Source organism: Klenkia sp. AC732 (assembly GCF_979256525.1).
In genome coordinates this window covers 1-54,750 of the sequence record NZ_CEEDOS010000002.1, presented here as the reverse complement: position 1 = coordinate 54,750, position 54,750 = coordinate 1, and the positions used below count along the sequence as shown (strand labels likewise).

The window sequence follows — 54,750 nt, the reverse complement described above, 5'->3', positions numbered from 1 at the left end:
CTGGCCCTCGCCGTCGCCGACCGGGCGCTCGAGCGGGGCGCGGAGATCCGCACCTCGACGCCGGTGCGCCGGGTGCTGGTCGAGGGCGGCCGCGCGAGCGGTGTCGAGCTGGCCGACGGCACGCGGGTGGCCGCCGACGTGGTGGTCAGCAACGCCGACGCGACGGCGCTCTACGACCGGCTGCTCCCCGCGCACGCCCCGGTCCGCCAGGCGCGGGCGACGCTGGCCCGGGCGACGCCGTCCTCGTCGGGGTTCGTGCTGCTGCTGGCGTTGCGCGGCCGGACGCCGGACCTGGGACACCACACGGTGCTGTTCCCCGCCGACTACGACGCCGAGTTCGACGGCCTGTTCACCCGGCCGCGACCGCTGGCCGACCCGGCCGTCTACGTCAGCGCCCCCGACGACCCGGCCACCCGCCCCGACGCCGACAGCGAGTCCTGGTTCGTGCTGGTCAACGCCCCCCGGCACGAGCCCGGCCGCGGCGTCGACTGGGACGCCCCGGGGCTGGCCGACTCCTACGCCGACCACGTGCTGGGTGTGCTGGCCGACCGGGGCCTGGACGTCCGGGACCGGGTGCGCTGGCGCGAGGTGCGCACCCCGGCCGATCTGTCCCGGGCCACCGGCAGCGTCGGCGGCTCGATCTACGGGACGTCGTCCAACGGCGCGCGGGCGGCGTTCCTGCGTCCGGCGAACGTCTCCCCGCTGCCCGGGCTGTTCCTGGTCGGCGGGTCCGCCCACCCCGGCGGCGGGCTGCCGCTGGTGACGCTGTCCGCCGAGATCGTCGCCGGACTGGTGGGTCCGGCCTAGCCGCGGGCCGCGCCCAGGCCGAGCACCGCCGCCAGGCCCAGCGCGCTGCGCGGCGCGTACGGCGTCCGCCACAGCCCGCCGTGCGCGGCCGCGTACGCCTCGTCCTGCCAGGGCTGCTCGTGCCGCGGGCCACCGTCGGTGTGCAGGTCGTGCACGAGCAGCGCGGCCATCAGCACGTTGGAGGTCGCCGGCTCGAAGACCTCGACGCCGAACCGGTGCCCACCGGCGTAGGCCGCGGCCAGTGCCCGGTTCTTCAGCACCGACCGGGTCCGGGTAGGCGGTGCGACGTTCATCGACACCGTGGCACCGGCGGCCCGGGCCACGGTGGCCCGCCAGCGCTGCAGGCGCTTGGCCAGCGCGTAGTTCGGGCCCTGCTGCGGCACCAGACTGTCCGCGATCCCCGGGTCGGTGCCGGGCACGTGGGCCCGCTGCAGCAGCCGGCCCGCCGACAGGGTGCGCAGCGGCCGGCCCACCAGCTCGGCCGACCGCGACCGGCCCGCGTAGGCCTGTACCGACGCCGCCACCGCCTCCCCCGGGACGACGAACACGTCGGTCGGGGTGGCCAGGAAGCCCAGCGCCAGGTCGGGGCGCAGGGCCTGCAGGCGCAGGGTGAGCACGTCGACCGCGGTGGACACCCGGACGTTGGTGGCACCGTCGGCGTAGACGTAGTCGCCCAGCACCGGGACGCCGTCCAGACCGCCCAGCCAGTCCGCGACGGCGGGCACCTCACCGATCAGGTCCGCGCCCCGGCCGCCGTCCCCGGTGGGGACGAGCAGGGTGCCGGCGCCGCGGTGCGCGGTCTCCAGCACCCGGTCCCACAGCTGCGGGCGGGGCAGGTCGACCGCGGCGACGGTGGCGCCCCAGCGCAGCAGCGCGGTGAGCGGGCCCATCTCGGCACCGGCGCCCAGCACGGCGACGGTCCGGCCGGGCAGGGCCAGCCACTCCGGGTGCGCGGCGACGGCGCGGACGGCGTCGGCGCAGCTGGGCTCAACCACCCCGCCGGCGACCCAGGCGTCCAGCCGGTCGGACAGCTCGACTCCGGCCAGTCGACGACCCCGCCACGGCAGGGTCAGCTCGCGCTCGGGCTCGGCACCGCCACGGACGGTCTCGGTGGACAGCGCGCGGGCGGCCGGTGCCGACGCCAGGGTCGAGAGCGGCTCCTCCGACCCGTCCACGACCACCCGCATGCGCTGGTGCAGCGAGTCCAGGCCCGACGTCGCGATCGCCACCGCCGCCTCGCGGGAAGCCAGCCCTGCTTCCGTCGTCCGTCGGACGTGCGGCAGGTAGCCCCCGCGCCAGTTCGTCTCGGCCTCCGCGGCCCGCGCGCCGGTCGGGTCCACCGGCCGCAGCGCGTCGGCGACGACGGCCCGGCCGAGGGACGCGGTGCTCCGGCGTCCGTCCGTGCCGGTGGGGAAGACGACTCCGTGCTGCTGGGGCTCGCTCACCCCGCGCATCCTGCCCGACGGCGGGGCCCCGTGGCCCGGTCTCGACGACCGGGCCACGGAGGGGGTCAGCGGCCCTCGTCGCCGATCTTGCCGTCGGCGAGGTCGCGGCCCTTGGCGACCTGGTCGGCGTGCCCGCCGGCCTTGCCCTCGGCCATGTCGGACCCCTTGTCCAGCGCGCTGTCGCTGGCCTTCTCGCCCTTGTCGCTGTCCAGGAAGTCCTTGGCCTTGTCTCCGATGCCAGCCACGGGTCTCTCCTCCCTCACGGTCGCGCCCGGCGGCGCGGCTCTGCCGGGGTCGTGCCCGCTGCGCACGGTCAGCAACCCCCGGCTTCCAACCACCGCACCAGCGTCCGGACGGCGAACCCGGTCCCGCCCCTGACCCACTCGCCCACGTCACCGGCCGAGCGCGCCGGGCCGGCGATGTCCAGGTGCGCCCAGGGCAGGTCACCGGCGAAGGGCTGCAGGAACAGCGCCGCCGTGGTCGCGCCCGGGTCACCGGGTGCGTTGTTCGCGTCGGCGACCGGGCTGTCCAGCTGGGCCCGCAGGTGCCCGACGTGGTCCTCCCCCAGCGGCATCCGCCACCAGCTCTCCCCGGTGCGTCCGCCGGCGGCGAGCAGCCCGTCGGCGAGGACGTCGTCGGTGGCCCAGAGCGCACCCGTGCGCGCGCCGAGCGCCGTCCGGGCGGCCCCGGTCAGGGTGGCGACGTCGACCAGCACGTCGGCGGCCAGCGCCAGCCGGGCGTGCGCGAGCGCGTCGGCGAGGACCAACCGGCCCTCGGCGTCGGTGTTGCGGACCTCGGTGGTGCGCCCGCCGACGTGGGTCAGCACGTCCCCCGGTCGGTAGGCCGAGCCGGACAGGTGGTTCTCCGCCAGTGGGACGACGGCGCTGACGTGCACCGGCAGCCCGAGCCGGGCGACGGCGTCCACGACCGCGAGGACCGCGGCGCCACCGGCCATGTCGGTCTTCATCTCCCGCATGCCGGCGTTCTTCTTCACCGAGACGCCCCCGGTGTCGAAGGTGATGCCCTTGCCCACGAGCACGACGTGCCTCCCGGTCGCGTCGTCCGGGCGGTGCGTGGCCACGACCAGCCGGGGCGCGCTGTCCGAGCCCCCGCCGACGGCGAGCAGGCCGCCGAAGCCGGCCGAGCGCAGCTGGCGCGGGCCCAGCACCGTCGTCGTCACCCGGGGGTGCTCGGCCAGGCGTTCCTGAGCCCGGTCGGCGATCCAGGCCGGGTCCGCCGTGTCGCCGGGGGTGGCGACCAGGTCGCGGGCCCAGCAGACCGCGGCCGCCGTCACCAGGCCGCGCTGCAGGGCGTCGACCTCGGCCGCCGCCGCGGGCGGGGCGACCAGCAGGACGTCGGCCAGCCGGGGCGGGTGCGGGGTGCTCGTCAGCCGGAACCGGTGGCCGGCCAGCAGCACGGCCTCGGTGACGACCCGGACGTCCTCGGCGACCGCGCCCTCGGGCAGCGGCAGCACCAGGCGGGTGGCGCCGTGCTCGGCGAGGGTCTGCGCCCGGCGCACCGCGATCGACACGTAGGAGCGCAGGTCGGCGGGCGTGCCGTCCCCCACCCCGACCGCGACGAGGGACCGTGGGTGCCGCCCGGGCACGGGCAGGTTGGTGATGCCACCGGGCCGACCGCCGTTGCCGGTGTCGGCCAGCGCACCGGCGACCCAGTCCGGGTCGGCGATGGGGTCGGCGGCCTCGGCCAGCCAGGACGGCAACGCGCCGCGCGCGCCCACCGGGACGGCGAGCACGTCGGCGGATCCCAGCGCCGGCAGGGTCGCGGCCAGCCGGACCCTGGGACGAGCAGCGGCCCCGGTCGCCGGCGTGGTGCCGGCGGCCGGGGCCGTCTGTCCTCCCGCTGCGCTGCCCGGGGGCGGCGTCGCGGTGCTGGTCAGCTGATCGCGCCCTGGAGCGCCTCGGAGAGCGCCGCTGCCTCGTCGGGCGACAGCTCGACGACGAGCCGACCACCGCCCTCCAGGGGAACGCGCATGACCAGGCCGCGGCCCTCCTTGGTGACCTCGAGGGGACCTTCACCCGTGCGCGGCTTCATGGCCGCCATGCGTGCCTCCTTCACCGGCCACCCGCAGGACCCGTACGGCTGCGGTGTGGCTGTCCGACCTTGTGGAACCAGAGCTGACAGCCATTCTCCCGCATGCCGCCCCGGGGACCAACATGAACCCTCAACCGAGCGGTACGGCGCCGGCCCGGAAACAGTCCGCGACGTGGTCGTCGACCATCCCGGTGGCCTGCATCAGGGCGTACGCGGTGGTCGGTCCGACGAACGCGAACCCGGCCCGCTTCAGCCCCGTGGCCAGCGCCGTGGACTCGGGCGTGGTCGCCGGCACGTCGGCGAGCGTGGCCGGGGCGGGCCGCGGCCCGGACGGCGCGAAGGACCACAGCAGCGCCGACAGGCCGTCGGGGAGCTGCTGGGCCGCGCGGGCGTTGCGGAGAGCCGCCTCGATCTTGGCCCGGTTGCGCACGATGCCCGCGTCGGCCATCAACCGGGCGACGTCGTCGTCACCGAAGTCCGCGACGGCGTCGATGGAGAACCCGGCGAAGGCGGCCCGGAAGGCCGGCCGCTTGCGCAGGATGGTGATCCAGGACAGCCCGGACTGGAAGGCCTCCAGGCACACCCGCTCGAAGAGGGCGTCGTCGCCGTGGACCGGGACACCCCACTCCTCATCGTGGTAGGCCACGTAGTCCGGCGTGCTGGTCGCCCAGGCGCAACGCTGCAGCTCCACCCGACCGAGGCTAGCGTCGCCGGTCATGCGCATCCTCGTGACCGGCGGCGCCGGCTTCATCGGCCAGCACGTCGTCGCCGCCCACCTCGAGGCCGGGCACGAGGTGCGGGTGCTCGACGCCCTGCTGCCGGCCGTGCACCCCGCCTACCCCGACGGCCCGCCCGGCCTGGACGGCGTGGAACTGGTCGTCGGCGACGTCCGGGACGCCGCGACCGTGGACCGGGTGCTGGCCGGCGTGGACGCGGTCAACCACCAGGCGGCCATGGTCGGCCTGGGCATCGACGTCCAGGACATGCCGCTCTACGCCGGCATCAACGACCTGGGGACGGCGGTGCTGCTGGCCGGCATGGCACGGGCCGACGTCGGGCAGCTGGTCTTCGCCAGCTCGATGGTCGTCTACGGAGAGGGCCGCTACGAGTGCCCCGACCACGGTGTCGTCCCGGCGGCGCCGCGGCGCAAGGCCGACCTGGACGCCGGGACCTTCGACCCGCCGTGCCCGCACTGCGGACGGCAACTGGCCTGGGGCCGGGTCGGTGAGGAGACTCCGCCGGACCCGCGCAACACCTACGCCGCCACGAAGCTGGCCCAGGAGCACCTGTCCTCGGCGTGGGCCCGCTCGACCGGTGGCACCGCGGTCGGGCTGAGGTACCACAACGTCTACGGCCCGCACATGCCCCGGGACACCTTCTACGCGGGCGTGGCCTCGATCTTCCGGTCCTCCCTGGAGTCGGGGAAGCCGCCGCAGGTGTACGAGGACGGCGGCCAGATGCGCGACTTCGTGCACGTCACCGATGTCGCCCAGGCCAACCTCCGCGCCTGGGAGCACCCTCCGGCCGAGTCGACTCTGCGGGTCTACAACGTCGCCAGCGGCGTGCCGCACACCGTCGGGGACATGGCGCAGGCCCTGGCCGAGGCCTTCGGCGGTCCCGATGCCGAGGTCACGGGGCAGTACCGCATCGGCGACGTCCGGCACGTCGTCGCCAGCCCGTCCCGCGCCGAGGAGGAGCTGGGGTACTCGGCCGCCGTGGCGTTCGAGGACGGCATGCGCGAGTTCGCCACGGCCCCGCTGCGGGCCGCCCCCCAGCAGCCCTGATCCGCCCCGGGGGCGTTTCCGCGGAAACGCCCCCGGGTCCTGTCGGACCCTCGTGCCACGCTCTTCCCAGGTGTTCGAACACGTGTTCGAACGAGGAGAGGTGGTCGGTCGTGCCGATGTCGGAGCAGCCCGTGGTGGACGCGATGAACTGCGCCACCGACGACCCGCCGGACGGTGCCCTCGCGCTGCCCGAGCTGGCCGGTCGCCTGTGTGCCGGTGCCGTGGCCATCTCGGCGTCCACGGCGGCTTGGCTGCTGCTGGTCGCGGAGTTCGACCGCAGGGAGGGGTGGGCCGTCCCCGGCGTCACCTCGTGCGCGCACTGGCTGTCCTGGCAGTGCGGCATCGCCCCCGGCACGGCGCGGGACCACGTCCGGCTGGCCCGCGCACTGCCCGGTCTGCCCCGGGTCACGGCCGACCTGGGCGCCGGACGGATCTCCTACGCGAAGGCCCGGGCCATCGCCCGGGTGGCCGACGCCGACAGCGAGCCGGCGTTGCTGGAGCTGGCGAGGAACTGCACGGCCGCCCAGCTCGACCGCGTGGTCGCCGGCTGGCGGCGCGCCGACACCGCCGCGACCGAGGCCGCCCGCGCCCAGGCCGAGGACGCCCGCTCCCTCGCCCGGGCTGCCACGGTCAGGGCCGGCGGCACCGACGACGAGGGCGCCGAGGCAGGCCGGGCCGCAGCCGCGGCGGTGTGGACCTCGTGGTGGCCCGACGGTGCCGATCCCGACCGCACCCCGGCGCGGTGGGAGCAGCGGCTGGACTGGACCGACGAGGGCGACGGCAGCGTCACCGTCCGGCTGCGCCTGGCCGCGGAGGACGCCGCCGAGGTCATCGCGGCCGTCGAGCACCGGGCCGAGGTGCTGACCCGCCGGGATCGGTCCGCCCGCCGAGCGGAGGGCGGCGGCGACCGGGTCGTCCCGCTCCGCTGGGCCGAGTGGTCGGCCGGGCAGGACCTGGTCGACGGTGGCGCCCCGGGTCGCCGCGAGGCCGCCGCACTCCGCCGCGCCCGGGTCACCGTCGCCCGCACGGCGGCACTGCTGGACCTCGTGCGAGCGGGCGCGGTGGCGGCGGACCGCCAGCCCACCGACCCGGCGCGCCGGGAGGTGCTCGTCCGGGTCGACGCCGCCGTGCTCGCCGACGACACCGCGGCCGGACAGGCGGTCCTGGACGGAGTGGCCTCGCTCAGCCCGGCGCAGGCCCGCCGGCTGGCGTGCGACGCCGCCGTCACCACGGTGCTCGTCGACCACGGCCAGGTCCTGGCGGCGGGCCGCAGCCGCAGGTACGCCAGCGCAGCACAACGCCGCGCGCTGTTGGTCCGCGACGGCGGGTGCGTGCGTCCCGGGTGCACCGAGACCCGGCCCGAACGACTGCACGCCCACCACCTGGTGTCCTGGCTGGCCGGCGGCCGCACGGACGTCGACAACCTGGTCCTGCTCTGCGACCGGTGCCACGGGCTGGTCCACGACCTCGACCTGCTGCTGCACCGGGACGACGGGCAGCTGGTCGTCCGCACCACGGAGGGGACGGCCGTGTGGACCCAGCTGACACCGGCGGGAGAGGACCCGGGGCCGCCGGTCGACCTGCCCTCGTCCTGGCGCGCCAACGGGGAGCGCCTGGACCTGCGACACACCGTCGGTGTCGTCCTGGACCACCGTGCCGTCCTCCGCCGGCAGCGCCGGGCCGAGCGGTCCTCAGCGTCGACCGCGGACGCGGCCTGACCGGCCCGCGACGGACGCCCTCGGGCGATGGGCCTCAGGCGACGGGTGCGGCCAGCGGCTCGGGGTCTGCGGTGCGGGTGCGGCGGGTCGCCAGCACGCAGCCGACGAGCACCAGCGGCAGCCCGACGGCGATGCCGAGGGTGAACGGCTCCCCCAGCAGCCACACCCCGAGCAGCACGGCCACCGCCGGGTTGACGAACGTGATGACCAGCGCACGCTGTGGGCCGACCTTACGGATCAGCTGGAAGAACAGCGCGAGGGCCAGCGCGGTGCACACGACCCCGAGGCCGGCAACCGCCAGCAAGGCGTCGGCCGAGGCGTCGCGGACCTGGTCCAGCCGGGGCAGCGCGAAGGGCGCGTAGACGACGGTGGTGATCGACAGGGCCACCGCGCTGGCCGCCACCCCGTTCACCTGGGACAGCTGCCGGCTGATGATCAACGGCGCCGTGCCGTAACCGATCACGGTGAGGACGACGGCGCCGATGGCCAGCAGCTGCGCGCCGGCGACGTCCAGCCCCAGCAGCGCCGCGATGCCGAGCACCCCGAGCACCATGCCGCCGATCCGCACCGGCGACAGCCGCTCCTCCTCCCCCAGCAGCCGGGCGGCCAGCGCGGCCACGAACGGCACCGTGGCGACCAGCAGCCCGGTGAGGGAGGAGGACAGCGACTGCTCGGCGATGGAGAGCAGCAGCCAGGGCCCGGTCATCTCCAGCACGGTGAAGGCCAGCAGCGGCTTCCAGTGGCGGGCGATCCCGCGCAGGTGGCCGCGGGCGACCACCCAGGGCAGCAGGATCACCGCGCCGAGCACGCACCGGCCGAACACGACGACGACCGGGTCCAGCTCCCCCACGGCCACCTTGATCAACAGGTACGGCACGCCCCAGACGACCGACATGGTGACGAACAGCGCCCAGCCCCGACGACTCACCGCGACATCATGGCCCGCCGCGGGGCCGCCGACCGCAGCCGAGGCTGCCGACGTCCGCAGGTTCCCTGCCAACCGCGGCGGTCACCACTCGGTGCGGACGGTCACCTCGATGCCGATCGCCAGGACCGCGCCCAGCGCGAGCCACAGCCGGCGCCGGCGGGCCGGGAGGAACGCCGTCGCGGTGAGCACCCAGACGTAGAACGGCAGCCAGATGCGCTCGGTCTCCCCGCGGACCAGACCGGTGGCGTCGCTGGCCAGGATGCCGACCAGCGCCGCGAGCGGGAGCAACGCGAGCCGGTGCCGGCGCAGCGCGGCCAGCCCGGCGATCGCGGCCGGGCCCAGGGCGAGGGCGGCGGCGGCCAGGTTGGAGAACAGGAAGAACCCCAGCGGCCGGTTGGCGTAGGAGGGGCCGGAACGGACCCGGTCACCGGCGGCGTGGAAGCCGTCCAGCCACCAGTAGCCGCCCACCGCATAGGCGACGACGACCAGGACCACCCCGGCGGCGCCCACCCCCAGGACCCGCACGACGCCGCCCCAGCCCAGCTCACGCCGGTGCACCAGCACCACGACGAGCGCGACCAGGCCCAGGGCGGTGAGTCCGAAGCTCAGGAAGAGGGCGAGACCCAGCAGCAGTCCACCGACCAGCGCCCGGACGTCACGACGCCACCCCGGGCCCGCGGTGGCCGCCGTCGCCAGTCCGGCGACTCCCCATGCGGCCACCCCGGCGAACAGCGCGTCGGCGCTGGTGGCCACCCACAACGCGATCGGCGCCAGCACCAGGAAAGGCGCGACCACCCGGGCGCGCGCCTCGTCGGCGACCGCACGCACGGTCAGCAGCACCGCGGGGACGGCGAGCGCCCCGCCGACGATGCACAACGCCGCGTCCCAGCCCAGGCCGTCCAGCCCGAGCCGGTCCAGCAGCACGAAGGACAGCAGCGCACCCGGCGGGTGACCGGCGACGTGCGTCGTCCACGGATCGGCCGAGTCGGCGGGCACCGAGGCGGTGAACGTGGACAGGAACTCCCCGATGGACCCGACGCGGGGGACGTCGTGGGGGTACTCGTAGCGCACTGCCAGCGGCTCGGGCAGCCGGTGCCAGCCGCTGGACAGCGCCAGCGCCACGGCCCACCCGCCCGAGGCGACCGCGGACCCGGCCAGCAGCGCCCCGAACCGCGCCCGGGTCGCCAGCGCCGGGCCCCACAGCACCCCGGCCAGTGCCACCGCGGCCGGCAGCAGCACCCGGGGCGTGAGGACGACGTCCCACCCGCCGCGCAGCACGTAGCCGCCGAGCAGGTGCAGCACGGTGCCGCCCTCGGCCAGCCGGCGGCCGATCGTGGCCATCAGCCAGACGAAGCCGGCGGCGGCGAGCACGGCGGCCACCGGGAGCCAGCGTCGGAGCGGGGAGGTCGGCGGGGCGCTGCTCATCGAGTCGGAGCGTAGGTGCCGAGGACGAGCGCGGCCGGTCGGGCGCGGTTACCGTCCACGGGTGCCTGACGTCGTCTTCCCCTGCCTGGACGAGGCCGGGGCGCTCCCCTGGGTCCTCACCCGCCTCCCCGAGGGCTACCGGGCCATCGTCGCCGACAACGGCTCGACCGACGGCTCCGCGCAGATCGCCGCCGACCACGGCGCGACCGTCGTGCACGTCCCCCAGCGCGGCTTCGGCGCGGCCGCGCACGCCGGGCTGGAGGCCGCCACCGACGACGTCGTCTGCTTCTGCGACGCCGACGCCTCGATGGACCCCGCCCAGCTGCCCCTCGTCGCGGACCCGGTGCTGGCCGGCGACGCCGACCTGGTGCTCGGCCGGCGCCGACCCAGCTCGCGCGGCGCCTGGCCGGTGCACGCCCGGGTCGCCAACACCGCCCTCAGCGTCATGATGCGCCGCCGGACCGGCCTGCGGCTGCACGACCTGGGCCCGATGCGCGCGGCCCGCCGCACCGACCTGCTCGCCCTGGGCATCACCGACCGGCGCTTCGGCTACCCGCTGGAGATGGTCACGCGGGCCTCGGACGCCGACTGGCGCGTCCTGGAGGTCGACGTCGACTACCACCCCCGCGCCGAGGGCACGAAGTCCAAGGTCACCGGCACCCTGCTCGGCACGGTCAAGACGATCAAGGACATGAGCGGGGTGCTGAACCGGTGAGGCAGCTGCTGGTCATCACCAAGGCCCCGGTCCCCGGGAGGAGCAAGACCCGGCTGACCCCGCCGTGCACCCCGCTGCAGGCCAGCACCATCGCCGAGGCCGCGGTCGGGGACACCCTCGACGTCGTCCGGGCCACCCCGGTCGACCGCCGCGTCGTCGCCCTCGACGGTGCACCGGGCGGACTGGACCTCAGCGGCTGCGTCGTCGTCCCCCAGGTCGAGGGTGACCTGGGCACCCGGCTGGCCGCGGCGTTCGCCGGTGCCATGGCCGGCCCGGACGGCGCCGTCCCCACGCTGCTGGTCGGCATGGACACCCCGCAGATCAGCCCCGAGCTGCTGACGTCGTGCCTGGACGCGCTCGTCGACGCCGGCCCCGGGACCGCCGCGCTGGGCATCGCGCCGGACGGCGGGTGGTGGGCCCTGGGCGTGCACTCCCCCGACGCCGCCGCGGTGCTGCCCGACGTCCCGATGTCCCGGGAGGACACCGCGGTCAACACCCGGGCGGCGCTCGAGGCCGCCGGGCTGCGGGTGCTGGACCTGCCCGTGCTCACCGACGTGGACCACTTCCCGGACGCACTGGCCGTCGCCGAGCTGTGCCCGGAGGGGAGCCGGATGCGCCGGGTCGTCGCCGAGGTGGCCGCCGCGCTCCCCCAGGACTGACCCGTCCGGCGGGCGGTCTCGGCACGAACCCCGGGCGGACTCCAGCACCGGGTCCGGACTGCCGATGACCCTGTGCACCACTCCCCCCGAGAGGACGTCCGTGACCCGACCGCTGGACCGCGTCCTCGGCGCCCGCCTGCCCGACCCGCCCGACGCGCTGCGCCGCGGGCCGTTCCGCGAGGGCTCCTTCCCCAGTCCGCTGCACACCGAGCGGCGGGCGTCCCGGGTGGGCGTCTGGCTCGGCAGCGGGTTCGTCGTCTGCTTCCTGACCGGGCTGATCAGCCACTGGGTGCAGCAGCCCCCGAGCTGGTTCGTCTGGCCGGCCTCGCCGGTGTGGCTGTACCGCGTCACCCAGGGCACGCACGTCATGGTCGGGCTGGCACTCGTCCCGCTGCTGCTGGTCAAGCTGTGGACGGTCTACCCCAAGCTCTTCAGCTGGCCTCCGGCCCGCACACCCGCGCAGGTGGTGGCCCGGGTGTCGGTGCTGGTGCTGGTCGGCGCCGCGGTCTTCCAGCTGCTGACCGGCCTGCTCAACATCAGCCAGTGGTACCCGTTCGGCTTCTCCTTCCGGGCCGCGCACTACTGGACCGGCTGGATCGCGGTCGGTGCGGTGCTCACCCACGTCGGGGCCTTCGCCCCGCAGATCGCGCGCGGCCTGGCCCGCCGGGGGACGGCGGCCGCGGACGGCGAGGAGGACGGCGAGGAGGACGGCGAGGAGGACGGCGCCGTCAGCCGGCGGGCGTTCGTCGCAGCGGCCGTGCTGGGCACCGGCGCCGTAGCGCTCACCCAGTGGGGCCAGACGATCTCCCCGCTCGCCCAGGTGTCGGTGCTCGCCCCGCGCATCCCCGGCTACGGCCCGCAGGGGCTGCCGGTCAACCAGACCGGCGCCGGTGCCGGGGTCACCGAGACCGCCGTCGACCCTGCCTGGCGGCTCGTCGTCGAGGGCCCGACGCGGCTGGAGCTGACGTTGGCGGACCTGCAGGCGTTCCCGCAGCACACCGAGCGGCTGCCGATCGCGTGCGTCGAGGGCTGGAGCTCGGACGCGGACTGGACCGGCCCCCGGCTCCGGGACGTCCTCGACGCCGCCGGCCTCGACCGCGGCACCGTCGTGCACGTCGAGTCGTTGCAGACCGGGGGCTCCTACCGGGTCTCCACGGTCGCCGGACCGCACTCGGCCAGCGCGAAGACGCTGCTGGCGCTGCGGCTGAACGGCCAGGAGCTCGCCCTGGACCACGGCTACCCGGTGCGCCTGATCGCCCCCAACCGGCCCGGCGCGATGCAGACCAAGTGGCTGGCCCGGATCGCACCGGGCGCTGCGGGGGTCGGCTCGTGACGGCTCCGTGGTGGCGCTGGCTGTTCCTGGCGCCCGGTCTGGCCGCCGTCGCCTTCGGGGCCTACGGCCTGCTCACCGCCGGCGGGGCCATCCCGCTGGGCTCCTGGCTGACCTGGTTCGTCGGCGGGGCCCTGGTGCACGACCTGGTGATCGCCCCGGTGTGGATCGGTCTGGGCTGGGTGGCCGCCCGCGTGCTCCCCCGTCCGGCGCGTGGCCCGGTCGTGGTGGGCGCCGCGGTCAGCGGCTCGCTGACCCTGGTCGCACTGCCGTTCGTGCTGGGCATCGGTGGCGACCCCGGCGACGGCTCGTTCCTGCCCCGCGACTACGGGCAGACGCTGCTCGTCGTCGTCGGCGTGGTGCTGGCCGTCACCGCCGTGTGGGCGGTGCTGGCCGTCCGCGCTCAGGCCGGGCGCGTCTCCGCGTAGCGGGCGAACCGCTTCAGCGACAGCCGCACCCCGGCGACGAACCCGGGCTTCACCAGCGGCCAGCCCAGCCGGCCGAGCGCGCCCAGCGGCAGGTCCAGCGTCTCCACCCACACGAAGGTCGACCCGGTTCCACGCGGGCGGACCTGGAAGCTGCCGGTCCCGCGGACGACTCGGCCGGTGTGCACGACGTCCACCGCGTGCGGGGCGTCCCAGCTGGTGATCGTCATCTCGTCCAGGACGCCCAGCCGGCGGCCACCGGGCAGCGGGATGCCGGTGGTGGCCTCGATCCGGCCGCCCACGCCCTGCGCCGCGCCGTCCACGGTGCGGACGTCGGTCAGCAGCATCCACTCGCCCTGCGTCGTCCAGTCCACCAGGGCCGCGAACACCTGCTCCGGCGGTGCGTCGACGTCCACGGTCTCGACCAGCTCAGGCACGGGGTTGCTCCTCGGTCTCGGGGGCGGTCTCGGGTGCGGTGTCGGCCGAGGGCACGACCGACGCCCCAGCCTGCGGGTTCTCGGGCGGCGGCGCAGCGTGGGCACCGGCCGGGACCGGACCGGCCTCCAGCTCGGCGATCCGCACGTCGCGCTCGTCGATGGTCTGGGCCAGCTGGTCCAGCAGCCAGTCGACCTCGGTCATCCGGTAGCCGCGCACGGCCACCGACACCCGCAGTGCCCGGACGTCGTCCCCGACCACCGGGCGGTCGTCGGGCAGCTCCACCGGGGAGCGGTCCAACTCGGCCGGGGGCTGGGTCTCCCCGCGCCCGAGCAGCACCGCGGCACCCAGGAAGAGCAGGCCTCCCACGAGCAGCAGCCCGACCACGAAGACGACGAAGGACACCACCGCCGGGCTCAGCCCTCGGTCGGCGCGGGCTCGCCGCTGGGCTGCCCCGCGGCCTCCCGCTCGGCCTCGGCCTGCTGGATGACCCGGACGGCCTCGGCGACGTCGTCGGTGACGGTGATCAGGTCCAGGTCCTTCGGCGAGACGGTGCCGGCCTCGACCAGGGTGCTGCGGATCCAGTCCAGCAGGCCCGACCAGTACGCCGTCCCGAACAGGATCACCGGGAACTTCGTGACCTTGGTGGTCTGCACCAGGGTGAGGGCCTCGAAGAGCTCGTCGAGGGTGCCGAAGCCGCCGGGCAGGATCACGAACGCCTGGGCGTACTTCACGAACATGGTCTTGCGCACGAAGAAGTAGCGGAAGGCGATGCCGACGTCGACCCACTCGTTGAGCTCCTGCTCGAACGGCAGCTCGATGCCCAGCCCCACCGACATCCCGCCGGCCTCGCAGGCGCCCTTGTTGGCCGCCTCCATCGCGCCCGGGCCACCGCCGGTGATGACGGCGTACCCCGCGTCGGCCAGCGCGGCACCCAGCTCGACGCCCGCGGCGTAGAACGGGTCCTCGGGCTCGGTGCGGGCACTGCCGAACACGCTCACCGCGCGCGGCAGGTCGGCCAGCAGACCGAAGCCCTCGACGAACTCGGCCTGGATCCGCAGCACGCGCCACGGGTCGGCGTGGACCCAGTCCGACGGGCCGCGGGAGTCCAGCAGCCGCTGGTCGGTGGTGGTGCCCTCCTGGCGCGGGTCGGGCTCGCCGCCGCGCAGCTGGACGGGGCCGCGGGTGCGGGCCCGTCGGGTGCCGTTGTCGCTCATGTGCTGCTCCCCGTGAGGTAGGCGACGAGTGCGTCCTCGGCCGGCTGCAGCCGGTCGACGACGACGTGCTCGTCGCGGGTGTGGGCCTGCTGCGGGTCCCCGGGGCCGTAGTTGAGCGCCGGGATGCCGAAGGCGGCGAAGCGGGCGACGTCGGTCCAGCCCAGCTTCGCCCGGGCCGGGCGGCCGACCGCGGCGACGAAGGCCGCGGCGGCCGGCTCGGACAGCCCCGGCAGCGCGCCCCCGCTCATGTCGGTGACCTCCAGGGTGACCCCGGCGGCCAGCGCCTCGGCGAAGACCTCGCGGACGTGCGCCTCGGCGTCGTCCTCGTCGCGGTCGGGGGCGAACCGGAAGTTCACCGTCACCCGGCACTCGTCGGGGACGACGTTGCCGGCGACTCCGCCCTCGATGCCGACCGCGTTGAGGCCCTCGTGGAAGGACAGCCCGTCGATGTCGACCTCGCGGGCCTCGTAGCCGGCCAGCGTGGCCAGGATCGAGGAGGCGCCGTGGATGGCGTTGCTGCCCAGCCAGCTGCGCGCGCTGTGCGCCCGGCGCCCCGGCACGGTGAGGACGACGCGCATGGTGCCCTGGCAGCCGCCCTCGACGTCGCCGTCGGTGGGCTCGAGCAGGATCGCCAGGTCGCCGTACAGCCAGCCGCGCCGCTCCCGGGCGACCCGGCCGAGGCCGTTCTTGACGGCCTCGACCTCCTCGTTGTCGTAGAAGACGAAGGTGACGTCGTGCGCCAGGCGCTCCTGGTCGGCGGGGGCACCGAAGAGCCCGGCCAGCCGCAGCATCACCGCGTCCCCGGCCTTCATGTCGCTGGTGCCGCAGCCCAGGAGGTGCTCGACGCCGTCGACGGTCTCCAGCCGGCTGGGCACGTTGTCCGCGATCGGCACGGTGTCCAGGTGGCCGGCCAGCACGATCCGGGTGTCCCGGCCCAGGTCGGTGCGGGCCAGCACGTTGTTGCCGATCCGCTCGACCTCCAGCCCGCCCAGCGCCCGCAGCGCGGCCTCGACGGCATCGGCGAGCGGGCCCTCGCTGCCCGAGACCGACGGGGTGTCGACCAGGGCGCGGGTCACCGCGAGCACGTCGGCGGTCAGGTCCAGGGGCGGGGCGGTCACGCCCGCAGCCTACGGAGGGTGCGCCGGTAGCCTCGGCAGCCGTGACCACTCCCGGAGCCACCGCCGTCGGACTCGCCACCGTGACCACCGCAGGCGTCGTCCTGGACACCTGGTACCCGGCGCCCGAGCTGGGCTCGGCCGGCACGACCGGCACCGAGCCGCTGGGCACCCTGGAGGTCGAGGCCGCGCTGGGCAGCGAGTTCGGCTCGCTGGTCCGCTTCGACGACGCCCGCGGCGTGGAGGTGGTCGGCGTCCGGACGACGATCGCCGACCTGTCCGCCGCCCCCGTCGACGCCCACGACGTCTACCTGCGCCTGCACCTTCTGTCCGCCCGCCTGGTCCGCCCGCACGGGCTCAACCTCGACGGCCAGTTCGGCCTGCTCGCCAACGTCGCCTGGACGTCGGCCGGCCCGGTCGAGGCCGCCGACTGGACCCCGGTGCGGGCCGCGAAGCTGCGCGCCGCGCACGGCCACGTCACCGTCACCCACGTCGACAAGTTCCCCCGGATGGTCGACTACGTGCTGCCCACCGGCGTGCGCATCGGCGACGCCGACCGGGTCCGCCTGGGCGCACACCTGGCCGAGGGCACCACCGTCATGCACGAGGGCTTCGTGAACTTCAACGCCGGCACGCTGGGCGCCTCGATGGTCGAGGGCCGCATCTCCGCCGGCGTCGTCGTCGGCGCGGACTCCGACATCGGCGGCGGCGCCTCGATCATGGGGACCCTGTCCGGCGGTGGGAAGCAGGTCGTCTCGATCGGCGCGGGGTGTCTGCTCGGCGCCAACGCCGGTGTCGGCATCTCCCTGGGTGACCGCTCCGTCGTCGAGGCCGGCTGCTACGTCACCGCCGGGTCGCGCGTCACGCTCCCCGACGGCTCGGTGGTCAAGGCCGTGACGCTGTCCGGTCAGCCGGGACTGCTCTTCCGCCGGAACTCGGTGTCCGGCGCGCTGGAGGCCCTGCCCCGGGACGGCGACTGGGGTGCGCTGAACGCCGCCCTGCACGCCAACTGAGGACTCAGGTGAGCCCGGCCGGTTCGGCGGCCGGGGCGTCCAGGTGCTCCAGCAGCGCGGCGACGAACTCCTGCGGGCGCTCGACGTGCGGTGCGTGCCCGACGTCGGGCAGCACGACCTCCCGGTAGGAGCCGCCGCTGGCGGCGTAGCGGTCCAGCACGGCGCGGGTCTGGGACACCATCGGCTGGGCCGGGAACGCCTCGGCGCCCGGCCAGCCGGGCACCGCGCCGAGCTGGCCCAGGAACGCCAGGTCGAAGGCGGAGGTGTCGCTGACGACCTGGTCGGCGTCCCCCCGCACCCACAGCACCGGCGGCTTGACCGCGAGCTCGGTGATGCCCGAGACGTCGAGCACCGTGGGCGCCATCGTGTTCAGCACCCCGCGGCCGCCGGGTGCCGCACCGGGCCAGGCGTCGGTGGGGGTCGCGTCGCCCGGGTAGTGGTCCGGGCCCGTCCGGGTGGTGAGCATCGAGGTGACGAAGACGTCCTCGAGCGCCGGGTCCAGCGGCAGGCTGCCCGGCGCGACGTAGAAGGTGCGCAGGATCGAGCGCGGGCTGGTCGGTGCGTCGGCGGTGCGGTCCCCGGCGGCCAGGGCGGCGACGAAGTCCGGGTTGGCGGCCCCGCCGCCGGAGCCGGTGCCGTCCTCGTGCACCCGCTGCCCCTCCAGGCCCGTCGTGCCGCCGAAGCCGTAGGGCGACACCGGCGCGACCAGCGCCACCGAGGCGACCCGTCCGGGTGCGTCGACCAGGTGCTGCAGGACGACGCCACCGCCCATGCTCCAGCCCACCAGGTGCACCCGCTCCAGTCCCAGCTCCTCCACCAGCGCGGCCAGGTCCTCGGACCAGTCACGCACCCCGCGGGTGGCATCCACCGGCTCGGGATCGGTGCCGCCGTAGCCGCGCAGGTCGACCGCCAGCACCCGGCGCCCGGCCTCGTGCAGCGCCAGCAGCGGCTGCTGCCAGAACAGCGACGAGCTGACGTTGCCGTGCACGAGGAGCACGGCCTCGCCACCGGCCCGTGGGTCGACGCCCTCGGCGTGCAGCACCTGCTGGGTCAGCCGTGGGGTCTCGACCAGCGTGGCGGCGACGCCGGGCAGCAGTCCGTCGGTCATCGTGGCGCGTCCTGTCCGTGGGTGTGGTGCGGGGCGGCGGGTGTGGTCGGGGACACCGTAGCCAGCCCGGCCGGGTCCCGGGTCCCTCCCGTGCGCCGACCTACCCTGAGCGGGATGACCAGCGCACGGGCCCGCCCCCGACCGGCCCGCAAGTGCCGCAGCACCGGCCGGATGGCCGGGCTGTGGGCCCCGCTGGTGGTCGTGCTCGTCGCCGTCGTCGGGCTGGCCTGGGACACCGACAGCCAGGGGGTCCCGGCCGTGTCCGGACGCTGCACGATCGCCGACTCCGCACTCACCACGACCACCGAGGTCGCCGCCAACGCCGCCACCATCGCCGCCGTCGCCCGGTCCCGGGGCCTGCCCGAACGGGCCACCGTGATCGCCCTGGCCACCGCGCAGCAGGAGTCCCGGATCCGGAACCTGGCCTACGGCGACCGCGACTCCCTCGGGCTCTTCCAGCAGCGGCCCTCGCAGGGCTGGGGCACCGAGGCCGAGGTGCAGGACCCGGTCTACTCGACCGGGGAGTTCCTCGACGGCCTGGTCGAGGTGGACGGCTGGGAGACCGGCCGGCTCACCGAGGTGGCCCAGGCGGTCCAGCGCTCCGGCTTCCCCGAGGCCTACCAGCAGCACGAGGAGATGGCCCAGACGCTCGCCGCTGCCCTGCTGTCGACGTCCCCGGCGCGGTTGTCGTGCACCTTCAGCCCCCCTGACGCCGCCGGGCCGGTCGACGACCGCGCGGCTGCCGTCGCCGACGTCGTCGCCCGCGAGGCCGGGACGCCGAGCGTGCAGCCCGGAGGCGTCGTCTCGGTCGGCGCGGCAGGCTGGCCGGAGGCGACCTGGGCGGTCGCGCACGCCGAGCGGCTGCAGCTCACCCAGGTCCGCATCGCCGACTGGACCTGGACGCCGGGAGACGGCTGGGCGCAGACCGGTGAGGACGCCGGCTCGCTGCTGCTGCAGCTCGCCGTCTGAGACCGCTCAGGCGGTGAGGCGCTCCACCGCGGCGTCGACCCGCTCGTCGGTGGCGGTCAGTGCCATCCGGACGTGCCGCTCCCCCGCAGGGCCGTAGAACGCACCGGGCGCCACGACGATCCCGAGGCCGGCGAGCCGGTCGACGGTCGCCCAGCAGTCCTCGTCGCGGGTGACCCACAGGTACAGCCCGGCCTCGGAGTGGTCCACCCGGTAGCCGGCCGCGGTCACGGCGGCGCGCAGCCGGTCGCGGCGGGCGCCGTAGCGGGACCGGGCCAGCTCGACGTGCGCGTCGTCGGCCAGCGCCGCGGCCATCGCGGCCTGCACGGGGGTGGGCACCAGCAGGCCCAGGTGCCGACGGACCTCCCAGGCCCGCTGTACCAGGGCCGGGTCGCCGGACAGCAGCCCCGCCCGGTAGCCCGCCGCGGTGGACTGCTTGGACAGCGAGTGCACGGCCAGCAGGCCCTCGTGGGAGTCCCCCGCGATCGCGGGGTGCAGCACCGAGCGCGGCTGCACGTCCCAGCCCAGCTCGACGTAGCACTCGTCGGCGACGACGGGCACGCCACGCTCGCGGCCCCAGGCCACCCAGGCGCGCAGCTGGTGGTCGGTGAGCACCCGGCCGTGCGGGTTGCCCGGGGAGTTCAGCCAGACCAGCACCGGGTCGGCGACGTCCTCGGGCGGGGTGTCGCTGCGCAGCACGTCCAACCCGGCGACGACCGCGCCGACCTCGTAGGTCGGGTAGGCCACCTCGGGGATGACGACGGTGCCGCGGCCGGCCAGCCCGAGCAGCGTGGGCAGCAGCGCCACCAGCTCCTTGGAACCGACCGTCGGGACCACCGACGGCACGGCACCGAGCGGGTCGGCGAGGGTCACGCCCAGCCGGCGGGACAGCCACCCCGCAGCCGCCGTCCGGACGTCGGCCGTGCCCAGCGCGGTCGGGTAGCCCGACGCGTCACCGGCAGCGGCGAGGGCGTCCCCCAGCAGCGTGGGGGTGGGGTCGACCGGCGTCCCGATGGACAGGTCGACCGTCCCCCCGGGGTGCTTGGCCGCCCGCGCACGGGCCGGCCGGAGCGAGTCCCAGGGGAAGTCCGGCAGCGACCGGGCGGTCACTCCCCCTGCGGCGGCAGGGCCGCCACGAGCGGGTGGTCCTTGGCGATCTTGCCGGTCTTGGCCGCACCGCCGGGGCTGCCCAGGTCGGAGAAGAACTCCACGTTGGCGTTGTAGAAGTCCTTCCACTTGTCCGGGACGTCGTCCTCGTAGTAGATGGCCTCGACCGGGCAGACCGGCTCGCACGCACCGCAGTCGACGCACTCGTCGGGGTGGATGTAGAGCATCCGGTCGCCCTCGTAGATGCAGTCCACCGGACACTCGTCGATGCACGCCTTGTCGAGGACGTCGACGCAGGCCTGGGTGATGACGTAGGTCACGGGTGTTCCTCCGGGGGTACGACCAGAGAGTTCTAGGGTCGGGACCAGTATGGCGCGGTCCGGCGCGGCGCGGAGGTCAGGGTCGCCTCACCCCGCCCCGTCGGGGGCAGCCCGGCGCGGGCAGGAGGAGGACCGGTGGGACAACGACGCAGTCCGCTCGACGTCGTCGAGCTGGAACACCTGGCCGCACGGGGTTGGCGCGGCACCGAGACCGAGGCGCTGGGCGGGTGGTTGCTGCGCGCCGGCGGCGGCGGCTTCACCCGCCGGGCACACTCCGCGCTGGCCACCGGTGACCCCGGCCTCCCGCTCACCGACGCCGTCGCCGTCGTCACCGACTGGTACGCCCGGCGTGCTCTCCCCGCCGTCGTCGCACTGCCCGGTCGGCAGGCCCGCCCCGCCGACGCGGCGCTGGCGGCCGCCGGCTGGGGCCCGCCGGAGGCCGAGACCGTCGTGCTGACCGTCCCGCTGGAGGACGAGGAGCCCGGGCCCGGGGTCCCGGCGTCGCTGGCCCCCCGGCCCGACGACGCCTGGCTGGCGGCCGCCCGCCGGGCCGGTGAGCCGTTGCCCGCCGACGCCGCAGCGGTGTTGACCCACGCCGACCGGCTGGCCTTCGCCTCGGTCCGGGACGACGAGGGCACGGTCGTCGGGGTGGCCCGTGGGGTGCTCGTCGAGGACTGGCTCGGCATCGCCACCGTCGGCGTGGACCCCGCCGCCCGCCGCGGCGGCCTGGCCACCGCGCTCACCCGGGCGCTGCAGTCCTGGGCGGTCGACGAGGGCGCCCGGTGGTGCCACCTGCAGGTGCTGGCCGACAACGCACCGGCGCGGGCGCTCTACCGCCGGCTGGGCTTCATCGAGCACCACCGCTACCACTACCGGCAGGCACCGGCGCCGGTCGCGGGACCGGTCGGCTGAGCACCCGCCCGACCGAGAACGACCCGGCCAGCACCCCGACCAGCAGGAAGCCCAGCCCCACCAGCTGAGCGGCCGTGGTCTGACCGGTGATCAGCAGGTCCCCCTCGGACCGCCGCACCGAGGCACCGATCGCCACCACCACCCAGACCAGCACCGGCAGCAGCGCCACCACCCGGGACCCCGAGTGCCGGTGCACCCAGGCCGGCAGCAGCAGGTTGCCGACCGCTGCCACCAGCAGCGAGAGCGGGACCGGCACCGGCCCCACCCGCAGCGGCAGCCAGAACACCTCGACCGCCGCCAGCCAGGCGGCGGCCAGGACCGCGAGGACCGCCCAGCCCACCAGCCGCAGTGCGCTCACAGGCCGGCGAACAGGTCGGTCTCCCAGCCGTGCTCCCCCTGCCCGGGGCCGCGCTCGCCGCGGACGAGCTGGTAGTACTCGGTCACCAGCACCTCCTGGCCCAGGTTGTTGCTCAGCGCGTAGAAGTCACCGTCCAGCGTGAGCTGGGTGGCGTGTGCGCGCATGGCCGCGGTCTTCTGCGCCCGGTACGCCGCGCCGTCCAGCTCGCAGGTCACGTCGGTGTCCTCGGCGGCGAAGGGGATCTCCCGGGCGTCGGTGACGCCGTCGTAGTCCGCGTCGGCGGCGGCGAGGGCGTCCATGCCGCGCTGCAGCACCGACACCGGGACGACGGTCCAGTACACCTTCGCGACGGCGTGCGCCGTCCCCAGGTCGGGGCGGTAGCCGGGATCGGCGGCCGCGTCGACGGCGGCCATCGCGACCCGGTGGGCCTGCACGTGGTCGGGGTGGCCGTAGCCACCGTGCTCGTCGTAGCCGACGACGACCTGCGGACGCACCTCGCGCAGCACGGCGACCGCGGCGGCGGTGGCCTCGTCGGGGTCGGCGTTCCAGAACGCCCGCGGGTGGTCGTTGGCCGCGGTGCCGACCATGCCGGAGTCCCGCCACCGGCCGGTGCCGCCGAGGAACCGGTGGTCGGTCACGCCCAGGGCCGCCATGGCCGCGGCCAGCTCGCCGATCCGGTACCCGCCCAGCTGGTCGGCCTGGTCGGCGGCCAGCCCGGCGAGCTCGGGCACCAGCACCTCGCCCTCCTCCCCCAGCGTGCAGGTGAGCAGGGTGACGTGCGCTCCCTCGGCGACGTAGCGGGCCATCGTGGCGCCGTTGTTGATGGCCTCGTCGTCGGGGTGGGCGTGCACCAGCAGCAGGCTGCGGTCGGCGGGGTCCAGGGTCACGACCCCATGATCCCCGACCGGCTCACAGGACCTTGGCGACCTCGGCGTAGTGGCAGGCGCTCTGGTGGCCGACCCCGCGGTCCTCCAGCAGCGGCTCCACCGTCATGCACTTCTCCCGGCGGGTGTCGTCGAGCTCGTTGGCGAACTTCTGGCACCGGGTGCGGAACCGGCAGCCCGAGGGCGGGTTGGCCGGGCTGGGCACGTCGCCGGTGATGATGATCCGCTGCCGGCTGCGCTCGAGCCGCGGGTCGGGCAGCGGGATCGCCGACAGCAGGGCCTGGGTGTAGGGGTGGGTGGGCCGCTCGAAGAGGTCGTCCCGGTCGGCCACCTCGATGATCTTGCCCAGGTACATGACGGCGACCCGGTCGGAGATGTGCCGGACCACCGACAGGTCGTGGGCGATGAACAGGTAGGACAGGCCCAGCCGGTCCTTGAGGTCCTCGAGCAGGTTGATCACGCCGGCCTGGATCGAGACGTCCAGCGCGGACACCGGCTCGTCGAGCACCAGCACCTTGGGCTCCAGGGCCAGCGCGCGGGCGATGCCGATGCGCTGACGCTGCCCACCGGAGAACTCGGCCGGGTAGCGGTTGGTGTGCTCGGGGTTGAGCCCGACGGTCTCCACGAGGGACCGGACGCGCTCGCGGAGCTCGTCCTCGTCCTTGGTCAGCCCGTGGATGATCAGCGGCTCGGCGACGATGTCGAAGACCGGCAGCCGCGGGTTGAGCGAGGCGTAGGGGTCCTGGAAGACGATCTGGATGTCCCGGCGCAGCGGACGCATCGCCTTGCGGTCCAGGCCGACGATCTCCCGGCCCTGGAAGACCACGGAGCCCGCGGTGGCCGGCTGCAGGTTGAGGATCGCCCGGCCGGTCGTGGACTTGCCGCACCCGGACTCCCCGACCAGACCCAGGACCTCGCCCGGGTAGAGGTCCAGGTCCAGCCCGTCGACGGCCCGGACGGCGCCCACGGTGCGCTTGAGCAGCCCCCCGCCCTTGATCGGGAAGTGCTTCTCCAGCCCGCGCACGGACAGGATGGGCTCACGGGTGGCGGTCATCGACGGTCTCCGTCCTGGGGCACGGCAGGGGTCTGGGTCTGGTCCGCGACCTCGGCCGAGTGGTCGGCGGGCACCTCGCTGCCGAGCACCGCGTCGTCCGCGGTCTCGTCGAAGATGCGGGCGGCCTCGCCGTGGGCGCGGGCCACCTCCTCGATGCGGATGCAGGCCGCGGTGTGCCCGCCGCCGACGTCGAAGCGCTCGGGCTCGGCGACGTCGCACTCGGCGACGTGCAGCGGGCACCGCGGGGCGAACGGGCACCCCGGCGGCATGTTGACCACCGAGGGCGGGGACCCCTTGATCGGGGTGAGGCGCTGCTTGGTGGAGGCGTCCAGGCGGGGCAGCGAGCCGAGCAGGCCCAGCGTGTAGGGCATCCGCGGCTCGTAGTAGATGTCCTCGACCGAGCCGACCTCGACCGGGCGGCCGGCGTACATGACCAGCACGCGGTCGGCGATGCCGGCGACGACGCCGAGGTCGTGGGTGATGAGGACCATGGCGGCACCGGTCTCGGCCAGCGCCGTCTGCAGCACCTCGAGGATCTGGGCCTGCACGGTGACGTCGAGGGCCGTCGTCGGCTCGTCGGCGATGATCACGTCGGGCTGGTTGGCCATCGCGATGGCGATGACGACGCGCTGGCGCATGCCGCCGGAGAACTCGTGCGGGTAGGACCGCACCCGCTCCCGGGCGTTGGGGATGCCGACGAGCTCGAGCAGGTCACCGGCCCGGGCCTGGGCGGCCTTGGAGGACAGGCCCTTGTCGTGCGAGCGCAGCGTCTCCTCGATCTGGAAGCCCACCCGGTAGACGGGGTCCAGCGAGGTCATCGGGTCCTGGAAGATCATCGACACGCCCTTGCCGCGGACCCGCGACATGGTGCGGTCGCTCTGCCCGAGCAGCTCCTGGCCGCGGTACTTGACCGAGCCGGTCACCCGGGCGGAGCCGGGCAGCAGGCCCATGACGGCCAGCGAGGTGACCGACTTGCCCGAACCGGACTCCCCCACGATGCCCAGCACCTCACCGGAGCGCAGCGAGTAGTCCACGCCGCGGACGGCGTGCACCAGCCCGTCCTCGGTGGGGAACCGGACGTTGAGGTCGGAGACGGTCAGCAGCGGGGCCGAGGCGTCGAAGCCGGGCAGGCTGGTGGCGCGGGTGCCGCCCTGGGACAGCCCCCCGCTGGAGGTCGAGGACGAGACTGCAGTGGACAACGTGTCCTCCCTCAGGACCGCACGCGGCGGTTGCTCGGGTCGAAGGCGTCCCGGATCCCGTCGCCGATCAGGTTGATTGACAGCACGATGACCAGCAGGGTCACGCCCGGGAAGTAGAAGAGCCAGGGCCGGGTGGTGGTGGCCTGGACCCCGTCGGAGACCAGGCGGCCCAGCGAGGTCTGGTTGGCCCCGTTGACGCCGAACCCCAGGTAGGTCAGCGACGCCTCCAGGATGATCGCCGTGGCCGCGGCCAGCGTCGTCCAGACGATCAGGGACCCCAGCGCGTTCGGGATCAGGTGCTTGAAGATGATCCGGCTGTTGGAGGCGCCCAGGGCGTGCGCCGCCTCGACGTACTCCTTCTCGCGCAACGAGAGGAACTGGCTGCGCACGATGCGGGCCAGGTCCAGCCAGCCGAACAGACCCAGGATGATGCCGACGCCCAGCGGCGTGCGGCTGGAGGGGAAGTTGCTGGCGACGACGATGAGGACGACCAGCAGCGGCACGGTGAGGATGAGGTCGACCAGGCGCATCAGCACGCTGTCGACCCACCGGCCGAAGTAGCCGGCGAGGGCGCCGACGAGCAGGCCCAGCGGCAGGGCGATGACGACGAAGAGCAGCACGATGAACAGCGAGCGCTGCACGCCCTGCATCATCCCGGCCAGCAGGTCGCGCCCGATGGCGTCGCTGCCCAGCGGGTAGCCCTGCACCCCGGGCGCCACCGACTGGGCGTTGCGGTCCTGGGTCGCGTAGTCGGTGCCGTAGAGCAGCGGGCCGAGGAAGCCGAAGGCCAGCAGCAGGACGAAGACGACCAGTCCGCTCATCCCCACCTTGTTGCGGGTGAAGCGGCGGACGATCTGCTGCCGCTGGCTGCGGGCCTGGACGGTGAACTCGCGCTCGACCCCGCCGCCGGAGGGCGATCCGGGCTCGGCCGGGAGGGCCGCCTCGGCGGCGGCCTGGGTGGTGGCCATGGGAGCTTCTCCTCTGCCGGTCAGGCGAGTCGGATGCGCGGGTCGAGGACCGCGTAGAGGACGTCGGCGACGAGGTTGAACACCACGACGAACACGGCGCTGATGAGCAGCCAGCCGAGCACGACGTTGATGTCGTTCTGACCGATGCCGTTCTGCAGCAGGTACTCGCCCATGCCGTGCCAGACGAAGACCTGCTCGGTGATGACGGCGCCGCCGAAGAGCGTGCCGATGCCCAGCGCGACGACCGTGGTGAGCGGGATCAGCGCGTTCCGCAGGCCGTGCTTCATGACGGTGCGGCGGTAGGTGAGGCCCTTGGCGCGGGCCAGGCGCATGTAGTCCGAGCCGAGCACGTCGAGCATCGCCGAGCGCTGGAACCGGCTCCACGCGGCGAAGGACAGCAGCGCGAGGCTGACGGTGGGCAGCACCAGGTGGCCGATGCGGTCCGACCAGAGCTCCCAACCGCTGGCGTACAGCGAGAGTCCCGGGGTCTCCTCGCCGATCGTGTAGAGCACCTGCCGTCCGAAGAGGTCGTTCACACCCCCGGCGACGAACTCCTTGAGGATCGCGGCGAACCAGAACGTCGGCAGCGCGATCAGCACGTAGGCCAGGAAGGTGAAGGCGTAGTCCGAGGGCTTGTACTGCCGGACGGCGCCGATCACACCGACCAGGACCGCCAGCACGACGGCGATGACGATGGCCAGCACGATCATCCGGCCGGTGATGAGCAGCCGGCCGGGCAGCTGGTCGGCGACGGCGGTGCCACCGATCGTGTCCCCGAAGTCACCGCGGACGACCCCGGTGAGCCAGTCCCAGTAACGGATGAAGAACGGGTCGTTGAGACCCAGCTGCTCGCGCACGCCGTCGAGGAACTCCGGTGTCGGCGCAGGACGCAGCTGCCGGTACCGGGACAGCGGGTCGAAGCTCGCCGCGCAGAGGGCGAAGACCAGGAACGAGCTGGCGAGCAACACGAGGACGGACGCCAGGATCCGTCGGATCGTGAAGAAGAACATGCGGGGACCTTACGCCGAGAGCGGAAGTCGTCCTGTCGGAGCGACCAGTCCAGCGGGGTGGTGAGGAGGCAGGTCGAGCCCGGGCGCAGCACGGCCCCCGGGGGTGAGCCCCCGGGGGCCGTGACTGCGGTTCGGTGTGGTGCGGTGAGGGCCCTGGACCGAGGTCAGCGGGCCCTCAGGTCACTGGCTGACGGCCCAGGTCTCGGAGTTCCAGAGCGGCCCGGCCTGCGAGGAGTTGTCCTCGACGCCGGTGATGGTGCTCTGGTAGGCGATGACGGTGGGCTTCTGGAACAGCGGCAGCGTGGCCATCTGGGCCCACAGCGCCGTGTCCACCTGGTTGGCCAGGTCGGCGGCCGCGTCCGGGTCGGGCTCGGAGACCATCTGGCTCAGCAGGTCGTCGATCTCCGGGGTGCCGATCCGGGAGTAGTTCTGGCCCAGGCCGTTCTCCGGGGAGTAGTAGATCGACTGGTTCGAGGAGACGAACGGCGTCGACACCCAGGCGAAGAGCGCGGCCTGGAAGCCACCGGCCTCCAGGGAGGTCGGCTTGTCCGCACCGGCGAAGATGTCCGGGTTGGCGTTGAACGTGGCCTCGATGCCGGCCTCGGCCAGCTGCGGGATCATGACCTCGATGGTGGTCTGACGCAGCGGGTTGTTGGCGGTGGTGTCGATCTGGATGGCCAGTCGCTGGCCGCCCTTGGCGTAGATGCCGTCGGACCCGGCGACCCAGCCGTCGCCCTCGAGCAGCGCGCGGGCCTGGTCGACGTTCTGCTCCTTGTACTCCTCAGGGGCGTTGTCGACGTACTCGGGCTGGTTGTTGACGTACAGGCGGTTGTCCAGGACCTGGGCGTCGGAGGAGAACTGGCCGACGGTCTGGTCGACGATCTCCTGCCGGTCCAGCGCCATCGCGAACGCCTGGCGCACCGGCAGCGAGCTCAGCAGCGGGTCCGAGGTGTTGAAGTCCACGTGCTCGAAGGACAGACCGAAGGTGATCTGGTTCTCCACGTTGGGGGCCAGGCCGTCGAGCTGGTCGATCAGGTCGAGCTGCGGCTGGGGGTAGACGACCCCGAGCTCACCGTTGGACAGGCCCTGGACGGTCGTCGTCGGGTCGTTGCCGATGTTCTGGATGATCAGCTGCGCCAGCTCGGCCGGCTCGCCCCACCACTCGGGGTTCGGCGTCAGCACCACGATCTGGCTGCCGACGTCGATGTTCTCGCGCTTGACCTGGAAGGGCCCCGCGGAGATGTCGTCGATGACGCCCTCGGCGATCGGGAAGCCGTTGGTGATGGTGTCGCAGAGGGCCGTCGGGTCCTCGCTGTCCATCAGGTGGGCCGGCAGGAAGGTGCTGAACAGCGACTGCCAGTCCGAGTACGGCTCGGCGTAGGTCACGGTGACGGTCTTGTTGTCGTCCCCGCTGCCCTCGACCGAGGCGATGTTCGCGTAGCCGTTCGTGGACAGCACCGAGGCGCAGCCACCGTCGGCCGGGTCCGCGCTGCGGTTGGCCTTCCAGGTGAAGGCGAAGTCGTCGGCGGTGATCGGGGTGCCGTCGCTCCACACCGCGTCGGGGTTGATCTCGTAGGTGTTGACCTGGGAGCCCGAGCCGGAGTCCAGCGTGGGCTCGGAGGCCAGGACGTTCTCGTCCCAGGCCACGGAGAAGTCCGCCGCGACGTTGTACGCGCTGGGCAGCACCCGCCCGATGATGGTCTGGGTGGCGGTGCTGTTACCGGCGGCGATGAACGGGTAGATGTTCTCCGGGAAGGCGGTGGGCTCTCCGAAGACGACGCGCCCGGTCCCGGTCTCGCCGTCACCCCCACCACTGCTGCTGCTGCCGCCGCCACACGCGGTCAAGGCCATCGCGCCGGCGACGCCGGTCGCGATGAGCATCGCGCTGCGCTTGCTCAACTTCACGTTGTATTGCCTCCCTCGACCCGCACCTGCGGGGGGACTGACCTGGTCTGCCGCCCTGGGCGCGAGCGACCGGGCGGGCTGGGTACGAGCTCCGGCGAGCCTGGCAGACCGCTGGCCGGCCGGGCTCGTCCCGCTGGACCTTAGGCACCCCCCTGGGGACCGTCCACGACCGTCACCGATTTGTGACCTGGGCTCACGACCTGCCTCACAGCGGGCCTCACGCCTGCAACCATGGGGCAACACAGGCGTCACAGCAGGACTTCTTCCGGTGGTACCCCGCCTACACGAGAAGCTCTTCAGGGGACGGCGTGTCGCGGGTCGGCCAGCGACCCGGCGGGGACTGCCAGCTGATCCACAGGTGGGCAGATGTGTGACCCGACCGGTCCCGGGTAGCCACGACAACGACAGTCCGCCGAGGTGAGGAGCCCGTCATGAGCGCCATGGACAAGATCAAGAACAAGGCCGAAGAGCTGATCGGGCAGGGCAAGGAGGCCGCGGGCGACGCGACCGACAACCGCGACCTCAAGGCCGAGGGCCAGGCCGACCAGGCCAGCGGCAACGCCAAGCAGGCCGGCGAGAAGGTCAAGGACGTCTTCAAGTAGGCCGTCCCGCCCTCGAGAGCGCCGTCCCGGACACCGGGGCGGCGCTCTCGCGCGTCCCGGCCCCGGTCGGCAGCTCAGCCCAGCCGGGCCAGGAGGTCCCGGACCGCGGGCAGCAGCGGCCGATCGGCCGGGATCCAGTCCAGGGCCTCGAGGTCCTCGGCGGGGACCCACCGCAGCTCGGTGTGCTCGTGGTCGACCGGCTCACCCTCGGCGACCCGGCCCCACCACACCCGCAGGGACGACGCCCCCGGCGCCCCGCCCGCGACGACGCCGTCCAAGGGCACCTCACCGAGGAACGCCTGCGGGGCGACCTGCACCCCCAGCTCCTCCTGGCACTCGCGCACGAGCGCGGCCAGCTCGTCCTCGCCGCGCTCGACCTTGCCGCCGGGGAACTCCCACAACCCGGCCAGGGGTCCCGACCCCCGCTGCGCGACCAGCACCCGGTCGTGGTCGACGAGCGCGGCGCCGACCACCTGGACGACGTCCTCGGCGCGCCGGGCGGCCGCCGCGGCGTAGAGGTCCTGGTGTGCCTGCATCGCGGCGACGACGTGCCGGCGGACCACGGTCTGGTCCAGCAGCCGACCGGGCGGTCCGGGCACCCTGTTGCGCCAGTCCAGCTGCTCCTCGACCAGGGTGCCGGCCCCGGTGGGGTGGAACGACCGGGTGTGGGTCACCGAGGCGAGCAGCCCACCGGAGCCGCGGTACACGTCAGACCACGGCCGGACGCTGTCCACCTCGGTCAACGACCACGGCCACGGGCGCCCGAGGGTGCGGGCGACGTCGAACGCCACGGTCAGCGGCGCCTCCACCAGCGTGGTGAATCGCAGCCGGTACACGGCCCCACCTTCCCAGACCGGGCAGGATGGGGTCCGTGCGCATCTCTGCCCGGGTCGACTACGCGGTGCGGGCAGCTCTCGAGCTGGCCGCCGCGAGCCCCGACGCCCTCACCTGTGACCGCATCGCCCAGTCCCAGGGCATCCCGTCGCGGTTCCTGCAGGCCATCCTCGGGGACCTCCAGCACGCCCGCCTGGTGACCAGCCAGCGTGGCCGGGACGGCGGTTACCGGCTGGCGCTGCCCGCGTCGGAGGTGTCGATCGCCCGGGTCATGCGCGTCGAACAGGGCTTCCTGGCCGAGGTGCACGGCCAGCGGCCCGAGGACTCCTCCTACCCCGGTGTCGCCCAGGACCTGACCAGCGTGTGGGTCGCCGCCCGCGACTCCTACCGCCGGGTGCTCGAGCAGGTCACCCTCGCCGACGTCGTGGCGGGGAAGCTGCCGCCGGCGGTGGCCGAGCTCGCCGAGGTGGAGAGCGCCTGGCGGTCCTTCGGCGCCGTCCCGGTCGACTGACAGGATCCACGCCATGAGTGGTGTCGCCGTCCTCCTCACCGGGCTCTCGGGCGCCGGGAAGTCCACCGTCGCCGACGCCCTGGTGGCCGGCCTGACCGCCGAGGGCACCCCGGTGACCGTGCTCGACGGGGACGTCGTCCGCACGCACCTGTCCAGCGAGCTGGGCTTCAGCCGAGCCGACCGGGACCTCAACATCCGCCGGATCGGCTGGGTGGCCGGGGAGGTGGTCAGGCACGGCGGCACCGTCGTCATCGCCGCGATCGCGCCCTTCGACGAGGCCCGCGAGCAGGCCCGGGCCCTGGTGGAGGCGCACGGCCGCTTCGTGCTGGTGCACCTGTCCACGCCGCTGGAGGTCTGCGAGGCCCGCGACGTGAAGGGGCTCTACGCCAGGGCGCGCAGCGGGGAGATCCCCACCTTCACCGGCGTCAGCGACCCCTACGAGGAGCCGGTGCGCGCAGAGCTGCGGGTGGACACCTCGGTGACCCCGCTGGACGACGCGGTCGCGCAGGTCAGGGCCGCCATGGCCGGTGTGGGAGACTCGCGGGTGTGACCGACTGCGGAGCGCTCCTCGTCGCGCGCCTGCACGTCGACCTGGGCCGCGTCACCAGCGCCGCCTGTCGCCCTGCCTCCTGAGCAGCAGCGCACCCCTCTCCCCCGCAGCAGCGCCGGCGCCACCGCACCGCGGTCGCGCGCGCACCCCTGGAGCCCCGACGTGTCGACACCCACCCGCACCAGCCGCACCCCGCAGAAGGGGCAGGGCCAGTGGGCCCTGGGCTACCGCGAGCCGCTGAACCCCAACGAGCGGATGAAGAAGGACTCCGACGGCCTGGAGGTCCGGCAGCGGATCATCGACGTCTACTCCAAGGGCGGGTTCGACTCCATCGACCCCGGCGACCTGCGCGGCCGGATGCGCTGGATGGGCCTCTACACCCAGCGCGCCCAGGGCATCCCCGGCGGCAAGACCGCCGTGCTGGAGCCCGAGGAGCTCGAGGACCACTACTTCATGCTGCGGGTGCGCATCGACGGCGGACAGCTGTCGGCCGAGCAGCTGCGCGTGGTCGCCGGCATCTCGGTGGAGTTCGGCCGCGGCGTCGCCGACGTCACCGACCGGCAGAACGTGCAGCTGCACTGGATCCGCATCGAGGACGTCCCCACGATCTGGGAGCGGCTGGAGGCCGTCGGGCTGTCCACCACCGAGGCCTGCGGCGACACCCCCCGCGTGGTGCTGGGCTGCCCGCTGGCCGGCGTGCTGGACGACGAACTGCTCGACGCCACCGACGTGATCGCCGAGACGGTGGAGAAGTACGTCGGTGACCCGCAGTTCTCCAACCTGCCGCGCAAGTTCAAGTCCTCGGTGTCGGGATGCACGCACCACTGCACCAACCACGAGATCAACGACGTCGCCTTCGTCGGCGTGCGCAACGCCGCGGGCGAGGCCGGCTACGACCTGTGGGTCGGTGGTGGGCTGTCCACCAACCCGATGTTCGCCCAGCGGCTGGGCGTCTTCGTCCGGCCCGACCAGGTCTCCGACGTGTGGGCCGGGGTCTGCGCGGTGTTCCGCGACTACGGCTACCGGCGCTCGCGCACCCACGCTCGGATCAAGTTCCTGATCGCCGACTGGGGCACCGAGAAGTTCCGCCAGGTGCTGCAGGACGAGTACCTGCACGAGACGCTCCCCGACGGCCCGGCTCCCGAGCGCCCCGCCACCGACCAGCGCGACCACGTCGGCGTCCAGCGCCAGCGCGACGGTCTCAACGCCGTGGGGTTCGCCCTGCACACCGGCCGGATCGGCGGGGAGCTGCTGAGCACCGTCGCCGACCTCGCCGAGGAGCACGGCCAGGGCCGCATCCGGACGACGGCGGACCAGAAGCTCGTCGTCCTCGACGTCCCCGACGACCGGGTGGAGGACCTCGTCGCGGCGCTGGCCGAGCACGACCTGCAGGTCCGGCCCAGCGTGTTCCGCCGGCAGACGATGGCCTGCACCGGCATCGAGTTCTGCAAGCTGGCGATCGTGGAGACCAAGGGCCGCGCCCGTGAGCTGACCGAGGAGCTGGAGCGCCGGCTGCCCGGCTTCGACGAACCCGTCACCATCAACGTCAACGGCTGCCCGAACTCCTGCGCCCGGTTCCAGACCGCCGACATCGGCTTCAAGGGGATGGTCGTCGGAGGTGAGGAGGGCTTCCAGGTCCACCTCGGCGGGCACCTGGGCTTCGAGTCCTCCATCGGCCGCAAGCTGCGCGGGCACAAGGTCGCCGCCACCGACACCGCCGACTACGTCGAGCGGGTGCTGCGCGGCTACCTCGAGCACCGCGAGGAGGGCGAGCGCTTCGCCGCCTACGCCACCCGCGCGGACGAGGAGTGGCTCCGCTGACCGCCCCGGGAAGAACGCGCCGGCTGCCGCCGTTCTACTGCCCGTACTGCGGCGAGGAGACCCTCCGGCCGCGGGAGACCGAGGACGAGTGGCACTGCGGGTCCTGCCTGCGGACCTTCGCCCTGCGCACCACCGGGACAGGAGTGCAGCGACCGTGAGCGCAACGCTGGTGGAACCGACGCCCGAGCTGGCCGCCGAGGCCGACGCCCGCTTCGAGGGCATCGCCGACCCGGTCGAGCAGGCCCTCGCCGTGCTGCGCTGGGCCGGGGAGACCTTCGGCGACTCCTTCGCGATCACCTCCTCGATGGCCGACGGGCTGCTGGCCCACCTCGCGTCCCGGGCGCACCCCGGTGTGCAGGTCGTCTTCCTGGAGACCGGCTACCACTTCGCCGAGACCATCGGCACCCGCGACTGGATCGCCTCGGTGATGGACGTCCGGGTGCTGTCGGTGACCGCGGAGGAGACCGTCGCCGAGCAGGACGCCGAGTTCGGTCCCGCCCTGCACGACCGCGACCCCGACCTGTGCTGCGCGATGCGCAAGGTGCAGCCGCTGGCCCGCACGCTGACCGGCTTCGACGCCTGGGGCTCCGGCGTCCGGCGCGACGAGGCCGACACCCGTCGCGGCACCAAGGTGGTCGACTGGGACGCCAAGCGCGGCATGGTCAAGGTCAACCCGCTGGCGGCGTGGACCCAGGACGACGTCGACGGCTACGTCGCGGCGCACGGCGTCCCGGTGAACCCGCTGGTGGACATCGGCTACGCCTCGATCGGCTGCGCCCCGTGCACCCGACCCGTCGCCCCCGGCGAGGACCCCCGGGCCGGCCGCTGGGCCGGGCGCAACAAGGTGGAGTGCGGACTCCACACCTGAGTGCCAGGGTGTCGTCATGACGCGCCCGCAGGCCCTGCCCGCCGACGAGGTCGCCACCGCGGTGGCCGAGCTGACCCACTGGGACGGCGATGCCCAGGGCATCTACCGGCGGGTGGACCTGCCCTCCTTCCGCGCTGCCGTCGACGCCGTGGTGGCCATCGCCGACATCGCGGAGGAGATGGACCACCACCCCGACCTGGACCTGCGCTACGACTCGCTGCGCATCGCCGTGGTCACGCACTCGGCCGGCGGGGTCACCGAACTGGACGTCGAGCTGGCCCGCCGGGTCGACGGGCTCTTCCCCGCCGACCCGGCTGCGTGACCCCGCCGGGTCCGGTCAGGCCCGCCGGATGGCGACCACCGAGGACCGCGGGACCGAGCTGCCGCCGTCGGGCCAGTTGCTGGTCGGGGCCGCGAGGGTGCCGCCCTCCCCCGGGTGCTGGACCGAGGCGAACATCGTGGTCTCGGTCGCGTTGAAGAACACCCCGGTCATCTCCGAGCCGTAGACCCCGCCGAAGACCTGCTGGGTCCGGCCGCGCTCGGGGCCGGTGACGGTCAGCCCGAGGACGGCGTCGTTCATGGTGCCCAGCACCCCGGGCGCCCCGTCGGTGGCGATCCACAGCTGACCGAGGGAGTCCACCGCCAGGTTGTCCGGACAGGCCAGCTCGCTGACCTGATCGGGGCTGAAGGTCCCGTACCGGGCCTCGGGGGTGGTGCGGTCACCGGCCAGCAGCAGGATGTTCCAGGCGAACCGGGTGGCCGCGGCGTCCTTGCCGTCCTCGACGAGCTCGATGACGTGGCCGGCGGCGTTGGCCGAGCGCGGGTTGGCCGCGTCCTCCTGGGCCTCGGTGCGCCGGGTGTTGTTGGTCAGCGCGATGTACACGCTGCCGGTGACCGGGTTGGGCTCGATGTCCTCGGGCCGGTCCATCGGGGTGGCGCCCAGCAGCGTGGCCGCCTGCCGGGTGTGGAGCAGCACGTCGGCCTGGGTGGCGAAGCCGTTGGCCGCGGTCAGCGGGCCCTGTCCGGCCACCAGCGGCAGCCACTCCCCCGACCCGTCGGCGGCGAAGCGCGCCACGTACAGCGTGCCGGAGTCCAGCAGGTCGGCGTTGCGCCGGTCGTTGCGGTTGACCCGGTCCCGGGTGACGAACTTGTAGACGAACTCGAAGCGGGAGTCGTCCCCGGAGTAGACCGCCCAGCGGCCGTCCGCGGTCGTCGTCCCGGCCGCCGCCTCGTGCTTGAACCGGCCCATCGCGGTGCGCTTCTTGGGCGTCGCCCGCGGGTCGTACGGGTCGATCTCGACGATCCAGCCGAAGCGGTTGGGCTCGTTGGGCTCCTGGGCCAGGTCGAAGCGAGGGTAGAAGCGCTCCCACTTGCGCTCGCTGGCACCGGCGGGGATGCCGAAGCGGGCGTTCGCCTCCTTCGCGCGCGGGTCGGTCACCGCTGCCGCGTTGGCGAAGTACTGGTCGAAGTTCTCCTCCGCGGTGAGCAGCGTGCCCCACGGGGTGACCCCGCCACCGCAGTTGTTCAGCATGCCCAGCACCGCACGCCCCGTGGGGTCCGCCGTGGTCGTGACCCGGGGGTCCCCGGCGACCGGGCCGGTGAGGGTCATCGGGGTGGTCGCGGTGACCCGGAAGTTGTCCCGGTGCGGGACGTGGCGCCAGACGCCGTCCCGGCCCTGCTCGATGCGCACCAGCGTGCCGCCGTGCGCGGCGAGCTCGATGTCGACCTGCTCGCGGGTGGGCGCGGCCGGGTCGTAGCCGCGGAACATCATCCGGCCGTCGGTGTACTCGTGGTTGACCCACAGCAGGCCCTCGGTGCCGCGCTTGGTGCCGTTGTCGTTGCGGCGCTGCGGGAAGTAGGCGGTGTAGTCGGCGTTGAAGCCGAACCGGCGCTGCTGCAGGGCGGCGGTCTGGGTGTCCACGTCGAACGGCGTCCCGCCGGGGAACACGTCGTCGCCCCAGCGGATGACGACGTCGTGGGTGTAGCCGGCCGCCACGACCGGGCTGTCGAAGGGCGCCGGGGCAGGCGGGTCGACCGGGGTGATCGGCAGCCGGAAGGCGTTGTCCCGGCCCACCGGGCCCGGGCGCCCGGCCGGTGGGGACGCCGGGGAGGGCAGGGCGGCGGCGGGGCCGGCGATCCCGGCCACCGCGGCCGCACCGCCGACCACGACGCCGACCCGGAAGAGGTCACGGCGGCTCAGCCGGCGGGCGACCAGCTGCTCGAAGGTGTCGCTGGTCGGGGAGTGCTCGGGGCGGTCGAAGTCCATGGGTGCTCCTCGGGGCGGGGGGCGATGGCTGTCACCCGGTCGGCAGCGACGCTAAGGAGCCCGCACCGCGCAGCGGTGACACACAGCCGTCCCCTGGGTGAACCGGGGACCACCCGCTGTTCACCCCGCTGTGTCAGCGGGGCGGGAGCACCAGCAGGTCCAGCAGCCGGTCGGCCTCCGCGTCCGGGTCCGCCGTCAGGCCGGTGTGCACCGCCGAGGGCTGGACGACGGTGGACCGGGGCGCGGTGAGCCACCGGAACCGGGGGCCCAGGGCCTCGCGACCGGCGGCCCCGGCGTCGGGTGCCGCCGCGCAGACGTCGGCCGCTGCCTGCAGCGCCCAGGCGATGGCCACCGGGTCGGCTGTCGGGTCCAGGGCCCGGAGCCGGTCGGCGTCCAGGTGCACGCGGGAGCCGAGGTAGTCCCGCTGCCGGCAGTAGACGAGCACCGCGGCGTTGAGGCACTCCCCCCGCTCGACCCGCGGCACGACCCGCAGCACGGCGTACTCGAAGGTGTCCAGGCCCCGGCTCACCGCTGGGTGACCCCGGGCGGGGGCGGCGGGCCCAGCCAGCCCGGCCGGTTCTGCCCACGCGGCGCGGCCGGCCGGCCGGCGGAGCCCTCGGCCGCGGCCTGCACCAGCGGGGGCAGCCAGGAGTCCCGGGCGTCGAGCCGGGCCAGCAGCTGGGCGACGTAGCGCTCCCGGGTCGTCCCGGCCGGCTCGTCGGGGTCCGGTCCGCGCAACCAGGCGTCGGGCACCTGGGCGAGGACCCGCTCCAACAGCGGGCGGGTGACCTGCGGTCCCAGCGCCGCGTCGGCCGCCCGGACGTCGGGCCGGGACTCGATCAGCGCGTGCTGCGCGGCGTCGTAGGGCCGGGCCACGGCCGCCGGGGCACCGGGCCAGTGGTGGTGGAAGGTCAGCGCGGCGCCGTGGTCGATCAGCTGCAGGCGGCCGTGCCAGAAGAGCATGTTGGGGTTGCGCCAGGAGCGGTCGACGTTGCCGATGAGCGCGTCGAACCAGAGCACCCGTCCGGCCAGCTCCGGGTCGACGTCCGGGCTGCCGGCGGAGAAGTCGAGCGCTCCGGGCAGGTGGTCCATCCCCAGGTTGGTGCCGGCGGAGTGCCGCAGCAGCTCCTGCACCTCCTGGTCGGGCTCCCCCACGGCCAGCTCCGGGGCGACCTCGACGGTGACCAGTGCGGGGACCGGCAGCGACAGCGCGCGGGCCAGCTCGCCGCAGACCACCTCGGCGGCCAACACCGGGACGCCCTGGCCGGCCGAGCGCCACTTGACCACGTAGGTGCCCAGGTCGTCGGCCTCCATGAGGCCGGGCAGGGACCCGCCCTCGCGCAGCGGGAGGACGTAGCGGGTGGCGGTGACGGAGGCGAGCACAGTGCGCTGGACGGTACCGGCGCACAGACTCGGGGGCGTGCCCCCGGACCTCGCCGCGCTCGCCGACGCCCCCTTCACCTACCCCGAGGTCGGGGCCACCCGGGACGGCTCGGTGCCGGACGGCGTGCACGTGGTCCGGCGGGAGGCGGTGGTGGGCTCCGGGCGGGCCGCGTTCGACCGCGCGGTCGCGGCCGTCTTCGACTGGGCGCCCCAGCGCCACGCCGGCCTGCGGGTGCACGCCTCGGGGCCGGCCAGCGAGGTCGGCGCGGTGGTCTCGATGGCCGCCGGGTTCCCACCACTGGGCCTGCGCATCCCCTGCCGGGTGGTCTGGTCCCGCACCGAGGGCGACCAGCAGGGCTACGCCTACGGCACCCTGCCCGGACACCCGGAGAGCGGCGAGGAGTCGTTCCTGGTGACGCTGCGACCCGACGGGGACGTCGTCTTCGCGATGGTGGCGTTCTCCCGGCTGGCCACCCGGGCCGCCCGGCTGGGCGGCCCGGTCAGCCGGCTGGCGCAGTCGGTCGCGCTGACCCGCTACACCGGCGCCGTCCGCCGGGCCGCCCGGGGCTGAGCCACCGGGTCAGCCGGGGGTGCCGCTGGGCCCGAAGCGCTCCACCCGCACGGCGGAGGGGGCGAACCCGAGCCCGACCAGCAGCTGGCTCGCCGACTCGGCGAACCCGGTCGAACCGCAGACGAACGCCGTCTGGCCCTCCTCCCACAGCGGGAGCAGGTCCATCGCGGTGAGCCGGGCGGCCGGGCGGATGCCGTGCGCCTCCCGGGTGGTCACCACCAGCGCTCCCGCCGCGACCAGCTCGTCGGCGTAGGGCAGCTCGGCCAGCGTGCGTGCCGAGACGGCCACCCGCAGCAGGTCCTCCCGGCCGATCGCCCGGGCGTGCCGGACCATCGCCACCAGGGGGACGACCCCGGTGCCCCCGCCGACCAGCAGCGCGGGGGTCTCGCCGTCCCAGGCGAACCAGCCGCCGATGGGACCGCGCACCTCGAAGACGTCACCCGGCTCGGCGACGTCGGCGAGGTAGGTGGACACCTCGCCGTCCTCGAGCCGCTCGACGAAGAGCTCCACCAACGGGTCCGAGGGCGCCGAGGCCACCGAGTAGGAACGCTGGGCGGTGTAGCCGTCCGGCGCGGTCAGGCGCAGCACGTAGTGCTGGCCTGGCAGGTGGTCCACCCGGTCCACGACGTCCAGCCGCAGCGCCACCGCCCGGGCGATCGGCCGGGTGAGCCCGGCGACCGTCGCCGTCGTCCAGGACGTGACCGGGTCAGTCACCCTGGTACCGCTGCTGACGCCACGGGTCGCCCCGGTCGTGGTAGCCGTTGCGCTCCCAGAAGCCCTGCTGGTCCCGCTCGAGGACGTCGAGCTTGGTCACCCACTTCGCGCTCTTCCAGAAGTAGAGGTGCGGCACCAGCAGCCGGACGGGGCCGCCGTGCTCGATGGACAGCGGCTGCCCGTCGAACTCCCAGACCAGCCACGCCTTGCCACCGGTGAGGTCCTCGATGGGCAGGTTGGTCGTGTAGCCCGACTTCGAGGTGGCCATCACGAAGCGGCCCTCCTCGGTCGGCCGCGCGACGTCCCACAGCGCGTCCAGGGACACCCCGGCGAACCGGGTGTCGAACTTGGACCAGGTGGTGACGCAGTGGATGTCGCCGCGGTACTCGCTGCCGGGCAGGGCGTGCACGCCGTCCCAGTCCCAGGTCGTCGGGCTCTCGACCTGGCCGGCGACTGTGATGGACCAGGTCTCCGGGCTGATCCGGGGCGTGGGCTCCGCGGTCAGCACGGGCCAGTCCGCACCGACGTCGTACTGGCCGGGGGGCAGCCGCGGGTCGCGGGGCTGCCGGCTGCGGCCGAGAAAGCCGCGGGTGGTGGGTGGCACGGTGCTCCCCTGTCTGGTCGGGTGTGGAGACCGGTGTGTACCGGTCCCTGGTGCGGGGAACACGGAGCGGGTCCCGCCCGTTCCCCGGTGAGGCTCCCCTTACATGAGCCGTGTCACGCGGCGTTCACATGGGTCTCACCTGTGCATGGTCGTACCGTGGGTCCGTGGCGACAGTGACGACGCAGCAGGCAGGGCAGTCGGCGGGGGCGAACCCCGGTCCGAAGCGGGATCCGAAGACCGGGCGGTTCGGCTCGTCGGTCTTCAAGAAGGCCGTCATGGCGGTCACCGGCATCATCTTCGTGCTGTACCTCATCGCGCACATGGTGGGGAACCTGAAGGCGTTCGCCGGTGCCGAGACGTTCAACGCCTACTCCGAGTTCCTCCGCGACCTCGGTGAGCCGGTCGTCCCGCGCCTGACGGTGCTGACGATCATCCGCATCGTCCTGCTGGTCGCGGTGGCCGCGCACATCTGGGCCGCGTTCTCGCTGTGGCGCCAGGCCAAGCGCGCCCGGCCGATCGGCTACGTCACCAAGAAGCGGGTCCAGCAGAGCTACGCCTCGCGGACCATGCGCTGGGGCGGCGTCATCCTGATCCTCTTCATCATCTGGCACATCCTGGACCTCACCCTCGGTGCGGTGAACCCGGCCGGCCGCGACTCGCTGCCCTACGGGCGCCTGGTCGAGGGCTTCCAGAACCCGATCGTGACGGTCTGGTACCTCCTGGCCCTGCTCGCCCTGGGCTTCCACATCCGGCACGGCGTCTGGAGCGCGACCCAGACGCTGGGCCACAGCAACAAGCGACGCGAGCGGGCACTGAACGTGTTCGCGACCGCTTTCGCAGTGGTGCTGATCGGCGGGTACATGCTCATCCCGCTGTCCGTCACCTTCGGCATCATCGACTGAGAGGGACGAAGACATGGCACTGGAGCTGTACTTCGACGGCGACCCCATCGCCGACACCAAGGCCCCCCGCGACGTCCCCATCGGGGAGCGGTGGAGCGAGCGGAAGTTCCGCGGCAAGCTGGTGAACCCGGCCAACCGCCGCAAGATGTCGATCATCGTGGTGGGCACCGGCCTGGCCGGTGGCGCCGCCGCCGCGACCCTGGCCGAGGCCGGCTACCGGGTGAAGTCCTTCTGGTTCCAGGACAGCCCGCGCCGCGCCCACTCGATCGCAGCGCAGGGCGGCATCAACGCCGCCAAGAACTACCGCAACGACGGCGACAGCGTGCACCGCCTCTTCTACGACACGGTCAAGGGCGGGGACTTCCGCTCGCGGGAGGACAACGTCCACCGCCTGGCCGAGGTCAGCACCCAGATCATCGACCAGTGCGTGGCCCAGGGCGTGCCCTTCGCCCGCGAGTACGGCGGCCTGCTGGACAACCGGTCCTTCGGTGGCGCCCAGGTCTCGCGCACCTTCTACGCCCGCGGCCAGACGGGTCAGCAGCTGCTGATCGGCGCCTACCAGGCCTTCGAGCGCCAGGTCGCCGCCGGCAACATCGAGACCCACTCGCGCACCGAGATGCTCGACCTGGTCGTCGTGGACGGCAAGGCCCGCGGGATCGTCGTCCGTGACCTGGTCAACGGCGAGGTCACCACCCACCTGGCCGACGCGGTCGTGCTGGGCACCGGTGGCTACTCCAACGTCTACTACCTGTCCACGAACGCCAAGGGCTCCAACACCACGGCGATCTGGCGGGCGCACAAGCGGGGCGCGTACTTCGCCAACCCCTGCTACACCCAGATCCACCCCACCTGCATCCCGGTCTCCGGCGACTACCAGTCGAAGCTGACCCTGATGAGCGAGTCGCTGCGCAACGACGGCCGCGTGTGGGTGCCCAAGGAGCGCGGCGACAGCCGTCGTCCCCAGGACATCCCCGAGGACGAGCGGGACTACTACCTGGAGCGCAAGTACCCCGCGTTCGGGAACCTGGTCCCCCGCGACATCGCCTCCCGCCAGGCCAAGAACGTCTGCGACGAGGGCCGCGGCGTGGGCCCGGGTGGCCTGGGTGTCTACCTGGACTTCGCCGAGGCGATCGAGCGGCTGGGCCGCAAGGCCGTCGAGGCCAAGTACGGCAACCTCTTCGACATGTACGCCCGGATCACCGGCGAGGACCCGTACGCGGCGCCCATGCGGATCTACCCGGCCGTGCACTACACGATGGGCGGTCTGTGGGTCGACTACGACCTCCAGTCGACGATCCCCGGCCTGTTCGTGATCGGTGAGGCCAACTTCTCCGACCACGGCGCCAACCGCCTCGGTGCCAGCGCCCTCATGCAGGGCCTGTCCGACGGCTACTTCGTGCTGCCGAACACGATCACCGACTACCTGTCGGCCGGTCCCTTCGAGAAGGTGCCCGCCGACCACCCGGCGATCGTCGAGGCCGAGGCCGGCGTGCAGGCCCAGGTCGAGAAGTTCCTGTCGATCAACGGCACCCGCACCGTGGCCTCCTTCCACCGCGAGCTCGGCCGTTTGGTCTGGGACTACTGCGGCATGGAGCGCACGGCGGAGAGCCTGCGCAAGGCGCTGGACCGCATCCCGGAGATCCGCAAGGAGTTCTGGACCAACGTCAAGGTCGCCGGCGACGCCAACACCTTCAACCAGAACCTCGAGCACGCGGCCCGGGTCGCCGACTTCATCGAGCTCGCCGAGCTGATGTGCATCGACGCCCTGCACCGCGAGGAGAGCTGCGGCGGGCACTTCCGCGCCGAGAGCCAGACCCCCGAGGGCGAGGCCCTGCGCAACGACGAGGAGTTCGCCTACGTCGCGGCCTGGGGGTGGACCCCCGAGGGGGAGCCCCCGATCCTGCACAAGGAAGCACTCGAGTACGAGTACGTCCACCTCGCACAGCGGAGCTACAAGTGATGAAGCTGACCCTCAGGGTCTGGCGCCAGCCCTCCCCGCAGGTCAAGGGGAAGATGGCCAACTACCACCTCACCGACGTCTCCCCGGACATGTCCTTCCTGGAGATGCTCGACGTCCTCAACGAGCAGCTGATCCTGGAGGGCGAGGACCCCGTCGCCTTCGACCACGACTGTCGCGAGGGCATCTGCGGCAGCTGCGGCCTGATGATCAACGGGATCGCGCACGGCCCGGAGCAGACCACCACCTGCCAGCTGCACATGCGGTCCTTCTCCGACGGCGACACCATCGACATCGAGCCGTGGCGCTCCGGGGGCTTCCCGGTCGTCAAGGACCTCGTCGTCGACCGGTCCGCCTTCGACCGGATCATCTCCGCCGGTGGGTTCATCTCCGCCCCGACCGGGACCGCCCCGGACGCGCACGCCAGCCCGGTGCCCAAGGTCGACGCGGACGCCGCCTTCGACGCGGCCACCTGCATCGGCTGCGGTGCCTGCGTCGCCGCCTGCCCCAACGGCTCGGCGATGCTCTTCACCGCCGCCAAGGTGACCCACCTCGGCCTGCTGCCCCAGGGCCAGCCCGAGCGGGACAGCCGGGTCGTCCGGATGGTCGCCCAGCAGGACGCCGAGGACTTCGGTGGCTGCACCAACATCGGTGAGTGCTCCGCGGTCTGCCCCAAGGGCATCTCGATGGAGACGATCTCCCGGCTGAACCACGACCTGCTCGGCGCCCTGCGCGCCAACGCGGTGCCGACCAGCTGACCTGATCCACCCCGGAAAGGGCGGTCGACCTCCGGGTCGACCGCCCTTTTCCGTCGTCCGGGAGGTCTCACACGACGGATTCCCCATTCGCGGCCGATCGGTGCCACCATGGCGGGGACCGAGCCCCCGTGAGGAGACACCCATGACCGACGTGCTGGACCAGACCGGGCTGCAGCAGCGGCGCCAGCTGGTCACCGAGATCCCCGGCCCGCGCTCCCGCGAGCTGATGGCCCGCCGCAACGCGACCGTGTCGGCCGGTGTGGGCACCACGCTGCCGGTCTTCGTGGCCCGCGCCGGTGGCGGTGTCGTCGAGGACGTCGACGGCAACACCCTCATCGACCTGGGCTCGGGCATCGCCGTGGTGAGCGTCGGCAACGCCGCTCCCCGGGTGGTCGAGGCCGTGCAGGCCCAGGTCGCCGACTTCACCCACACCTGCTTCATGGTCACGCCCTACGAGGGCTACGTGGCCGTCTGCGAGGCGCTCGCGGAGCTGACCCCGGGCACCCACGCGAAGAAGAGCGCGCTGTTCAACTCCGGCTCCGAGGCCGTCGAGAACGCCGTCAAGATCGCCCGGCACGCCACCGGCCGGCAGGGCGTCGTCGTCTTCGACCACGCCTACCACGGCCGCACCAACCTCACGATGGCGCTGACGGCGAAGAACATGCCCTACAAGCACCGCTTCGGCCCCTTCGCCGGCGAGGTCTACCGGGTGCCGATGAGCTACCCCTTCCGCGACGGTCTGTCCGGAGCCGACGCCGCCGCCCGCGCGATCTCCCAGATCGAGGTCCAGGTCGGTGCGGGCAACACCGCCGCCGTGCTCATCGAGCCCGTGCAGGGCGAGGGCGGCTTCATCGAGCCGGCCCCCGGTTTCCTCACCGCGATCAGCCAGTGGTGCACCGCCAACGGCGTGGTCTTCATGGCCGACGAGATCCAGTCCGGTTTCTGCCGCACCGGGCAGTGGTTCGGCGTCGACGCCGAGGGCGTCGTCCCGGACCTGGTGACGACGGCGAAGGGCATGGCCGGCGGCCTGCCCCTGGCCGCGGTCACCGGCCGCGCCGAGATCATGGACGCCGTGCACCCCGGTGGCCTGGGTGGCACCTACGGCGGCAACCCGGTCGCCTGCGCGGCCGCCCTGGGTGCCATCGAGACGATGCGGTCCGAGGACCTCAACGGCGCGGCCCGGGCGATCGGAGAGCGCATGCTGCCCCGCCTGCGGGCGCTGGCAGAGCGCTTCCCGGCCGTCGGCGAGGTCCGCGGCCGCGGGGCGATGATCGCCCTGGAGCTGGTCCGCCCCGGGACCACCGAGCCCGACGCCGCGCTGGCCGGTGCGGTCGCCAAGGCCTGCCACGCGCAGGGCGTGATCGTGTTGACCGCCGGCTCCTACGGCAACGTGCTGCGCTTCCTGCCGCCCCTGGTCATCGGGCACGACCTGCTCGACGAGGCCCTCGACGTGATCGAGGCGGCGTTCGCCGAGGTGGCCGGCTCCTGATCCGCCGGCTCGACGGGCCCGACTGGGCCCTGCTCCGGGACGTCCGGCTCCGCGCGCTGACCGCGGACCCGACCCTGTTCGCCTCCTCGCACGAGGTCGAGCGGGGCTGGCCGGCCGACCGCTGGCAGGAGGTGCTGGGTGCGGGCGCCTGGTTCCTGTCGCACCCGCTCGGCCTGGTCGGTGGGGTCCTGGAGGCCCCCGACCGGGCCGCGCTGCGGTCGATGTGGGTGTCGCCGTCCGCCCGCGGGCAGGGTGTCGGCGGCGCACTGGTCGAGGCGGTGGCGGACTGGGCCGGCGAGCAGGGCGCCGTCGCGCTGGACGCCCGGGTGTTCGACGACAGCGCCGCGGCCACCGGCCTCTACGAGCGGCACGGCTTCGTCGTCGCGCCGGGGACGACGGTGAGCCGGTGGCACCCGCCCCGCACCTGGCGGACCTGGACGCGCGCCCTGCCCACCCGGGGCTGACCCCGATCGGGCAGGGCACGCAGCGGGTCAGCCCGCGTGCTTCTCCATGGCGGCGAGCACGCCGGCGACCGCGAAGTACTTGTTGGTGCCCAGGTCGCGCACGGTCGCGATGCCGAACGCCTCCTTCAGCTTGGCGGCGTCCGCGTCGCTCACGCCGGCCAGCGCCGCCACCGGCGCGTCCAGGATCTCGCTGAGGGGCTTGCCCTCGTAGGCCTTGTCCAGTGCCTTGTCCAGCACGACCTCGACTGCCACGGTGGAACCTCCACGGTCTCGGGAGACCGCACCCGGACGGGCGCGGGTCGCGGCGAACGTAGCGCAGTCCCCTGCGCGTTGTGCCGCTCCCGGGACGGTCCTAGCCTGCGGGTGCACCCGCCCCTCCCCCGAGGTCAGGAAGCCCCGTGAAGAAGCTCATCAACGACCCCGCCGACGTGGTCGCCGACGCCCTGCGGGGCATGGCGGCCGCCCACCCCCGGCTCCGCGTGGACCACGAGAACCGCGTCGTCTTCCGGGGTGATGCACCCGTGCAGGGCAAGGTCGGGCTGGTCTCGGGCGGCGGCGCCGGCCACGAGCCCATGCACGGCGGCTTCGTCGGCCCCGGCATGCTCGACGCAGCCTGCGCCGGCGAGGTGTTCACCTCCCCGGTGCCCGACCAGATGGTCGCGGCCACCCAGGGCGTCGACGGCGGCGCCGGGGTGCTGCACATCGTGAAGAACTACACCGGCGACGTGATGAACTTCGAGATGGCCGCCGAGCTGGTCGCCGCCGAGTCCGGCACCGAGGTGGTCACCGTCGTGGTCGACGACGACGTCGCTGTGCAGGACAGCCTCTACACCGCCGGACGGCGTGGGGTGGGCACCACGGTGCTGCTGGAGAAGATCGTCGGCGCAGCCGCCGCGGAGGGCCGGCCGCTGGCCGCGGTGGCCGACCTGGCCCGCCGCATCGACGACTCCGGCCGCAGCATGGGCATGGCGCTGACCTCGTGCACCGTGCCGGCCGCGGGCAAGCCGACCTTCGACCTCCCCGAGGGCGAGATGGAGATCGGCATCGGCATCCACGGCGAACCCGGTCGCCGGCGCGTGCCGATCGCCCCCGCCCGCGAGGTGGCGGCGATGCTGGTGGAGCCGATCCTGGCCGACCACGCCTTCACCGACGGCGTCATCTGCTTCGTCAACGGCCTGGGCGGCACCCCGCTGATCGAGCTGTACGTGGTCTACGCCGAGGTCGCGGCGATCTTGGAGGAGTCCGGGATCGGCATCGCCCGCTCGCTGGTCGGGCCGTACATGACCAGCCTGGAGATGGCCGGCTGCTCGGTCACCCTGCTGCAGGCCGACGACGAGCTGCTGCGGCTGTGGGACGCCCCCGTCGACACCCCCGGGCTCCGGTGGGGCGCATGAGCGACACGCCCACCACCGAGCAGCTCACCGCCTGGGTCACCCGGTTCGCCGAGCTGGTCCGCGAGCACCGCGACGAGCTGACCGCCCTGGACTCCGCCATCGGGGACGCCGACCACGGCTCCAACATGGACCGCGGGATGACCGCCGTCGTGGCCGCGGTGACCGAGGCTCCCCCGGCCGACCCGGCGGCGCTGCTGAAGAAGACCGGCGCGACGCTGGTCAGCAAGGTCGGCGGGGCCAGCGGGCCGCTGTACGGGACGTTGTTCCTGCGGATGGCAGGGGCAGTCGAGGAGGGGTTCGCGCCGGCACTGCGGGCCGGCTTCGAGGGTGTGCTGGCCCGGGGCAAGGCCGAGCCGGGCGACAAGACGATGGTCGACGCGCTGGGGCCGGCCTGCGACGTCCTCGACGCCGGGGGGTCGCTCGCCGAGGCGGCCCAGGCCGCCGCCGACGGCCGGGACGCCACCGTGCCGCTGGTCGCCCGCAAGGGCCGGGCCAGCTACCTGGGCGAGCGCAGCGCGGGGCATGCCGACCCGGGCGCCACCTCGACTGCGTACCTGCTGCAGGCGGCCGCGGAGACGCTGTCGTGAGCGTGGGCGTCGTCGTCGTCTCGCACAGCCGCGCGCTGGCCGACGCCGCGGTCGAGCTGGCCCGGCAGATGCTGCCCGGCCGCGAGCTGGCCATCGAGGTCGCCGCCGGGATGGACGACGGCTCGCTGGGCACCGACGCCGTCGCGGTGTCCGAGGCGATCACCGCAGCGGACTCCGGCGAGGGCGTCGTCGTCCTGATGGACCTGGGCAGCGCCGTGCTGTCGGCCGAGACCGCGCTGGAGCTCCTGGACGACGACGTCTCGGACCGGGTGACGCTGTCCGCGGCACCCCTGGTGGAGGGCCTGGTGGGCGCGGTCGTCGTCGCCGCGGGGGGCGCGACCCGGGACCAGATCGCGCGCGAGGCCGAGCGGGGACTCGCGCCGAAGCAGGCCCAGCTGGGCTGAGGTGTCCTAGCCTCTCCCTGTGACCGCGCTGAGCCTGCCCCGGACCGTCTGATGGCCAGCGGTCTGTTCGCCCTCTTCGACGACGTCGCCGCCCTGGTGCGGCTGTCGGCGGCCTCCCTGGACGACATCGGTGCCGCCGCCGGGCGGGCCGGCATCAAGGCCGCCGGCGTGGTCGTGGACGACGCCGCGGTGACCCCGCGGTACGTGCAGGGCCTGGAGCCCGCACGTGAGCTGTCGATCATCGGCCGCATCGCCAAGGGCTCGATCCGCAACAAGCTGCTGATCATCCTGCCGGCGATCCTGCTGCTGTCCCAGTTCCTGCCGTTCCTGCTCACCCCGATCCTGATGATCGGTGGCGCCTACCTCTGCTACGAGGGCGCCGAGAAGCTGTGGGAGAAGGTCTCCGGCCACCACCCGGAGGAGGCCGCCGCGGCCGAGGACACCGAGACCGACCCGGCGGAGCGGGAGAAGACCGTCGTCGCCGGTGCCGTGCGGACCGACTTCATCCTGTCCGCGGAGATCATGGTCATCGCCCTCAACGAGGTCGAGGACCAGCCGTTCCTCTCCCGGGCGATCATCCTGGTCGTCGTCGCGCTGCTGATCACCGCGCTGGTCTACGGCGTCGTCGCGCTCATCGTGAAGATGGACGACGCCGGCGTCGCACTCGCCGCCAAGCCGCAGAAGGGCATCGCCGCGCTGGGCCGCGGGCTGGTCAAGGCCATGCCGATCGTGCTGGCGACGCTGTCCACGGTCGGGGTCGCCGCGATGCTGTGGGTCGGCGGGCACATCCTGCTCGTGGGCGCCGAGGAGCTGGGCTGGACCTGGCCCTACGGCCTCGTGCACCACGTCGAGGAGATCGTGCACGACGCCACCGGCGCGCTGGGCGGGGTCCTGGGCTGGCTCACCAACACCGCGCTGTCCGCCGTCGTCGGGGTGGCCGTGGGCGCGGTCGTCGTCGCCGTGCTGCACCTGGTGCCCCGGCGCGGCGGCAAGGCCGCCGCGCACTGAGTCGGCGGCGCCGGGTCACCCGCCGCGGGCGAAGAGCTCCGCGGCCTGGGTGTCGTCCACGAAGGGGTACTTCACCTTGAACTGGGCGAGGGCGTCGGCGACGGAGAGCACGTGGGTCTCCCGGCGACCCCCGGCGTCGACGGTCTGCACCGTCACCATGTCGGTGTTGATCGGCACCCAGTGGGTCTCCGCGTAGTCGGTGAAGACGTTGGCCACGGCGAGGACGGTAGTCGGGCAGGATGCCCCCCGTGGACTTCCGTCTCGAAGTGGTCGTGGTGCCCGTCTCCGACGTCGACGCGTCCAAGGCGTTCTACGCGGACAGGTGCGGGTTCGTCGTCGACGTGGACCGGCAGGTGACCGAGTCCTTCCGGGTGGTCCAGCTGACCCCACCGGGGTCGGGGTGCTCGATCACGATCGGTCAGGGCCTGGCCCCGATGGCACCGGGCGCGCTGAAGGGCCTGCAGCTGTGCGTGACCGACGCCGTCGCGGCCCACGCCGAGCTGGCCGGGCGCGGGGTCCCGGTCACCGAGGTCGTGCACTTCGAGGGCGGCGGCACCGTGCCGGGAGCCGGCGGGGACTTCGAGACGTTCTTCTTCTTCGACGACCCGGACGGCAACAGCTGGGCCGTGCAGCAGTCGCCCGTGCGTTCCTGACCCGGGAACGGAGCAGCCCCGCCCCGGACGCGTGAAACGACCGGGAGCGGGGCCTGTTCCCCCCGCTCATGGCGAGTGGGCGGGAGACGTGGGGACGACGGTACGCACCGCCCCGACGGCTCAGGACAGCGGGAGCGGCACCGGCAGGTCGACGGCCTCGAGGGCCTCGGTGACGGCGGTGGACAGCCAGCCGGCCGCCAGGAACACGTCGAGCAGGCCCTCGGGGGTCGAGGACAGGGTGGCCGCGGAGGTCCCGGCACACCACACGGCATCGCACACCGTCGTCGTCATGGACCCCTTATCGGCAGTCCACGTCCTGGACCAGCACCGTTCTCCCCCGATCGGGGCACACCGGGCCGGGACGGCGCTCAGACGTTGAAGCGGAACTCCACCACGTCGCCGTCGGCCATCACGTACTCCTTGCCCTCGATGCGCACCTGCCCCTTGGTCTTGGCCGCGGCCATCGACCCGGCGGCGATCAGGTCGTCGAAGGAGACGACCTCGGCCTTGATGAAGCCGCGCTGGAAGTCGGTGTGGATGACCCCGGCGGCCTGCGGCGCGGTGGCTCCGATCGGGATCGTCCAGGCCCGGGACTCCTTGGGGCCGGCGGTCAGGTAGGTCTGCAGGCCCAGGGTGGCGAAGCCGACGCGGGCCAGCTGGTGCAGGCCGGGCTCGTCCTGGCCGACGGCGGCCAGCAGCTCGGCGGCCTCGTCGTCGGGCAGCTCGGCCAGCTCGGCCTCGGTCTGCGCGTCCAGCACGATCGCCTCGGCCGGCGCGACCAGTGCGCGCAGCTCGTCGAGCAGCTCGGTGTTGGTCAGCTCGTCGCTGTCGACGTTGAAGACGTAGAGGAACGGCTTGGTGGTCATCAGGCCCAGCTCGCGCAGCGGCTCGGTGTCCACGCCCGCGGAGAACAGCGTCTTCCCGCTGTCGAGCACCTGCTGCGCGGCGACCGCGGCGTCGTACAGCGCCTTGCGGTCCTTGTCCTTGCGCATCTCCTTCTCCAGCCGCGGGACGGCCTTCTCCAGGGTCTGCAGGTCCGCGAGCAGCAGCTCGGTGTTGATGGTCTCGATGTCGTCGGCCGGTGAGACCTTGCCGTCGACGTGCACCACGTCGGGGTCGGTGAAGACCCGGATGACCTGGCAGATCGCGTCGGACTCCCGGATATTGGCCAGGAACTTGTTGCCCAGCCCCTGGCCCTCACTGGCCCCGCGGACGATGCCGGCGATGTCGACGAAGGAGACCGTCGCCGGGATCTGCTTGGCGCTGCCGAAGACCTCGGCCAGCTTCCCGAGCCGCTCGTCGGGGACGCCGACCACGCCGACGTTGGGCTCGATGGTCGCGAACGGGTAGTTCGCGGCGAGCACGTCGTTCTTGGTCAGGGCGTTGAAGAGGGTCGACTTGCCGACGTTGGGCAGACCGACGATGCCGATGGAGAGAGCCACGTCGGACCAGAGTACGGACCCACTCAGACCGAGGCGGTGCTCCGACGCCGTCCCTGGGCGGCACGGTGCTCCGCGGCCCGCTCCCAGGCCGCCACCCACAGCGGCACGGTGTGCTCGGTGAGGTGCCGGTCGAGCACCTGCTGGTGTGCGGCACGGGCCTGCTCCCGACGCCAGACCGGGTCCTGCACGGCCTTGGTGAGCCCCTGGGCCCGGTCCCGGGCCGACCGGGCCCGCCAGCCGATGCCCAGCCGCTCGTGCTCCGCGCTGGGCGAGCGGACCGAGCAGACGCCCTGGGCGGAGTACTCGAGCACCTCGAGCCAGCTCTTCGCGGTGTCGAACCGGTCGATGCGCAGTGGGGCGATGCCGATGTCGAACAGCTCCCCCAGAGTGGCCAGGTAGGTGTCCACGTCGGGCTTCCCACCCGGACGCCGCAGTCGGCCTCGTTGACCACCCGCGCCGACTCGTCCACCCGGTAGCAGGCCGATCCGCTGCACATCGTGTTGAGCAGGAGGACGTCCACGGTGGCCTGTCTGTCGACGGAGGGGTGCACGGTCGTTGTCGGCAGGTCCCCGGAGGCACCGCACGGCGTCGTCCGATTCCCGCCAGACCGGTGGCCCGCGCGCTGGCATGCTCGGTCCCGTGACCGAGCTGCTCGACGGACGCCCGCTGGACGACGAGCGCTGCTACCGCGCCGTGTCCAGCCGGGACGCCCGCTTCGACGGCTGGTTCGTCACCGCCGTGCACACCACCGGCATCTACTGCCGGCCCTCCTGCCCGGCACGCACCCCGCTGCCGGGCAACGTGTCCTTCCACGCGACGGCCGCGGGTGCGCAGTCCGCGGGGTTCCGGGCCTGCCGCCGCTGCCGCCCCGACGCCGTCCCGGGGTCGCCGGAGTGGGACGTGCGCGCCGACGTCGTCGCCCGCGCCGTCCGGCTCATCGGGGACGGCGAGGTCGAGCGCAGCGGGGTCACCGGGCTCGCCGCCCGGCTCGGGTACTCCGAGCGCCAGCTGCACCGCCAGCTGGTCGCCGAGCTGGGGGTCGGCGCGCTGGCCCTGGCCCGCGCCCAGCGTGCGCAGACCGCCCGGGTCCTGGTGGAGACGACGACCCTGCCGATGGCCGAGGTCGCCGCGGCCGCCGGGTTCGCCAGCATCCGACAGTTCAACGACACGGTGCGGGAGGTCTTCGCGACCACGCCGACGGCGCTGCGGGCGGCGGCCACCCCGACCACCGGGCCCTCGGGGTGGCTCACCCTCCGGCTGGCCGCCCGGGCGCCCTTCGCCGCCGAGGAGGTCCTGCTCTTCCTGGGGGCGCACGCCGTCGCCGGCCTTGAGGAGTGGGACGGCGAGACCTTCTCCCGGGTGCTGGACCTCCCGCACGGTCCCGGCGTCGTCCGGCTGTCCCCCGGCGCCGACGGCAGCTCGGTGACCGCCCGCCTGCAGCTGACCCGGCTGCGCGACCTCGGGGTGGCGGTGGCGCGCTGCCGGCACCTGCTGGACCTGGACGCCGACCCGACCGCCGTCGACGACGTGCTCGCCGCCGACCCCGCGCTCACCGGCCTGGTCCGCGCCGCGCCGGGACGCCGGGTGCCGACCGCCCCCGACGCCGACGAGGCCGCCGTCCGGGCGGTGCTGGGACAGCACGTGTCCCTGGGCGGCGCGCGGACGTTCACCGCCCGGCTGCTCACCGCGGCCGGCACCCCGCTCGCTGAGCCGGTCGGCACGCTGACCCACGTCTTCCCCCGGGCCGCCGCGCTGGTCGACGCCGACCTCACCGCGGTCGGGCTGACCGGGTCACGCCGCCGGACCGTGCACGCCCTGGCCGCCGGCCTGGTCGACGGCGCCATCGCCCTGGGACCCGGCGCGGACCGCGAGGAGGCCGGCCGCGCCCTGCTCGCGGTGCCCGGCATCGGGCCGTGGACGGTGGCACTGGTCGCGCTGCGCGGGCTCGGCGACCCCGACGTCTGGCTGCCCGGCGACCTGGCGCTGCGCAAGAGCCTCACCGCGCTGGGCAGCACCGACGCCGACGCCGCCACCCGCTGGCGACCGTGGCGGTCCTACGCGGTCCTGCACCTGTGGGCGATGTCGGCCCCGGCACTGTTCACCCGCCACCCCGAGCCCCCGGAGACCCCGTCATGACCGCAGAGCACGCCACCACCGACACCCCGGTCGGACCGTTCACCGTGCTGGTCGAGGACGGCGTCGTGCTGGCCAGCGGCTGGACCGCCGACATCGGCGACCTCCTGCCCGTCGTGCACCGGTCCCTGCGTCCGGACACGGTCACGGCGGTCGACCGGCTGCCGGTGCTCGACGTGGTCGAGGCCTTCCATGCCGGTGACCTCGCCGCGATCGACGGCGTGGCGGTCCGCCAGCGCTCGGGCCCGTTCCTCACGCAGGCGTGGGAGGTGCTGCGCACGGTCCCGGCCGGGGAGCCGGACAGCTACGCGGGGTTCGCCGCCCGCTGTGGCCGGCCCACAGCGGTGCGCGCGGCGGCCGGGGCCTGCGCCCGGAACGCCGCGGCGCTCTTCGTGCCCTGCCACCGGGTGACCGCGACCGGGGGCGGGATGGGCGGCTTCCGTTGGGGGACCACGGTGAAGCGCTGGCTGCTCGACCACGAGGCGGAGCACGCCACCGCACGCGTCTGAACGGGACTGTCGTACCCCTGGGGCAGTCTCCCGGGCATGGACGCCACCTCCCTGCTGATCGGCCTGCTGCTCGGCGCCCTGCTGGCCACCGCGGTGACCCTGGGCGTGGTCGGGCTGCTGGGCCGGCGCACCCCGCGCAGTGACGGGCTGGAGCCGGTGCACGAGTCGCTGGACCACCTGCACCGGCTGCTGGCCGGCATCGAGCGCGACCGGGCCACCGCCCACGGGGAGCTGCGTGAGCAGGTCGGCACCGTGGGGCAGACGTCGGCGCAGCTCCGGCAGGAGACGGCGGCGCTGGTGACCGCGCTGCGCACCCCGCACGTCCGCGGCCGCTGGGGCGAGGTGCAGCTGCGCCGGCTGGTGGAGGTGTCCGGCCTGCTGGAGCACTGCGACTTCGTCGAGCAGCCCGCCTCGGTCAACGACGCCGGCACCGGCGTGCGGCCCGACCTCGTGGTCACCCTGGCCGACGGCAAGCAGGTGGTGGTCGACGCCAAGGTGCCCTTCGCCGGGTGGATCGAGGCCGTGCAGGCCACCGACGAGGCGGTGCGACTCCAGCGGGTGGCCGAGCACGCCCGCCAGCTGCGCGCCCACGTCGACCAGCTCGCCGCGCGCCGCTACCCCAGTGCCTTCGAGCCCTCCGCACCCTTCACCGTGCTCTTCGTCCCCTCGGACGGGTTCCTGATCTCCGCGCTGGAGGCCGAGCCCCAGCTGCTGGAGCACGGGTTCGCCCGTGACGTCGTCATCGCCACGCCGAGCACGCTGCTGGCCCTGCTGCGCACCGTGGCCTACTCCTGGCGGCAGGAGCGGCTGGCCCGCGACGCCACCGCCGTGCTGGAGGTCGGCCGGACGGTCCACGCCCGACTGGGCACGCTGTCCGCGCACCTGACCAGGCTCGGCTCCGCCCTCGGGTCCGCGGTGGGCCGCTACAACGACACCGTCGGCAGCTACGAGCGGTCGGTGCTCGTCGCCGCCCGCCGGTTCGACGACCTGGGGGTCGCCGAGACACCCGTGCCCGCACCCACCACCCTGGAGCTGCCGGTCCGCACCCTGCGCACGGTGCGGGACGACGAGCGCGGGGAGGACGAGACGGAGGTCGCCCCGACCCCGCTGTCGCGACACGGCGCACGGGGCGGGGGGCTCGGCTGACCCTCAGGTGGTGACCCGCCACTCCTGGTCACCTCCAGCTCGGTGACAGCTCCGCCCGTTACCGTGACGCGACCGACGGGCGCACCCCGTCGGAGCGAGGGAGGTGCACCATCGCACCGGTCAGTGCTGTCGAGTCCAGGCGGGAGGGTGCTGTGCGCGTCGAACACGGCCGACCCGACGACCTGGGTGGTGTCGACCCCCGTCCGCGGGCGGGGGCGCCGCGCGGTCGAGCCGCCGAACGCGCCGAGCGCGAACGGCAGGCCCGCCGCACCGCCCGCGAGGGGCGGCCCGACCCCTCGGCGCCCCGCCCGCGTCAGGGCC

63 protein-coding genes (1 of these 63 only partly in view) are annotated in these 54,750 nt (G+C 74.0%); 31 read left to right on the top strand and 32 right to left on the bottom strand.

The annotated features are described in order from the left end of the window. Positions 1-807: the 3' portion of a phytoene desaturase family protein gene (locus tag AC0IVP_RS01245; RefSeq protein WP_471754009.1), read on the top strand. The gene continues 654 nt to the left of window position 1, outside the view; only the last 807 of its 1,461 coding nucleotides appear in the window; its start codon lies beyond the left edge, outside the window; the stop codon is at positions 805-807. On the opposite strand, the gene AC0IVP_RS01240 is transcribed toward AC0IVP_RS01245, so the two are convergent. The 5 genes from AC0IVP_RS01240 to AC0IVP_RS01220 form a co-directional block, all read right to left on the bottom strand. Continuing rightward, complete coding sequence (locus AC0IVP_RS01240) at positions 804-2,252, bottom strand: hypothetical protein (RefSeq protein WP_471754007.1); 1,449 nt, start codon at positions 2,250-2,252, stop codon at positions 804-806. The two genes, AC0IVP_RS01245 and AC0IVP_RS01240, sit on opposite strands and share 4 nt — an antisense overlap. Positions 2,253-2,317: 65 nt before the next feature. Continuing rightward, a complete protein-coding gene (locus AC0IVP_RS01235; RefSeq protein ID WP_471754005.1) occupies positions 2,318-2,497 on the bottom strand; it encodes an Rv0909 family putative TA system antitoxin in 180 nt (59 codons plus the stop codon). 68 nt (positions 2,498-2,565) lie between these two features. Further along, positions 2,566-4,005 carry a leucyl aminopeptidase family protein gene (locus AC0IVP_RS01230; protein ID WP_471754003.1) on the bottom strand — a complete coding sequence of 480 codons (1,440 nt, stop codon included), beginning with the start codon at positions 4,003-4,005 and terminating at the stop codon, positions 2,566-2,568. 140 nt (positions 4,006-4,145) lie between these two features. After that, the gene (locus AC0IVP_RS01225) at positions 4,146-4,313 is read right to left on the bottom strand and encodes a DUF3117 domain-containing protein (RefSeq protein WP_082556722.1); all 168 of its coding nucleotides are present in this window, start codon (positions 4,311-4,313) and stop codon (positions 4,146-4,148) included. Positions 4,314-4,434: 121 nt separating this feature from the next. Further along, positions 4,435-5,022, bottom strand: a complete 588-nt coding sequence (locus AC0IVP_RS01220; protein WP_056292685.1) for a DNA-3-methyladenine glycosylase I — start codon at positions 5,020-5,022, stop codon at positions 4,435-4,437. Between AC0IVP_RS01220 and AC0IVP_RS01215 the strand changes: the two genes are divergently transcribed. Both AC0IVP_RS01215 and AC0IVP_RS01210 read left to right on the top strand, forming a co-directional pair. Beyond that, positions 5,021-6,088, top strand: a complete 1,068-nt coding sequence (locus tag AC0IVP_RS01215) for an NAD-dependent epimerase/dehydratase family protein (protein ID WP_471754001.1) — start codon at positions 5,021-5,023, stop codon at positions 6,086-6,088. The two genes, AC0IVP_RS01220 and AC0IVP_RS01215, sit on opposite strands and share 2 nt — an antisense overlap. Positions 6,089-6,204: 116 nt before the next feature. Further along, positions 6,205-7,806 carry an HNH endonuclease signature motif containing protein gene (locus tag AC0IVP_RS01210; protein WP_471754167.1) on the top strand — a complete coding sequence of 534 codons (1,602 nt, stop codon included), beginning with the start codon at positions 6,205-6,207 and terminating at the stop codon, positions 7,804-7,806. 34 nt (positions 7,807-7,840) lie between these two features. Here AC0IVP_RS01210 and AC0IVP_RS01205 read toward each other — a convergent pair whose 3' ends face one another. Further along, the gene (locus AC0IVP_RS01205; protein ID WP_471753999.1) at positions 7,841-8,734 is read right to left on the bottom strand and encodes a DMT family transporter; all 894 of its coding nucleotides are present in this window, start codon (positions 8,732-8,734) and stop codon (positions 7,841-7,843) included. Positions 8,735-8,815: 81 nt separating this feature from the next. Beyond that, a complete protein-coding gene (locus AC0IVP_RS01200; protein WP_471753997.1) occupies positions 8,816-10,159 on the bottom strand; it encodes a hypothetical protein in 1,344 nt (447 codons plus the stop codon). Positions 10,160-10,220: 61 nt separating this feature from the next. Here AC0IVP_RS01200 and AC0IVP_RS01195 point away from each other — a divergent pair, with 61 nt between their 5' ends. From AC0IVP_RS01195 to AC0IVP_RS01180, 4 genes are all read left to right on the top strand, one after another. After that, positions 10,221-10,874, top strand: coding sequence for a glycosyltransferase family 2 protein (locus AC0IVP_RS01195; RefSeq protein WP_056292700.1), 654 nt, complete (start codon positions 10,221-10,223; stop codon positions 10,872-10,874). Next, entirely contained in the window at positions 10,871-11,533 is a 663-nt protein-coding gene (locus tag AC0IVP_RS01190) for a TIGR04282 family arsenosugar biosynthesis glycosyltransferase (RefSeq protein WP_471753995.1), read from the top strand. The genes AC0IVP_RS01195 and AC0IVP_RS01190 overlap by 4 nt, the downstream gene beginning before the upstream one ends. A 100-nt stretch (positions 11,534-11,633) precedes the next feature. After that, positions 11,634-12,866, top strand: a complete 1,233-nt coding sequence (locus AC0IVP_RS01185) for a molybdopterin-dependent oxidoreductase (protein WP_471753993.1) — start codon at positions 11,634-11,636, stop codon at positions 12,864-12,866. After that, positions 12,863-13,291, top strand: a complete 429-nt coding sequence (locus AC0IVP_RS01180) for a hypothetical protein (protein WP_056292707.1) — start codon at positions 12,863-12,865, stop codon at positions 13,289-13,291. The genes AC0IVP_RS01185 and AC0IVP_RS01180 overlap by 4 nt, the downstream gene beginning before the upstream one ends. On the opposite strand, the gene AC0IVP_RS01175 is transcribed toward AC0IVP_RS01180, so the two are convergent. From AC0IVP_RS01175 to dapE, 4 genes are read right to left on the bottom strand one after another with little or no spacing between them, the layout of a single operon-like run. Further along, entirely contained in the window at positions 13,267-13,725 is a 459-nt protein-coding gene (locus tag AC0IVP_RS01175; RefSeq protein WP_056292708.1) for an SRPBCC family protein, read from the bottom strand. The genes AC0IVP_RS01180 and AC0IVP_RS01175 overlap by 25 nt on opposite strands. After that, entirely contained in the window at positions 13,718-14,128 is a 411-nt protein-coding gene (locus tag AC0IVP_RS01170; protein WP_471753991.1) for a DivIVA domain-containing protein, read from the bottom strand. The genes AC0IVP_RS01175 and AC0IVP_RS01170 overlap by 8 nt, the downstream gene beginning before the upstream one ends. An 11-nt stretch (positions 14,129-14,139) precedes the next feature. Continuing rightward, positions 14,140-14,940 (bottom strand): LOG family protein, encoded by an 801-nt coding sequence (locus AC0IVP_RS01165; RefSeq protein ID WP_471753989.1) that lies wholly within the window; start codon positions 14,938-14,940, stop codon positions 14,140-14,142. Next, positions 14,937-16,058, bottom strand: a complete 1,122-nt coding sequence (gene dapE, locus AC0IVP_RS01160) for a succinyl-diaminopimelate desuccinylase (protein ID WP_056292712.1) — start codon at positions 16,056-16,058, stop codon at positions 14,937-14,939. Before dapE ends, AC0IVP_RS01165 begins: the two co-directional genes overlap by 4 nt. A gap of 41 nt (positions 16,059-16,099) precedes the next feature. Here dapE and dapD point away from each other — a divergent pair, with 41 nt between their 5' ends. After that, entirely contained in the window at positions 16,100-17,068 is a 969-nt protein-coding gene (gene dapD / locus AC0IVP_RS01155; protein WP_056292714.1) for a 2,3,4,5-tetrahydropyridine-2,6-dicarboxylate N-succinyltransferase, read from the top strand. Positions 17,069-17,072: 4 nt separating this feature from the next. Here the strand turns inward: dapD and AC0IVP_RS01150 are convergent, their stop codons facing one another. Next, the gene (locus AC0IVP_RS01150; protein ID WP_471753987.1) at positions 17,073-18,176 is read right to left on the bottom strand and encodes an alpha/beta fold hydrolase; all 1,104 of its coding nucleotides are present in this window, start codon (positions 18,174-18,176) and stop codon (positions 17,073-17,075) included. 114 nt (positions 18,177-18,290) lie between these two features. Here AC0IVP_RS01150 and AC0IVP_RS01145 point away from each other — a divergent pair, with 114 nt between their 5' ends. Continuing rightward, positions 18,291-19,145 carry a hypothetical protein gene (locus tag AC0IVP_RS01145; protein WP_471753985.1) on the top strand — a complete coding sequence of 285 codons (855 nt, stop codon included), beginning with the start codon at positions 18,291-18,293 and terminating at the stop codon, positions 19,143-19,145. Positions 19,146-19,151: 6 nt separating this feature from the next. Here the strand turns inward: AC0IVP_RS01145 and dapC are convergent, their stop codons facing one another. Then, a complete protein-coding gene (gene dapC, locus AC0IVP_RS01140) occupies positions 19,152-20,252 on the bottom strand; it encodes a succinyldiaminopimelate transaminase (protein ID WP_471753983.1) in 1,101 nt (366 codons plus the stop codon). Further along, entirely contained in the window at positions 20,249-20,569 is a 321-nt protein-coding gene (gene fdxA / locus AC0IVP_RS01135; protein WP_055759918.1) for a ferredoxin, read from the bottom strand. Before fdxA ends, dapC begins: the two co-directional genes overlap by 4 nt. Before the next feature lie 135 nt (positions 20,570-20,704). Between fdxA and AC0IVP_RS01130 the strand changes: the two genes are divergently transcribed. Further along, positions 20,705-21,481 (top strand): GNAT family N-acetyltransferase, encoded by a 777-nt coding sequence (locus tag AC0IVP_RS01130; protein ID WP_471753981.1) that lies wholly within the window; start codon positions 20,705-20,707, stop codon positions 21,479-21,481. On the opposite strand, the gene AC0IVP_RS01125 is transcribed toward AC0IVP_RS01130, so the two are convergent. The 7 genes from AC0IVP_RS01125 to AC0IVP_RS01095 all read right to left on the bottom strand — a co-directional run bounded on the left by AC0IVP_RS01125 (position 21,417) and on the right by AC0IVP_RS01095 (position 28,853). Then, a complete protein-coding gene (locus AC0IVP_RS01125; RefSeq protein WP_471753979.1) occupies positions 21,417-21,839 on the bottom strand; it encodes a hypothetical protein in 423 nt (140 codons plus the stop codon). The two genes, AC0IVP_RS01130 and AC0IVP_RS01125, sit on opposite strands and share 65 nt — an antisense overlap. Continuing rightward, on the bottom strand, positions 21,836-22,726 hold the full coding sequence (gene mshB, locus AC0IVP_RS01120; RefSeq protein WP_471753977.1) for an N-acetyl-1-D-myo-inositol-2-amino-2-deoxy-alpha-D-glucopyranoside deacetylase: 891 nt from the start codon (positions 22,724-22,726) through the stop codon (positions 21,836-21,838). The genes AC0IVP_RS01125 and mshB overlap by 4 nt, the downstream gene beginning before the upstream one ends. 22 nt (positions 22,727-22,748) lie before the next feature. Continuing rightward, entirely contained in the window at positions 22,749-23,777 is a 1,029-nt protein-coding gene (locus AC0IVP_RS01115; protein WP_056292725.1) for an ABC transporter ATP-binding protein, read from the bottom strand. Beyond that, on the bottom strand, positions 23,774-24,976 hold the full coding sequence (locus tag AC0IVP_RS01110) for an ABC transporter ATP-binding protein (protein WP_471753975.1): 1,203 nt from the start codon (positions 24,974-24,976) through the stop codon (positions 23,774-23,776). The genes AC0IVP_RS01115 and AC0IVP_RS01110 overlap by 4 nt, the downstream gene beginning before the upstream one ends. 11 nt (positions 24,977-24,987) lie before the next feature. Further along, the gene (locus tag AC0IVP_RS01105; RefSeq protein ID WP_471753973.1) at positions 24,988-25,944 is read right to left on the bottom strand and encodes an ABC transporter permease; all 957 of its coding nucleotides are present in this window, start codon (positions 25,942-25,944) and stop codon (positions 24,988-24,990) included. A gap of 20 nt (positions 25,945-25,964) precedes the next feature. Continuing rightward, on the bottom strand, positions 25,965-26,954 hold the full coding sequence (locus AC0IVP_RS01100; RefSeq protein WP_056292729.1) for an ABC transporter permease: 990 nt from the start codon (positions 26,952-26,954) through the stop codon (positions 25,965-25,967). A 180-nt stretch (positions 26,955-27,134) separates the two neighbouring features. Next, positions 27,135-28,853 (bottom strand): ABC transporter family substrate-binding protein, encoded by a 1,719-nt coding sequence (locus AC0IVP_RS01095; protein ID WP_471753971.1) that lies wholly within the window; start codon positions 28,851-28,853, stop codon positions 27,135-27,137. Positions 28,854-29,290: 437 nt separating this feature from the next. On the opposite strand from AC0IVP_RS01095, the gene AC0IVP_RS01090 reads away from it, so the two are divergent. Next, complete coding sequence (locus AC0IVP_RS01090; RefSeq protein ID WP_056292734.1) at positions 29,291-29,461, top strand: CsbD family protein; 171 nt, start codon at positions 29,291-29,293, stop codon at positions 29,459-29,461. A gap of 74 nt (positions 29,462-29,535) precedes the next feature. On the opposite strand, the gene AC0IVP_RS01085 is transcribed toward AC0IVP_RS01090, so the two are convergent. Further along, positions 29,536-30,297 carry a (deoxy)nucleoside triphosphate pyrophosphohydrolase gene (locus AC0IVP_RS01085; RefSeq protein WP_471753969.1) on the bottom strand — a complete coding sequence of 254 codons (762 nt, stop codon included), beginning with the start codon at positions 30,295-30,297 and terminating at the stop codon, positions 29,536-29,538. A 26-nt stretch (positions 30,298-30,323) separates the two neighbouring features. Between AC0IVP_RS01085 and AC0IVP_RS01080 the strand changes: the two genes are divergently transcribed. The 6 genes from AC0IVP_RS01080 to AC0IVP_RS01055 all read left to right on the top strand — a co-directional run bounded on the left by AC0IVP_RS01080 (position 30,324) and on the right by AC0IVP_RS01055 (position 34,367). Continuing rightward, entirely contained in the window at positions 30,324-30,806 is a 483-nt protein-coding gene (locus tag AC0IVP_RS01080) for an RrF2 family transcriptional regulator (RefSeq protein WP_056292739.1), read from the top strand. A 13-nt stretch (positions 30,807-30,819) separates the two neighbouring features. Then, entirely contained in the window at positions 30,820-31,356 is a 537-nt protein-coding gene (gene cysC / locus AC0IVP_RS01075; protein ID WP_471753967.1) for an adenylyl-sulfate kinase, read from the top strand. Positions 31,357-31,518: 162 nt separating this feature from the next. Then, positions 31,519-33,177 carry a nitrite/sulfite reductase gene (locus AC0IVP_RS01070; protein ID WP_056292744.1) on the top strand — a complete coding sequence of 553 codons (1,659 nt, stop codon included), beginning with the start codon at positions 31,519-31,521 and terminating at the stop codon, positions 33,175-33,177. Further along, on the top strand, positions 33,165-33,335 hold the full coding sequence (locus AC0IVP_RS01065) for a hypothetical protein (RefSeq protein WP_471753965.1): 171 nt from the start codon (positions 33,165-33,167) through the stop codon (positions 33,333-33,335). The genes AC0IVP_RS01070 and AC0IVP_RS01065 overlap by 13 nt, the downstream gene beginning before the upstream one ends. After that, positions 33,332-34,045, top strand: coding sequence for a phosphoadenylyl-sulfate reductase (locus AC0IVP_RS01060; protein WP_471753963.1), 714 nt, complete (start codon positions 33,332-33,334; stop codon positions 34,043-34,045). The genes AC0IVP_RS01065 and AC0IVP_RS01060 overlap by 4 nt, the downstream gene beginning before the upstream one ends. A gap of 16 nt (positions 34,046-34,061) precedes the next feature. After that, a complete protein-coding gene (locus tag AC0IVP_RS01055) occupies positions 34,062-34,367 on the top strand; it encodes a 4a-hydroxytetrahydrobiopterin dehydratase (protein WP_471753961.1) in 306 nt (101 codons plus the stop codon). Positions 34,368-34,382: 15 nt separating this feature from the next. On the opposite strand, the gene AC0IVP_RS01050 is transcribed toward AC0IVP_RS01055, so the two are convergent. From AC0IVP_RS01050 to AC0IVP_RS01040, 3 genes are all read right to left on the bottom strand, one after another. Continuing rightward, entirely contained in the window at positions 34,383-36,311 is a 1,929-nt protein-coding gene (locus AC0IVP_RS01050) for a PhoX family protein (RefSeq protein ID WP_056292753.1), read from the bottom strand. A gap of 133 nt (positions 36,312-36,444) precedes the next feature. After that, positions 36,445-36,840, bottom strand: a complete 396-nt coding sequence (locus AC0IVP_RS01045; RefSeq protein WP_056292756.1) for a DUF3037 domain-containing protein — start codon at positions 36,838-36,840, stop codon at positions 36,445-36,447. Further along, positions 36,837-37,694: a HipA family kinase gene (locus AC0IVP_RS01040; protein ID WP_056292758.1), complete on the bottom strand. Its 858-nt coding sequence runs from the start codon at positions 37,692-37,694 to the stop codon at positions 36,837-36,839. The genes AC0IVP_RS01045 and AC0IVP_RS01040 overlap by 4 nt, the downstream gene beginning before the upstream one ends. 37 nt (positions 37,695-37,731) lie before the next feature. Between AC0IVP_RS01040 and AC0IVP_RS01035 the strand changes: the two genes are divergently transcribed. Then, the gene (locus AC0IVP_RS01035) at positions 37,732-38,265 is read left to right on the top strand and encodes a DUF1990 family protein (protein WP_471753959.1); all 534 of its coding nucleotides are present in this window, start codon (positions 37,732-37,734) and stop codon (positions 38,263-38,265) included. 9 nt (positions 38,266-38,274) lie between these two features. Here AC0IVP_RS01035 and AC0IVP_RS01030 read toward each other — a convergent pair whose 3' ends face one another. Beyond that, positions 38,275-38,979 carry an FAD-binding oxidoreductase gene (locus tag AC0IVP_RS01030; protein WP_235564658.1) on the bottom strand — a complete coding sequence of 235 codons (705 nt, stop codon included), beginning with the start codon at positions 38,977-38,979 and terminating at the stop codon, positions 38,275-38,277. Further along, positions 38,972-39,583 carry a sulfite oxidase-like oxidoreductase gene (locus AC0IVP_RS01025; protein WP_056292762.1) on the bottom strand — a complete coding sequence of 204 codons (612 nt, stop codon included), beginning with the start codon at positions 39,581-39,583 and terminating at the stop codon, positions 38,972-38,974. The genes AC0IVP_RS01030 and AC0IVP_RS01025 overlap by 8 nt, the downstream gene beginning before the upstream one ends. A gap of 164 nt (positions 39,584-39,747) precedes the next feature. Here AC0IVP_RS01025 and AC0IVP_RS01020 point away from each other — a divergent pair, with 164 nt between their 5' ends. The 5 genes from AC0IVP_RS01020 to AC0IVP_RS01000 all read left to right on the top strand — a co-directional run bounded on the left by AC0IVP_RS01020 (position 39,748) and on the right by AC0IVP_RS01000 (position 45,153). Then, positions 39,748-40,485: a succinate dehydrogenase cytochrome b subunit gene (locus AC0IVP_RS01020; protein WP_235564660.1), complete on the top strand. Its 738-nt coding sequence runs from the start codon at positions 39,748-39,750 to the stop codon at positions 40,483-40,485. Positions 40,486-40,498: 13 nt separating this feature from the next. Continuing rightward, positions 40,499-42,445 carry a fumarate reductase/succinate dehydrogenase flavoprotein subunit gene (locus AC0IVP_RS01015; protein WP_200938799.1) on the top strand — a complete coding sequence of 649 codons (1,947 nt, stop codon included), beginning with the start codon at positions 40,499-40,501 and terminating at the stop codon, positions 42,443-42,445. Then, on the top strand, positions 42,445-43,200 hold the full coding sequence (locus AC0IVP_RS01010) for a succinate dehydrogenase/fumarate reductase iron-sulfur subunit (RefSeq protein ID WP_056294648.1): 756 nt from the start codon (positions 42,445-42,447) through the stop codon (positions 43,198-43,200). The genes AC0IVP_RS01015 and AC0IVP_RS01010 overlap by 1 nt, the downstream gene beginning before the upstream one ends. Positions 43,201-43,342: 142 nt before the next feature. After that, positions 43,343-44,689, top strand: a complete 1,347-nt coding sequence (gabT, locus tag AC0IVP_RS01005; protein ID WP_471753957.1) for a 4-aminobutyrate--2-oxoglutarate transaminase — start codon at positions 43,343-43,345, stop codon at positions 44,687-44,689. A 131-nt stretch (positions 44,690-44,820) separates the two neighbouring features. Continuing rightward, a complete protein-coding gene (locus AC0IVP_RS01000; RefSeq protein WP_471753955.1) occupies positions 44,821-45,153 on the top strand; it encodes a GNAT family N-acetyltransferase in 333 nt (110 codons plus the stop codon). Between the two features lie 27 nt (positions 45,154-45,180). Here the strand turns inward: AC0IVP_RS01000 and AC0IVP_RS00995 are convergent, their stop codons facing one another. After that, a complete protein-coding gene (locus AC0IVP_RS00995) occupies positions 45,181-45,405 on the bottom strand; it encodes a hypothetical protein (protein WP_471753953.1) in 225 nt (74 codons plus the stop codon). Positions 45,406-45,551: 146 nt separating this feature from the next. Here AC0IVP_RS00995 and dhaK point away from each other — a divergent pair, with 146 nt between their 5' ends. From dhaK to AC0IVP_RS00975, 4 genes are read left to right on the top strand one after another with little or no spacing between them, the layout of a single operon-like run. Next, a complete protein-coding gene (gene dhaK, locus AC0IVP_RS00990) occupies positions 45,552-46,547 on the top strand; it encodes a dihydroxyacetone kinase subunit DhaK (protein WP_471753951.1) in 996 nt (331 codons plus the stop codon). Next, positions 46,544-47,134 carry a dihydroxyacetone kinase subunit DhaL gene (gene dhaL / locus AC0IVP_RS00985; protein WP_056294651.1) on the top strand — a complete coding sequence of 197 codons (591 nt, stop codon included), beginning with the start codon at positions 46,544-46,546 and terminating at the stop codon, positions 47,132-47,134. Before dhaK ends, dhaL begins: the two co-directional genes overlap by 4 nt. Beyond that, positions 47,131-47,538, top strand: coding sequence for a dihydroxyacetone kinase phosphoryl donor subunit DhaM (gene dhaM / locus AC0IVP_RS00980; protein ID WP_471753949.1), 408 nt, complete (start codon positions 47,131-47,133; stop codon positions 47,536-47,538). The genes dhaL and dhaM overlap by 4 nt, the downstream gene beginning before the upstream one ends. Positions 47,539-47,589: 51 nt before the next feature. Then, positions 47,590-48,546: a DUF808 domain-containing protein gene (locus AC0IVP_RS00975; RefSeq protein ID WP_471753947.1), complete on the top strand. Its 957-nt coding sequence runs from the start codon at positions 47,590-47,592 to the stop codon at positions 48,544-48,546. 15 nt (positions 48,547-48,561) lie between these two features. On the opposite strand, the gene AC0IVP_RS00970 is transcribed toward AC0IVP_RS00975, so the two are convergent. Continuing rightward, positions 48,562-48,762, bottom strand: coding sequence for a hypothetical protein (locus AC0IVP_RS00970; RefSeq protein WP_471753945.1), 201 nt, complete (start codon positions 48,760-48,762; stop codon positions 48,562-48,564). A 23-nt stretch (positions 48,763-48,785) separates the two neighbouring features. Here AC0IVP_RS00970 and AC0IVP_RS00965 point away from each other — a divergent pair, with 23 nt between their 5' ends. After that, the gene (locus tag AC0IVP_RS00965; protein WP_471753943.1) at positions 48,786-49,199 is read left to right on the top strand and encodes a VOC family protein; all 414 of its coding nucleotides are present in this window, start codon (positions 48,786-48,788) and stop codon (positions 49,197-49,199) included. A 120-nt stretch (positions 49,200-49,319) separates the two neighbouring features. Here the strand turns inward: AC0IVP_RS00965 and AC0IVP_RS00960 are convergent, their stop codons facing one another. The 3 genes from AC0IVP_RS00960 to AC0IVP_RS00950 form a co-directional block, all read right to left on the bottom strand. Beyond that, positions 49,320-49,490 (bottom strand): hypothetical protein, encoded by a 171-nt coding sequence (locus AC0IVP_RS00960; RefSeq protein WP_157519213.1) that lies wholly within the window; start codon positions 49,488-49,490, stop codon positions 49,320-49,322. A 77-nt stretch (positions 49,491-49,567) separates the two neighbouring features. Further along, positions 49,568-50,641 (bottom strand): redox-regulated ATPase YchF, encoded by a 1,074-nt coding sequence (gene ychF, locus AC0IVP_RS00955; protein WP_471753941.1) that lies wholly within the window; start codon positions 50,639-50,641, stop codon positions 49,568-49,570. A 23-nt stretch (positions 50,642-50,664) separates the two neighbouring features. Continuing rightward, the gene (locus tag AC0IVP_RS00950; RefSeq protein ID WP_471753939.1) at positions 50,665-51,048 is read right to left on the bottom strand and encodes a glycosyltransferase; all 384 of its coding nucleotides are present in this window, start codon (positions 51,046-51,048) and stop codon (positions 50,665-50,667) included. 232 nt (positions 51,049-51,280) lie between these two features. On the opposite strand from AC0IVP_RS00950, the gene AC0IVP_RS00945 reads away from it, so the two are divergent. The 3 genes from AC0IVP_RS00945 to AC0IVP_RS00935 are packed head-to-tail and all read left to right on the top strand — an operon-like array spanning position 51,281 to position 54,429. Next, positions 51,281-52,777, top strand: a complete 1,497-nt coding sequence (locus tag AC0IVP_RS00945; RefSeq protein ID WP_471753937.1) for an AlkA N-terminal domain-containing protein — start codon at positions 51,281-51,283, stop codon at positions 52,775-52,777. Beyond that, a complete protein-coding gene (locus tag AC0IVP_RS00940) occupies positions 52,774-53,283 on the top strand; it encodes a methylated-DNA--[protein]-cysteine S-methyltransferase (protein WP_471753935.1) in 510 nt (169 codons plus the stop codon). Before AC0IVP_RS00945 ends, AC0IVP_RS00940 begins: the two co-directional genes overlap by 4 nt. A 36-nt stretch (positions 53,284-53,319) precedes the next feature. Then, the gene (locus tag AC0IVP_RS00935) at positions 53,320-54,429 is read left to right on the top strand and encodes a DNA recombination protein RmuC (protein WP_471753933.1); all 1,110 of its coding nucleotides are present in this window, start codon (positions 53,320-53,322) and stop codon (positions 54,427-54,429) included. Positions 54,430-54,750 lie beyond the last annotated feature (321 nt).

Excerpts from the sequence above, each read along its gene's own strand:
- AC0IVP_RS01210 (WP_471754167.1), top strand. The coding sequence starts at position 6,205 with ATGTCGGAGCAGCCCGTGGTGGACGCGATGAACTGCGCCACCGACGAC.
- AC0IVP_RS01080 (WP_056292739.1), top strand. The coding sequence starts at position 30,324 with ATGGGGTCCGTGCGCATCTCTGCCCGGGTCGACTACGCGGTGCGGGCA.
- AC0IVP_RS01090 (WP_056292734.1), top strand. The coding sequence starts at position 29,291 with ATGAGCGCCATGGACAAGATCAAGAACAAGGCCGAAGAGCTGATCGGG.
- AC0IVP_RS01015 (WP_200938799.1), top strand. The coding sequence starts at position 40,499 with ATGGCACTGGAGCTGTACTTCGACGGCGACCCCATCGCCGACACCAAG.
- AC0IVP_RS00960 (WP_157519213.1), bottom strand. The coding sequence starts at position 49,490 with ATGACGACGACGGTGTGCGATGCCGTGTGGTGTGCCGGGACCTCCGCG.
- AC0IVP_RS01200 (WP_471753997.1), bottom strand. The coding sequence starts at position 10,159 with ATGAGCAGCGCCCCGCCGACCTCCCCGCTCCGACGCTGGCTCCCGGTG.
- dhaL (WP_056294651.1), top strand. The coding sequence starts at position 46,544 with ATGAGCGACACGCCCACCACCGAGCAGCTCACCGCCTGGGTCACCCGG.
- AC0IVP_RS01105 (WP_471753973.1), bottom strand. The coding sequence starts at position 25,944 with ATGGCCACCACCCAGGCCGCCGCCGAGGCGGCCCTCCCGGCCGAGCCC.
- AC0IVP_RS01055 (WP_471753961.1), top strand. The coding sequence starts at position 34,062 with ATGACGCGCCCGCAGGCCCTGCCCGCCGACGAGGTCGCCACCGCGGTG.
- AC0IVP_RS01010 (WP_056294648.1), top strand. The coding sequence starts at position 42,445 with ATGAAGCTGACCCTCAGGGTCTGGCGCCAGCCCTCCCCGCAGGTCAAG.
- AC0IVP_RS01050 (WP_056292753.1), bottom strand. The coding sequence starts at position 36,311 with ATGGACTTCGACCGCCCCGAGCACTCCCCGACCAGCGACACCTTCGAG.
- AC0IVP_RS00940 (WP_471753935.1), top strand. The coding sequence starts at position 52,774 with ATGACCGCAGAGCACGCCACCACCGACACCCCGGTCGGACCGTTCACC.
- AC0IVP_RS01150 (WP_471753987.1), bottom strand. The coding sequence starts at position 18,176 with ATGACCGACGGACTGCTGCCCGGCGTCGCCGCCACGCTGGTCGAGACC.
- cysC (WP_471753967.1), top strand. The coding sequence starts at position 30,820 with ATGAGTGGTGTCGCCGTCCTCCTCACCGGGCTCTCGGGCGCCGGGAAG.
- AC0IVP_RS01220 (WP_056292685.1), bottom strand. The coding sequence starts at position 5,022 with ATGACCGGCGACGCTAGCCTCGGTCGGGTGGAGCTGCAGCGTTGCGCC.
- AC0IVP_RS00975 (WP_471753947.1), top strand. The coding sequence starts at position 47,590 with ATGGCCAGCGGTCTGTTCGCCCTCTTCGACGACGTCGCCGCCCTGGTG.
- gabT (WP_471753957.1), top strand. The coding sequence starts at position 43,343 with ATGACCGACGTGCTGGACCAGACCGGGCTGCAGCAGCGGCGCCAGCTG.
- AC0IVP_RS00965 (WP_471753943.1), top strand. The coding sequence starts at position 48,786 with ATGCCCCCCGTGGACTTCCGTCTCGAAGTGGTCGTGGTGCCCGTCTCC.
- AC0IVP_RS01165 (WP_471753989.1), bottom strand. The coding sequence starts at position 14,940 with ATGAGCGACAACGGCACCCGACGGGCCCGCACCCGCGGCCCCGTCCAG.
- AC0IVP_RS01215 (WP_471754001.1), top strand. The coding sequence starts at position 5,021 with ATGCGCATCCTCGTGACCGGCGGCGCCGGCTTCATCGGCCAGCACGTC.
- AC0IVP_RS01225 (WP_082556722.1), bottom strand. The coding sequence starts at position 4,313 with ATGGCGGCCATGAAGCCGCGCACGGGTGAAGGTCCCCTCGAGGTCACC.
- AC0IVP_RS01115 (WP_056292725.1), bottom strand. The coding sequence starts at position 23,777 with ATGACCGCCACCCGTGAGCCCATCCTGTCCGTGCGCGGGCTGGAGAAG.
- AC0IVP_RS01100 (WP_056292729.1), bottom strand. The coding sequence starts at position 26,954 with ATGTTCTTCTTCACGATCCGACGGATCCTGGCGTCCGTCCTCGTGTTG.
- AC0IVP_RS00935 (WP_471753933.1), top strand. The coding sequence starts at position 53,320 with ATGGACGCCACCTCCCTGCTGATCGGCCTGCTGCTCGGCGCCCTGCTG.
- AC0IVP_RS01145 (WP_471753985.1), top strand. The coding sequence starts at position 18,291 with ATGACCAGCGCACGGGCCCGCCCCCGACCGGCCCGCAAGTGCCGCAGC.